General features: G+C 40.8%; 45 protein-coding genes and 2 pseudogenes (2 of these 47 cut by a window edge). 20 read left to right on the top strand and 27 right to left on the bottom strand.

Annotated features, from left to right (window positions below; all coding sequences use genetic code 11):
* Positions 1-765, bottom strand: the beginning of a protein-coding gene (locus tag HCR01_RS07105; protein WP_193195528.1) for a phosphoketolase. Its footprint begins 1,449 nt before the window's first position; the window shows 765 of its 2,214 coding nt (coding positions 1-765); it begins with the start codon at positions 763-765; its stop codon lies beyond the left edge, outside the window.
* Between the two features lie 547 nt (positions 766-1,312).
* On the opposite strand from HCR01_RS07105, the gene HCR01_RS07100 reads away from it, so the two are divergent.
* The 5 genes from HCR01_RS07100 to HCR01_RS07080 all read left to right on the top strand — a co-directional run bounded on the left by HCR01_RS07100 (position 1,313) and on the right by HCR01_RS07080 (position 7,256).
* Positions 1,313-2,668 (top strand): cytochrome P450, encoded by a 1,356-nt coding sequence (locus HCR01_RS07100; RefSeq protein WP_193195527.1) that lies wholly within the window; start codon positions 1,313-1,315, stop codon positions 2,666-2,668.
* A 118-nt stretch (positions 2,669-2,786) separates the two neighbouring features.
* Positions 2,787-3,545, top strand: coding sequence for a DUF2993 domain-containing protein (locus tag HCR01_RS07095; RefSeq protein ID WP_193195526.1), 759 nt, complete (start codon positions 2,787-2,789; stop codon positions 3,543-3,545).
* Positions 3,546-3,649: 104 nt separating this feature from the next.
* Positions 3,650-5,344 (top strand): beta-carotene ketolase CrtO, encoded by a 1,695-nt coding sequence (crtO, locus tag HCR01_RS07090; protein WP_191761130.1) that lies wholly within the window; start codon positions 3,650-3,652, stop codon positions 5,342-5,344.
* 289 nt (positions 5,345-5,633) lie between these two features.
* Positions 5,634-6,737: a saccharopine dehydrogenase family protein gene (locus tag HCR01_RS07085; RefSeq protein WP_193195525.1), complete on the top strand. Its 1,104-nt coding sequence runs from the start codon at positions 5,634-5,636 to the stop codon at positions 6,735-6,737.
* Positions 6,738-6,866: 129 nt separating this feature from the next.
* On the top strand, positions 6,867-7,256 hold the full coding sequence (locus HCR01_RS07080) for a hypothetical protein (protein WP_193195524.1): 390 nt from the start codon (positions 6,867-6,869) through the stop codon (positions 7,254-7,256).
* A gap of 344 nt (positions 7,257-7,600) precedes the next feature.
* Here the strand turns inward: HCR01_RS07080 and HCR01_RS07075 are convergent, their stop codons facing one another.
* A complete protein-coding gene (locus tag HCR01_RS07075) occupies positions 7,601-8,647 on the bottom strand; it encodes an ATP-dependent 6-phosphofructokinase (RefSeq protein ID WP_193195523.1) in 1,047 nt (348 codons plus the stop codon).
* A 774-nt stretch (positions 8,648-9,421) separates the two neighbouring features.
* Between HCR01_RS07075 and hoxE the strand changes: the two genes are divergently transcribed.
* The 11 genes and pseudogenes from hoxE (at position 9,422) to HCR01_RS07020 (ending at position 20,373) form a co-directional block, all read left to right on the top strand.
* Positions 9,422-9,949 carry a bidirectional hydrogenase complex protein HoxE gene (hoxE, locus tag HCR01_RS07070; protein WP_193195522.1) on the top strand — a complete coding sequence of 176 codons (528 nt, stop codon included), beginning with the start codon at positions 9,422-9,424 and terminating at the stop codon, positions 9,947-9,949.
* Positions 9,936-11,568: pseudogene (locus tag HCR01_RS07065) on the top strand (NADH-ubiquinone oxidoreductase-F iron-sulfur binding region domain-containing protein). Before hoxE ends, HCR01_RS07065 begins: the two are co-directional and overlap by 14 nt.
* Positions 11,569-11,873: 305 nt before the next feature.
* Positions 11,874-13,499 (top strand): phytoene desaturase family protein, encoded by a 1,626-nt coding sequence (locus tag HCR01_RS07060; RefSeq protein WP_193195521.1) that lies wholly within the window; start codon positions 11,874-11,876, stop codon positions 13,497-13,499.
* Positions 13,500-13,545: 46 nt separating this feature from the next.
* Complete coding sequence (locus tag HCR01_RS07055) at positions 13,546-14,496, top strand: M23 family metallopeptidase (protein WP_193195520.1); 951 nt, start codon at positions 13,546-13,548, stop codon at positions 14,494-14,496.
* A gap of 69 nt (positions 14,497-14,565) precedes the next feature.
* A complete protein-coding gene (locus HCR01_RS07050; protein WP_193195519.1) occupies positions 14,566-15,396 on the top strand; it encodes a DUF6920 family protein in 831 nt (276 codons plus the stop codon).
* Positions 15,397-15,500: 104 nt separating this feature from the next.
* Positions 15,501-16,217 (top strand): bidirectional hydrogenase complex protein HoxU, encoded by a 717-nt coding sequence (hoxU, locus tag HCR01_RS07045; protein ID WP_193195518.1) that lies wholly within the window; start codon positions 15,501-15,503, stop codon positions 16,215-16,217.
* A 385-nt stretch (positions 16,218-16,602) separates the two neighbouring features.
* Entirely contained in the window at positions 16,603-17,148 is a 546-nt protein-coding gene (locus HCR01_RS07040) for an oxidoreductase (protein ID WP_193195517.1), read from the top strand.
* A 71-nt stretch (positions 17,149-17,219) separates the two neighbouring features.
* Positions 17,220-17,672, top strand: a complete 453-nt coding sequence (locus HCR01_RS07035) for a hypothetical protein (protein ID WP_193195516.1) — start codon at positions 17,220-17,222, stop codon at positions 17,670-17,672.
* A gap of 143 nt (positions 17,673-17,815) precedes the next feature.
* Positions 17,816-18,436 (top strand): CBS domain-containing protein, encoded by a 621-nt coding sequence (locus HCR01_RS07030; protein ID WP_193195515.1) that lies wholly within the window; start codon positions 17,816-17,818, stop codon positions 18,434-18,436.
* A 74-nt stretch (positions 18,437-18,510) separates the two neighbouring features.
* Positions 18,511-18,879, top strand: a complete 369-nt coding sequence (locus tag HCR01_RS07025; RefSeq protein WP_193195514.1) for a hypothetical protein — start codon at positions 18,511-18,513, stop codon at positions 18,877-18,879.
* Positions 18,880-18,921: 42 nt separating this feature from the next.
* Positions 18,922-20,373, top strand: a complete 1,452-nt coding sequence (locus HCR01_RS07020; RefSeq protein ID WP_193195513.1) for a Ni/Fe hydrogenase subunit alpha — start codon at positions 18,922-18,924, stop codon at positions 20,371-20,373.
* A gap of 51 nt (positions 20,374-20,424) precedes the next feature.
* Here the strand turns inward: HCR01_RS07020 and HCR01_RS07015 are convergent, their stop codons facing one another.
* Positions 20,425-20,814 (bottom strand): pentapeptide repeat-containing protein, encoded by a 390-nt coding sequence (locus HCR01_RS07015; protein ID WP_193195512.1) that lies wholly within the window; start codon positions 20,812-20,814, stop codon positions 20,425-20,427.
* 284 nt (positions 20,815-21,098) lie between these two features.
* Here HCR01_RS07015 and HCR01_RS07010 point away from each other — a divergent pair, with 284 nt between their 5' ends.
* From HCR01_RS07010 to HCR01_RS07000, 3 genes and pseudogenes are all read left to right on the top strand, one after another.
* Positions 21,099-21,569, top strand: a complete 471-nt coding sequence (locus HCR01_RS07010; RefSeq protein WP_193195511.1) for a hydrogenase maturation protease — start codon at positions 21,099-21,101, stop codon at positions 21,567-21,569.
* 249 nt (positions 21,570-21,818) lie between these two features.
* Positions 21,819-24,187: pseudogene (locus tag HCR01_RS07005) on the top strand (4Fe-4S double cluster binding domain-containing protein).
* A gap of 17 nt (positions 24,188-24,204) precedes the next feature.
* Positions 24,205-25,236, top strand: a complete 1,032-nt coding sequence (locus HCR01_RS07000; RefSeq protein ID WP_193195510.1) for a dihydroorotate dehydrogenase-like protein — start codon at positions 24,205-24,207, stop codon at positions 25,234-25,236.
* Between the two features lie 21 nt (positions 25,237-25,257).
* Here the strand turns inward: HCR01_RS07000 and HCR01_RS06995 are convergent, their stop codons facing one another.
* The 22 genes from HCR01_RS06995 to HCR01_RS06890 form a co-directional block, all read right to left on the bottom strand.
* Positions 25,258-27,426 carry a DEAD/DEAH box helicase gene (locus tag HCR01_RS06995; protein ID WP_193195509.1) on the bottom strand — a complete coding sequence of 723 codons (2,169 nt, stop codon included), beginning with the start codon at positions 27,424-27,426 and terminating at the stop codon, positions 25,258-25,260.
* 535 nt (positions 27,427-27,961) lie between these two features.
* Positions 27,962-30,220, bottom strand: a complete 2,259-nt coding sequence (locus HCR01_RS06990; protein ID WP_193195508.1) for an SBBP repeat-containing protein — start codon at positions 30,218-30,220, stop codon at positions 27,962-27,964.
* A 95-nt stretch (positions 30,221-30,315) separates the two neighbouring features.
* Positions 30,316-31,875 carry an MFS transporter gene (locus HCR01_RS06985; protein WP_193195507.1) on the bottom strand — a complete coding sequence of 520 codons (1,560 nt, stop codon included), beginning with the start codon at positions 31,873-31,875 and terminating at the stop codon, positions 30,316-30,318.
* An 8-nt stretch (positions 31,876-31,883) separates the two neighbouring features.
* The gene (locus HCR01_RS06980) at positions 31,884-33,113 is read right to left on the bottom strand and encodes a glycosyltransferase (protein ID WP_193195506.1); all 1,230 of its coding nucleotides are present in this window, start codon (positions 33,111-33,113) and stop codon (positions 31,884-31,886) included.
* 175 nt (positions 33,114-33,288) lie between these two features.
* Positions 33,289-34,518: a glycosyltransferase gene (locus HCR01_RS06975; RefSeq protein WP_193195505.1), complete on the bottom strand. Its 1,230-nt coding sequence runs from the start codon at positions 34,516-34,518 to the stop codon at positions 33,289-33,291.
* Between the two features lie 30 nt (positions 34,519-34,548).
* Entirely contained in the window at positions 34,549-35,466 is a 918-nt protein-coding gene (locus HCR01_RS06970; RefSeq protein ID WP_226889171.1) for a class I SAM-dependent methyltransferase, read from the bottom strand.
* Between the two features lie 5 nt (positions 35,467-35,471).
* Positions 35,472-36,602 carry a UDP-galactopyranose mutase gene (gene glf, locus HCR01_RS06965; protein ID WP_193195503.1) on the bottom strand — a complete coding sequence of 377 codons (1,131 nt, stop codon included), beginning with the start codon at positions 36,600-36,602 and terminating at the stop codon, positions 35,472-35,474.
* A 155-nt stretch (positions 36,603-36,757) separates the two neighbouring features.
* Positions 36,758-38,296 carry a GMC oxidoreductase gene (locus tag HCR01_RS06960; protein ID WP_193195502.1) on the bottom strand — a complete coding sequence of 513 codons (1,539 nt, stop codon included), beginning with the start codon at positions 38,294-38,296 and terminating at the stop codon, positions 36,758-36,760.
* A 58-nt stretch (positions 38,297-38,354) separates the two neighbouring features.
* Complete coding sequence (locus HCR01_RS06955; protein ID WP_193195501.1) at positions 38,355-39,188, bottom strand: SDR family NAD(P)-dependent oxidoreductase; 834 nt, start codon at positions 39,186-39,188, stop codon at positions 38,355-38,357.
* 86 nt (positions 39,189-39,274) lie between these two features.
* On the bottom strand, positions 39,275-40,429 hold the full coding sequence (locus tag HCR01_RS06950) for an MGDG synthase family glycosyltransferase (protein WP_226889170.1): 1,155 nt from the start codon (positions 40,427-40,429) through the stop codon (positions 39,275-39,277).
* A gap of 75 nt (positions 40,430-40,504) precedes the next feature.
* Positions 40,505-41,371: an SDR family NAD(P)-dependent oxidoreductase gene (locus HCR01_RS06945; RefSeq protein WP_193195500.1), complete on the bottom strand. Its 867-nt coding sequence runs from the start codon at positions 41,369-41,371 to the stop codon at positions 40,505-40,507.
* A gap of 10 nt (positions 41,372-41,381) precedes the next feature.
* Positions 41,382-43,244, bottom strand: a complete 1,863-nt coding sequence (locus tag HCR01_RS06940) for a hypothetical protein (RefSeq protein ID WP_193195499.1) — start codon at positions 43,242-43,244, stop codon at positions 41,382-41,384.
* A 66-nt stretch (positions 43,245-43,310) separates the two neighbouring features.
* Entirely contained in the window at positions 43,311-43,622 is a 312-nt protein-coding gene (locus tag HCR01_RS06935; protein ID WP_193195498.1) for an acyl carrier protein, read from the bottom strand.
* A 14-nt stretch (positions 43,623-43,636) separates the two neighbouring features.
* Positions 43,637-46,201 (bottom strand): type I polyketide synthase, encoded by a 2,565-nt coding sequence (locus HCR01_RS06930; RefSeq protein ID WP_193195497.1) that lies wholly within the window; start codon positions 46,199-46,201, stop codon positions 43,637-43,639.
* A 161-nt stretch (positions 46,202-46,362) separates the two neighbouring features.
* Positions 46,363-47,784 carry a hypothetical protein gene (locus HCR01_RS06925; RefSeq protein ID WP_193195496.1) on the bottom strand — a complete coding sequence of 474 codons (1,422 nt, stop codon included), beginning with the start codon at positions 47,782-47,784 and terminating at the stop codon, positions 46,363-46,365.
* 77 nt (positions 47,785-47,861) lie between these two features.
* Positions 47,862-48,185 (bottom strand): acyl carrier protein, encoded by a 324-nt coding sequence (locus tag HCR01_RS06920; protein ID WP_193195495.1) that lies wholly within the window; start codon positions 48,183-48,185, stop codon positions 47,862-47,864.
* A gap of 62 nt (positions 48,186-48,247) precedes the next feature.
* Positions 48,248-48,442 (bottom strand): hypothetical protein, encoded by a 195-nt coding sequence (locus tag HCR01_RS06915; protein WP_193195494.1) that lies wholly within the window; start codon positions 48,440-48,442, stop codon positions 48,248-48,250.
* A gap of 19 nt (positions 48,443-48,461) precedes the next feature.
* Positions 48,462-50,318 (bottom strand): fatty acyl-AMP ligase, encoded by a 1,857-nt coding sequence (locus HCR01_RS06910; protein WP_193195493.1) that lies wholly within the window; start codon positions 50,316-50,318, stop codon positions 48,462-48,464.
* A 778-nt stretch (positions 50,319-51,096) separates the two neighbouring features.
* A complete protein-coding gene (locus HCR01_RS06905; protein WP_320073086.1) occupies positions 51,097-51,933 on the bottom strand; it encodes a helix-turn-helix domain-containing protein in 837 nt (278 codons plus the stop codon).
* A 1,260-nt stretch (positions 51,934-53,193) separates the two neighbouring features.
* A complete protein-coding gene (locus tag HCR01_RS40715; protein ID WP_413773926.1) occupies positions 53,194-53,346 on the bottom strand; it encodes a hypothetical protein in 153 nt (50 codons plus the stop codon).
* A 601-nt stretch (positions 53,347-53,947) separates the two neighbouring features.
* Positions 53,948-55,123: a DNA double-strand break repair nuclease NurA gene (locus HCR01_RS06895; protein ID WP_193195491.1), complete on the bottom strand. Its 1,176-nt coding sequence runs from the start codon at positions 55,121-55,123 to the stop codon at positions 53,948-53,950.
* Between the two features lie 55 nt (positions 55,124-55,178).
* Positions 55,179-55,961, bottom strand: coding sequence for an HAD family hydrolase (locus tag HCR01_RS06890; RefSeq protein WP_193195490.1), 783 nt, complete (start codon positions 55,959-55,961; stop codon positions 55,179-55,181).
* Positions 55,962-56,096: 135 nt separating this feature from the next.
* Between HCR01_RS06890 and HCR01_RS06885 the strand changes: the two genes are divergently transcribed.
* Positions 56,097-56,597, top strand: coding sequence for a hypothetical protein (locus HCR01_RS06885; protein ID WP_193195489.1), 501 nt, complete (start codon positions 56,097-56,099; stop codon positions 56,595-56,597).
* Here HCR01_RS06885 and HCR01_RS06880 read toward each other — a convergent pair.
* Together HCR01_RS06880 and HCR01_RS06875 are read right to left on the bottom strand one after the other, a co-directional pair.
* Positions 56,591-57,457 carry a metal ABC transporter permease gene (locus tag HCR01_RS06880; protein WP_193195488.1) on the bottom strand — a complete coding sequence of 289 codons (867 nt, stop codon included), beginning with the start codon at positions 57,455-57,457 and terminating at the stop codon, positions 56,591-56,593. The genes HCR01_RS06885 and HCR01_RS06880 overlap by 7 nt on opposite strands.
* Positions 57,458-57,510: 53 nt before the next feature.
* Positions 57,511-57,671, bottom strand: partial view of a metal ABC transporter ATP-binding protein gene (locus HCR01_RS06875; protein ID WP_193195487.1) — the end only. The gene runs 667 nt beyond the window's last position; the window shows 161 of its 828 coding nt (coding positions 668-828); its start codon lies off the right edge, out of view — the gene reads right to left on this strand; its stop codon occupies positions 57,511-57,513.

Below are 57,671 nucleotides of genomic sequence, written 5' to 3'. Positions count from 1 at the left end.
GTCTTTGGCATCCACTAATATGACTTCATCAAAGCCGTTACCTTGCCAGTATGCCTGCATCTGTTCGTTAGTTTTGAGAGAAACCATACTGTGGTGTTCTTGGCTATAACCATTCCACACCAGAACTGGCAAGAAGTTAGTAGCATTTGGATAAGCAGTATGGAAATGCGCGATCGCACTTACAATATAAGGCTCACCCAGCCCTCCATCACCAACTGTAAAGGGGAATAACTTATCTGGGTGTAGCAATGCAGCCGCCATTGCAAAGTGTTGTCCTTGTCCTAGGGGGCCCGCTGGTGCGAGAATACCAGGTATGAAACCGGAGAGGTGTCCTAACAAACCGTGTTTTTCCCGGAAGCGATCGCGCAATTGTTGAACCGTGAAAATCCCCATATCCTCTAAAGAGCGATCAAGAAACATCGCACTATAAAATCCGGGGGCGTGGTGTCCGACTTCGGTGATAATATTTTTGTATCCCAGCATGACAAGAGATGCATAAGCTTCTGCTTGGCTGGCAAATCCGCCCGGATGTCCAGAAGCCTTACTACCAGTGACTTGTAATGTCAGGTAGCGTAGGGCATCAGCAGCCAGTAAAGTTTGATAGACAGCTGCGGGATCTGTGGGAGCTGCGATCGCTACTTTACCCGACTCTACAGCAGGTTTCGCACCATAAGTTTCAAAAGCTGGTAGCGCTTCACTAAAATATTGGATTCCTTCACAAAAATCAGGAAGCGCTGAAGATGCCTTTGGAGAGATTGCAGTCATGCTGAGTACCTTATAAAAAGAGGGGAAAATGTAGATGCTCGTTGAATTTAACAAAAATTTTACATCTTTCAGGTTGTAACAGTTTATTGCTTTTTCACAACATCAGGATAAGTATCTTAAATCGTCGCTCAACAAGAATGGATACTTTTCAGTTAGTTGAAGAAGTCACAAAAAATTATATAGGTATAAAAAACTTCGTCCACAAGCGAAAAGTTACGTAGGTCGGAAACTCGCTGTAGAAAGCTTTTCAAAACAGCGAAAAGTTTGCGTGTCCAGGTTTTCCGGCGCAAAACTTTTCAAGACGAGGGATAGAATTTTTGGGCATGGGAGATAGGGAAGAATTACCAATGCCATACACTTCAAGTGGCTTTTAATAAAACAACCAAAAGATAGAATTTCGGTAGTGTCTGCTCAAAATATTTTTAGGAAGCTTTTTTGCAAAATCCCTCTAGAGATTCATGTAAAATTTGATAAACTTTATAAAAGTTAATACTAATTAATTACGACCTCTTATAAATACTTAAATCCTAAAAGTATTAAATTTATAATGAAAGGATCTAACGAGCTACGCACACCAGCGTTGCTACAAACGCTGCAATTAATTACTCAACCTACGCAATTTTTAGAAAATTGTGCTGCTAAATATGGCGATACTTTTACAGTGCGAGTAATGGGGTTAAAGTCACCGCCAGTAGTATTTTTTAGCCATCCCCAAGCAATTAGTGATTGTTTTGCTGTGCCTGCACAAAAGTTAGATTTTCAGAAAGCAACTCATGTATTTAAACCCTTATTTGGTGAGAATTCAATTGTCTTAAAAGAGACGCGATCACATCATCGACAGCGTCAGCTATTGCTACCAGCTTTTCATGGCGATCGCATCAAATGTTATGGGCAATCAATTTGTCAAATCACTGAAAGAGTTACCCAAGATTGGAAATTAGGTACAGCAGTTTCTATACATAACTTGATGTCCGATATCACCTTAGAAATTATCTTGGAAGTAGTATTTGGTGTTAGTCCTGGTGTGCGTTACCAACAATTAAAAACACAATTGAGTTCTTTGTTAGAAGATGTAACTAAACCTTGGTATTCTAGCTTGTTTTTCTTCTCCATACTGCAACAAGATTTCGGCGCATGGAGTCCCTGGGGAAGTTTCTTGAGAAGGCGACAGCAAATAGACAAACTTATCTACGCAGAAATTCATGAAAGACGTTGGCAAAATGATGCTGAACGTACAGATATTCTTAGTCTGTTGATGTCGGCGCGTGACGAAAACGGACAACAAATGACAGATCAAGAATTACGCGATCAATTAGTTTCATTACTGCTGCTGGGTTATGAAACAACAGCAGGTGTATTAGCCTGGGTATTTCATTTGATTCACTCCCACCCAGAAGTTAAAAATCAGGTAATGCAAGAATTAAACGCTTTGGATAATCCAACAAATCCAGAAGCAATTACACAACTACCTTACCTCACCGCCGTCTGTCAAGAAACACTGCGGATTTACCCCATTGCCTTAATTTGCACGCCAAGAATGGTAAAGGATATGGTAGAAATTATGGGTAATAAATTCACATCAGGAACAATTTTAGTTCCATGTATTTATTTAGCCCATCGTCGAGCCGAAACTTATCCAGAAGCAAACCAATTTCGACCAGAAAGATTTCTCAATCAAAAATTTTCACCACATGAATATTTACCTTTTGGGGGTGGATATCGTGGTTGCATTGGCGCAGTCTTTTCTATGTATGAAATGAAACTAGTATTAGCTACAATATTATCGCAGTTTCAACTAACCCTTGCTGATAATCTTCCAGTACATCCGGTACGTCGTGGCATTACTATTGTCCCTCGTGGTGGCGTGCAAATGATTGTTACCCAGGCAAAAATAAAAAGGTAAAAATTAATTTTTGCGTGGTTATTCTATCCTCCTATTTAGATATATCGTCCTATAGATACGCTTCTGAGATCCAGCATCTACAGTAAACAGTAATAAGATATTAGGAGATTTAGAATTCATGCCTGACGAGCAACGGTTAGAGGAGCAATTCCTATCACAAGAAGCTGAGAGGATGGTATCCCAACAGATAGATAAAGCAGAACAAATTGATATAGATGTGCAAACCGATCTGTTGAAAATAGTTCAGGGACAGGCAGATGGAGTTTCAGTTAGTGGTCAAGGATTGATCATAAAAAAAGACATCCGCGTACAGGAAATTAAACTGCAAACAGATAGTATTGCTATTAATCCATTAAGCGCTCTTTTTGGTCAAATAGAACTAAACCAACCAGTAAATACCATTGCTCGTGTTGTACTCACAGAAACAGATATTAATCGTGCTTTAAATTCAGACTTTGTTCGTAGCAATTTACAAAGTTATGATTTGAATGTAGATGGCGAAACAGTGAGTTTAAAGCCGCAAGAGATTCAGATATTTTTACCTGGTAGTGGCAAACTAGAATTCAGGGTAAAGGTGTTGTTAACAGAAATGGGCAAGACTCGCTCGTTAAGTTTTATAGGAATGATTCGCCCACGCACTCATTCGCAACCTTTGATGCTAGAAAGTTTTAACTGTACTCAAGGTGAAGGTGTTTCTATAGAGCTAGTTGTGGCAATTATGCAAAAAATCAAAGAATTAGTGAATCAATCATCTTTTAAATGGGAAGATATAGTATTTCGGATCAAAGATTTAGAAGTAGAAAAGGAGATTATGACAGTGATGATAGAAACTCAAGTGAGGCAAATACCATCATCGTCAACTGTCGTATCTCCTTAGTAGTAGAAGCAACTACAAAAAATAAATTTTGTACCTAATGAGTGATGTAAAAATGTTAAAAGTTTTCTAATATTAGAAATCTAGCGCATTCTAAAATCACAATTATGCAAGAGTACGACATTGTAATTATTGGTGCAGGACACAATGGTCTAGTTTGTGCTGCTTATTTGCTGAAAGCTGGCTATAGTGTTCTGCTGCTGGAAAAGCGTTCTGTTCCTGGTGGTGCGGCGACAACTGAAGAATGTTTACCGCAAGAAGCTCCTGGATTTAAATTTAACTTATGCGCTATTGATCATGAATTTATCCACCTAGGGCCAGTTGTCGAAGAATTAGAATTGGAAAAATATGGTTTGGAATATTTAGAGTGTGATCCAGTTGTTTTCTGTCCACATCCTGATGGCAAGTATTTTTTAGGTCACAAGTCGCTGGAAAAAACTTGTGCAGAAATCGCCCGTTATAATGAGCGCGATGCCAAAAAATATGCAGAATATACAGATTATTGGCAACGGGCGCTGGGTGCAATGATTCCAATGTTTAATGCACCGCCAAAGTCAGTTATAGATATCCTTGGTAACTATGACATCACAAAACTGAAAGATTTATTTTCAGTAATTGGTTCCCCAAACAAAACCCTTGACTTTATTCGCAATATGTTGACCAGTGCTGAAGACTTGGTTAACGAGTGGTTTGATGAGGAATTTCTCAAAGCACCTTTGGCAAGACTTGCATCAGAACTTGGTGCGCCACCATCGCAAAAAACCCTTGCTATTGGTGCAATCATGATGGCAATGCGTCATGACCCTGGTATGGCTAGACCTCGCGGCGGTACTGGCGCACTTGTACAAGCTTTGGTGAATTTAGTTAAAAGTAAAGGTGGCGTTATTCTCACAGACCAACACGTTGATAAAATCCTAATTGACGATAAAAAAGCAGTTGGTGTACGGGTAGCTGGTGGTAAAGAATATCGCGCTAAACATGGGGTAATTTCTAATATTGACGCTCAGCGGTTGTTCTTACAAATGACTGATAAGAGTGATATCGATGCAGTTGCTCCAGAGTTAAGGGAAAGACTAGAACGCCGTATCGTTAATAACAATGAAACTATCCTCAAGATAGATTTGGCTTTAGATGAACCGTTGCGCTTTCCATATCACGCGCATAAAGATGAATATCTAATTGGCTCTATCTTGATTGCAGATTCCGTGAGTCACGTGGAACAGGCTCATAGTAAATGTACCTTGGGAGAGATTCCTGATTCTGATCCCTCTATGTATGTGGTGATGCCTAGCGCTCTTGACCCCACATTAGCACCACCAGGCAAGCACACCCTGTGGATTGAGTTTTTCGCCCCCTATCAAATTGCAGGTGCAGAAGGTACTGGTTTAAAAGGTACTGGTTGGACAGATGAGTTGAAAAACAAAGTTGCAGACAGGGTAATTGATAAGTTGGCGACCTATGCACCCAATGTGAAAGATGCAACTATTGCGCGTCGTGTTGAGAGTCCAGCAGAATTGGGAGAAAGATTAGGTGCGTATAAAGGCAATTATTACCACATTGACATGACACTAGATCAAATGGTGTTTTTCCGTCCTTTGCCAGAAATAGCAAACTACAAAACCCCAATTGACAATCTATTTTTAACTGGTGCAGGGACGCATCCAGGTGGTTCTATCTCTGGAATGCCAGGACGCAATTGCGCCCGTGTGTTTTTGCAGGCTAAGCATCCAATTAGCCAGACTTTGAAGGATGCAAGAGATTCCATCAAGTCAACGGTAGAGTCAGTTTTTGGCATTAGTTGAGCAGGATGTATGCATAAATGCGTACATTAGTTGAATGTCAAAGATAATATCTCGGAGTTCTGAGTTTTGATCTCGGAGTTCCGAGTTTTGCTCTTGGAGTGTCGAGTTTTGAGAGCGATCGCTACATAGCAACACAAATTATCGTTAAAATAGTTGCTAAATACTACCGGAAGTTTACGAAGTCAATTTATAAGTCCTCCTTTGTAAGCAGGCAAGGTCATACTTATAACAGGTGACAAATAGAACTGAAAGCTGATGAAATAATAATGGTGTTTCCTATTCTGGAGTAATGACACGAGTTTTAATTTTAGGAGGACGGGGGCGAATTGGTAGCAGTGTTGCTCAGGATCTAGCTACTCATACGCAGGCACAGATTACGATCACTGGGCGTTCCCCAGAGATAGGAAAGGCTGTTAACTTGACTTCGGCAGGGCAAGTACAGTTTTTGATATTGGATTTAGCAGAAGTTGATAAGTTGAAGGAGGCGATCGCCAACTCTGACTTAGTTATCCACTGTGCTGGGCCATTTCACTACCGAGATACTAATGTTCTTGAAACCTGTATTGCCCAAGGCGTTAACTATGTAGATGTTAGCGATCATCGTTCTTATACTAGTAAGGCTCTTAATTATCAAGAACAAGCCGCTGCTGCTGGTGTTACGGCGATTATTAACACTGGCATTTTTCCAGGCATTTCTAATAGCATGGTACGTCAAGGTATCGAGCAATTTGATGAAGCGCAAAAGATTCATCTAAGTTATTTAGTTTCTGGTTCTGGCGGTGCTGGCGTTACAGTGATGCGGACAACTTTTCTGGGATTACAGCGTCCTTTTGATGCTTGGATAGATGGTAAATGGCAAGAAGTACAGCCTTATAGTGAACGCGAAGCTGTTAACTTTCTACCTCCCTATGGACGTACGGGAGTTTACTGGTTTGATATGCCGGAAACTTTCACATTACCCCACGCCTTCCCATCAGTCAAAACCGTAATTACTAAGTTTGGCTCAGTTCCCGATTTTTACAATCACATGACTTGGATCACTGCTCATGTGTTTCCTAAATGGTTAATGCAGAAACGTAGCACTATTGAATTTTTATCTCATGTTAGTCATTTGATGACTGATGTTACCAATCGCTTTACTGGTATTGGAGTAGCAGTTCGCTCCGAAGTAACAGGTCAAAAGAACGGTAAAACAGCCGTATTTTGTTCAGATTTAGTACATGAAAATACAGCAATGGCTTCTGGTTGTGGTACGGGTAGTATTGCCCAATTATTACTAGAGGGTAAACTCAAGAAACCAGGCGTTTTTGCTGTGGAAGAAGCACTACCAACAAATTTGTTTGAGTATACAATGCAAAATCGAGGAATTAAGATTCATCACAGTTGGTTATAGGTGAAAATTAATATACCCTGCGGTAGAAGGAAGAACTGTACCTAAACACTTAGGATGCCTTTGAGCCTTGTAGATTGAATCTATTTATACACGACGAAGGCTCATAATAAAAAATTAGGAAGGTTTTTCATGCAAAAAATTCTATTAACTTGCAAGCAAGTTTTACGTTCTACCTTTTTGGTTTTTGGCTTAATAATGTTCATTAGCTTGTCGAGTTCATTCATTTTTATGCAGCAAGCTAGTTATGCAACTACACTTGAAGAATTAAAGCTCGTACCTCCAGAGTATAAACCAAATTCTCAAGAAAAAATTAACCGTGCTTACGAATATGATCCAGGTGTCGGCGTTAAAGAAGAAGAACGACAAGAAGCTTACGAGCAAGCAGCAAAAGATGGAGAAAATCTTAATACTATGGAAAAGGCTTATGAAAGAAATGTGAAAGCCGAACAAGCAGGAAAGCCCCAAGAAAGTATTGTTGAGAAAGCGAAAGAAGCTATTGGAAATGTAACAGCAAAATAAAAATATTCAGATATTAAGAGGTACTTGAATTTTTAATTGAGGTGTCTCTTAAATTCTGATGTGTTTGCAACATTCTCAACTAGCTAATAACTTAAACAGCCTGGAACTTTTAGTTCCAGGCTAATTTCTCAAGTCTTCTCGTGAAGACTGATAAAAGGCTCCGTTTTGTGCTGGGTGATTTGATGAATTATACCGATTCAATTAATGATTGCAACAAATCTTTTGGTAGAGACGTTGCATTGCAACGTCTCTACACGGTTTATCTGTCACATTGTTTTTTTAAATTGGTATTACTCACGCAGAGGCGCAGAGAAGAACGCAAGAGTGGGTTTGTTTACAAAATCTCATAAGATATTGGTTATCGCTGGAGTAATGTTACCAATGTAAGTACTGAGCGATCGCGCAGTTTGCACTAAGAAATTATTAGGATCTACAAGACATGGACTGCAAGCCAAGACTGCTTCTAAAGGAACAGCTACAACTTGCCCATTTTGCCAAGCTACCATCTGTGCAGATTGTCCATCAGCTAACCGGTCTAAAGCTGAAGGAATACCACCTCGTTGAATGTGTCCTAAAACGGAAACCCGAATATCAATTTGATTGTTACTGCAATGGCGAAGCTCATCGGCGATATATTGACCCATACCACAGGATGGCTTTTCGCAGGATAGATGACTAGATGAATCAGCTGCTATTTGAACGCCTTCCGCCACAACGACAATTGCAAATCTGCGTCCCCAGCGATCGCGTAATTCTGCTAAATGTTCGCACACACCTTTAATTGTATGGGGAATTTCAGGAATCAAAATCACATCTGCACCGCCTGCAATACCGGAGTGTAGCGCTAAATGCCCAGCTTTGCGTCCCATGACTTCGACAATCATCACGCGATCGTGACTAGCAGCGGTAAATGTCAAACGATTCAGAGCATCAACAATTGTGTTGACCGCAGTATCAAACCCAACTACTCTTTCTGTCTTTGCTACATCATTATCAATTGTTTTCGGAATAGCGATGAACTGCCAGTTTCCTTTGCTTTGCAGTTGGTTGAGAATTGCTAAACTGCCATCTCCACCAACGCCAATCAAGGCATCTAGTTCTAAAGCATGGTAGCCAGCAATAATCTCGTCAATATGAGCTAGAGTATCACCTTTATTGATGCTACCTAGAATCGTGCCTCCCATATTTAGCAAGGGGTCAATACCACGTAGGTCTAGACCATTTATGCTCAGAGGAATTGCCTTTCTCTCTAAAAGCCCTCTAGTTGCATAAGGAATACCTACTACCTGCCAGTTATAGGTGAGGGTGGCGTGGTTAACAACTGCCCGAATTACAGTATTGAGTCCGGGACAGTCGCCACCACTAGTCAGAATGCCAAGTCGTTTTTGCATGATCATCACACCTTAACAAGAAAGGCAGAAGAGAGCAGGAGGCAGGGAAGCAGAGGGCAGAAAGAATATAAACCCTATTTTGGCTATATGTTGAGGTTAAGTCAAAAATCTGAGGAAGTTGTGAGGATCTAACTTTAGTAGGACTTACGCACTGAAGCCTGAAACCCTGATCCCCCCTAACCCACGCCAGTCGCTCCACTTGGGGAGACCCCATCGCATGATTGCGTCTCCCCAACTCTTGGAGACGCTACTTCGCGTTGGGAGAAGACCGCGCTGGCTCCCCTTAAAAAGGTACGGTGTACACACAAGTCTTTGAGAGTTGCCCCACAGGCTTTTGATCCCCCCAACCCCCCTTCAAAAGGGGGGCAAAAACCTCTCAAAGTCCCCCTTTTGAAGGGGGATTTAGGAGGATATACAACGATTTTGGTTTTGTACACAGATGTGTGTACACCGTAGCTTTAAAAAGGGGGGAACGTCTAAAACCCCCTTTCTAAGGGGGTTGGGGGATCTGAGTGCGTAAGTTCTGTTTAGGTATTACGCCTTGCTTCATTGCAGTGTGAACATCTCTAAAACTCTTTTCTCTGTGCCTCCGCGCACCCCAGTCGCCTCAACGGAGAGAACCCCCGCACAGCGCTGGCTCCTCTACATGACAAAATCATCACATAATCCAGCAACGCCGAACATTCTTACTGTCCTCACAAGTTTCTCAAATTGTTCTTCTATCATCCTAAGTGTGAGACTCGCAACATCCTGAAGAGACGAGAGGCTCAAACGATGAATTCGGCATCTACTGTTAAAATGAAGAACACGGCAAAAGCAACCTCAGTAACAGATAAGCGCTTTAAGATGCTGGATGCAACTATCAAACGCCACCAGTATCAACAGGATGCACTCATTGAGATATTGCATAAAGCACAGGAACTTTTTGGTTATTTAGAAAACGATGTATTAATTTACATTGCTCACAATCTCAAACTACCACCTAGTCGAGTTTATGGTGTTGCCACGTTCTACCATTTGTTTTCACTTGCACCTAGTGGTGTGCATACTTGCGTGGTGTGTACGGGTACAGCTTGTTACGTCAAAGGCGCTCAAGCTATCTTGGCAAATGTAGAAAAGTCTGCCCACATCCATGCTGGTGAAACCACGGCAGATGGTCAAATTTCACTACTAACAGCAAGATGTCTAGGTGCTTGTGGAATTGCATCTGCTGTAGTGTTTGATGGTACCGTTTTAGGTAATCAAACTGCTGAATCAGTCCTTGAACGCATCAAAGGATGGTTGCAAAATGGATCTATCTGAGTTATTTGAAATTGCCCAAAAAGAACGTGCTTCAGAGAAACCTGTGCAAATTCGCTGTTGTATTGCAGCTGGTTGTCTATCTGCCAATTCACAAGCCGTCAAACAGCGTTTGGAAGAAGCTGTTACAGCAGAGAATTTGGCAGAAACAGTGGAAGTTCATGGCGTTGGCTGTATGCGTTTGTGCTGTCAAGGGCCACTAGTACAGGTTGAGAGAAACACCGAACCAGAAAGTCTAGGTACACTCTACGAGAAAGTTACACCTGATGATGCACACTCAATTATTACTGCTCTCAATGGGGGAAAGACAACAGTCCAGCAAGGGGATTTAACGCATCCATTTTTTACATACCAGATGCCGATTGTCTTAGAAAACAGTGGCAAAGTAGATCCAGAACGCATTCAATCTTATATTGCGGCCGAAGGTTATCAAGCGCTTTATCATGCTTTGCGGGAGATGACTCCTAGCGAGGTAGTAGATGCTATTACCCGCAGTGGTTTACGGGGACGTGGTGGTGCTGGTTATCCTACAGGTTTGAAATGGGCAACAGTTGCTAAAGCAAAAAGCGATGAGCAAAGCGATCGCAAATTTGTCATCTGTAACGCCGATGAAGGCGATCCGGGGGCATTCATTTATGGATCGCAGCGTCCTAGAAAGTGACCCTCATCGCGTTTTAGAAGGAATGGCGATCGCAGCCTACGCTATAGGCGCAAATCAAGGCTATATCTACATCCGGGCAGAATATCCCGTTGCCATCAATCGTCTGCAAACTGCAATTCGCCAAGCGCAACGCCTTGGCATCTTAGGTACTCAAATTTTTGACTCTCGCTTTGATTTTAAAATTGATATTCGTATTGGTGCTGGGGCTTATATCTGCGGTGAAGAAACTGCTTTAATGGCTTCTATTGAAGGTAAACGCGGTACTCCTCATCCCCGTCCACCCTACCCCGCCGAGTCTGGTTTATGGGGGCATCCTACCTTAATTAATAACGTTGAAACTTACGCCAATGTTGCACCCATTATTCGCAGAGGTGCTGACTGGTTCGCCAGCATTGGCACTCAAAAGAGCAAAGGTACAAAGGTTTTTGCATTAGCAGGCAAAATCTGTAACACAGGTTTGATAGAAGTACCGATGGGAACTTCATTAAAGCAAATTGTGGAAGCAATGGGCGGTGGCGTACCAGATGGCGGTGTAGTCAAAGCAGTACAAACTGGTGGCCCTTCTGGGGGATGTATTCCCGCATCAGCTTTTGATAGCCCGGTGGATTATGAATCACTCACTCAACTTGGTTCGATGATGGGTTCCGGCGGCATGATTGTCATGGATGAAACTACCAACATGGTGGATGTGGCCCGCTTCTTTATGGAGTTTTGCATGGATGAATCGTGTGGGAAGTGCATTCCCTGTCGGGTGGGGACGGTGCAGTTATATAAATTGTTGACGAAAATTAGTGAAGGTAAAGCATCTTTTGCTGACTTGGAATTGCTAGAAGAACTATGCGACATAGTGAAGCATACCAGCTTGTGCGGTCTTGGTCAGTCTGCACCTAATCCGGTATTTAGTACCTTGCGTTACTTCCAAGATGAATATTTGACGTTGATTAGTGGAACAACTCAATAGAGAAGAGACATCTAGCCTCTCCTACCATTACTACACAAGGGCGTGGATAATGAATGAAAACTCTAATAATCTATTATTCCTTTTCAGGAAACAACGAGTGTCTAGCGCGGGAATTACAAAAAAGACTAGATTGTGACATTCAGAAAATAGTAGAACTGAAGAAAAGAACGGGCTTTACTATTCTCTTGGATTTAATTTTTAAGAGAAGCCCAAAAATCAGGAAATCCGATTTTGACCGCTTATCTTGGTCGTTAGATCTCAAGCCAATGTGCAGGCATTGGTGGCAAGTTTGGAGGTAATTGAAAATGTCTAACTTAAATCAATACGATGCAATTGTGATTGGTTCTGGTATGGGTGGTTTAACTACTGCTGCTATACTCTCAAAATTAAATCACAAGAAAGTTCTAATTCTAGAACAACATTTCGTTATTGGCGGATACACCCACGAATTTGAACGCAACCATAAATTCAAATGGGATGTGGGACTTCATTATGTAGGAAATATGGGCAAAGGTGAACTCGGACGGACGGTATTTGACTATATCACCGACGGCAAATTGCAATGGCGCAAAATGCCCGATCCGTTTGAGAAATTTGTCTATCCTAATTTTACTTTTGCCCAATCTTCCGACCCGAAAAAATTTCAAGCTGACTTGATCCAAATATTTGCGGACGAGCAGAAAGCAATTATCAGGTATTTTACAGATCTGAAAAAAATTGCTATGGCAGACCCGTTGTCTGGTTTATTAGGTTCCTGGGTAAAAACAATTTTACCCAGAGTCAGCAAAATTTCACGATTGACGACCAAGGAATATCTTGACCAGAATTTTCAAAGTCCCACACTCAAAGCGCTGTTGGCTTCCCAATGGGGTGATTATGGTTTACCACCTTCAGAAAGTTCCTTTGTGACTCACGCCACTTTGGTTTACCACTTTCTCACAGGTGGTTTTTATCCTGTGGGTGGTGCTGCGGAAATTGCCAAAAATATTATGCCTTTAATTGAAAAAAATGGCGGTCAAGCACTTACTCAAAGTCAAGTAACAGAAATTATTATTGAAGACAGTGTAGCTAAGGGTGTAAAAGTCCAAAAAGCACACCAATCTGATGCGCTAATTGAAGAATTTTATGCGCCGATTATTATTTCTGATGCTGGAGCATTCAATACCTACACCAAATTGATTCCCGCCACAGTCGAAAACGAATTGGTGTCTGCATACCGTAAAGAAATTCAAGAATTTCCCAAACCTCACAGTGCATTTAGCCTGTATTTAGGATTCAAAGAATCTCCCGCCAAATTGGGTTTTAAAGGTGAAAATCATTGGCTGTACTCATCTTACGACCACGATCGCGCCTTTAAAGAACAAAGCGGTGCGCCCCATCAAGGTATTAAAGCCTGTTTTATCTCCTTTGCTTCCCTCAAAGACTCCACGCAAACAGCCCACACTGGTGAAATTATTGTCTTTATTGATTACGATTTCTTCGCCAAATGGCACGACAAACCTTGGAAGCGACGAGAACAGGAATATTACAAACTAAAAGAAACAATCACGCACCATCTTCTCGATTTTGTCGAGGCTCACTATCCTGGTTTTCGAGAACTAATCGAATACTACGAACTTTCTACGCCTCTCACTTTAGAATACTTTGACCAAAGCTACAGAGGAGCTTTTTACGGTATCCCAGGCGTACCAGCAAGACTCAACAAAAAATGGATTAGTGCGAAAACTCCGATAAAAAACCTCTATCTTACCGGAGTAGATGCAGCAGTATTTGGCATCATGGGAGCTTTGATAGGTGGTGTTTCAACAGCAGCCGCGCTTAACGAACCGTTCGGCTTTCTCAAGGTAATGAGCAAGTGCTACCAACAAAGCGCTCAAGCTGAGAAATCCAAGCATGATGTGATGGATGAGGCAATGCAAGCAAATTCGTAGCAATTGGGGATTTCCATTTGCATAAAAACTTTACAGCCAAAAAATTATGATTGCTTTGCTGATTGGGTTGCAGATCGTTTTACCACTTGTCCTGATTGGGTGGCTAGCGATCGCACCGCTACACAATTTACTGGGTGCTTCGCTACAAGCTTTCGTAACGGCATTGACCTTATTTGCGATCGCCCGTATGGGAGTCTGGGTTTTTCCGCCCTGGTGGGCACCTTATGTCTATGGACTGCTATTTATCGTTACTTTGGTAGTTGGATTTCGGCAACACAAGCTCCAGCGACAGTTGCCGTCTAGCTGGCTCGGCTGGATTGCCATCATCGGTTTCGTTGCTTTTGGGGTTTTTGCAAGCAACGAGGCCGTGCAAAGTTGGGTAGGTCAGTTTCCGCCTGCTATTCCCGTTGTTGATCTCGCCTTTCCGCTGCGGGGTGGTAAATATCTGATCGTCAATGGCGGCAGCAACACGCGGATTAATGCACATGTAAAGACTTTGGACGAGTCAGTTCCGCGTTTTCGGGCTTATCGGGGCAATGGCTACGCAGTCGATATTGTCGAGATTGATTCATTGGGTTTGCGGGCAAAAGGTTTAGTTCCCAGTGATCCAGCTGCCTACCAGATTTATGGTGAGCCGGTGTTAGCTCCCTGTCCGGGCAAGATTGTTCAAGCGATCAATGGGCTGCCGGACATGATGATTCCCAAGATTGATCCGGCGAATCGCGCGGGTAATCACGTCATTCTCCGCTGTGGCGATATCTATGTCTTACTTGCCCATTTTCGTCCCCAGAGTCTCTCGGTTCAGACTGGAACGGTTGTTAAGGTTGGCGATCGCATTGCCGAGGTGGGAAACTCCGGTGTCAGCGACGAACCCCACCTGCACATTCATGCTCAACGTCCCGGATCTTCTGTGGCTCCGTTTTCCGGCGATCCGTTGCTGATGCGTTTCAATGGCCGCTTTCTCATTCGCAGCGATCGCGTAACTATGCCCAAATAGAAAAGAGGTTGACACCTTGGACAGAATTAACTACCAAATTACGATTCCTTACAAGAAGGGATGAGGAAAATGATTGCAAAAATTTTCTTGAGCATTGGTGCATTGCTAGTGATCGCATTCATAGTTCTAGTTATCATCCGGGTAAAGAATGAACAAGAAGTTAATCAGATTTGGCGATCGCTAGAATCTTCACCAGCAGAACATCGTTTCACTAAAGACATGGTTGCAGAATTACCTGCACCTGTGCAGCGCTACTTTTTGCATAGCATTGCGCCGGGAACTCCCCTTGCTTCCTCTATCAGCTTGGAAATGAGTGGCAGTTTTAGGATGGCGCAAGATAAACCGTGGATACCGATGCGAGCAAAACAGATTACCTCAGCCCTGAAAGGATTTGTTTGGAGACCAGTTATTGGTAGCGGTTTATTTAAATTTATGGGAGTAGATTACTATGCAAACAAGTCGGGTCGAATGCGCTTTTCCCTTGGGGGACTAATTCCGTTAGTAAATGCCCACAGTCCTGATATTACTCGCTCTGCCATTGGACGATTCGCAGGAGAATTTTTTTGGCTACCTTCTGCTTTGCTACCTCAACGCAATGTAATTTGGAAGGCAATTGATGAGAGGACTATCCAAGCTAGTTTGAAGGTTGATGGTGAACCGATAACGCTGACACTGGTTACAGACCTTGACGGCAAAGTGCTGAAGCTTTCTTTACCACGTTGGGGAGAACACAAGGAGGATAGTAGTTATACTTACATCCCCTTTGGCGGAGAATTTCCAGAAGAACACACATTTGGCGGATTTACAATACCCTCCCAGATCAGTGCAGGCTGGTGGTTTGGGACAGAGCGTTACTCAGAGTTCTTTCGAGCAAAGATTGAGCAGGCTGAGTTTCGTTGATAATTCGTATCTCCTCTTCACAAGTTCCTCAAACTATTAGTCTATAACTCAAGGCGCAGGGCATTTCAGAAGCGAAAGGCTAATTCTGATTGAGGCTAGAGGCAATGTCAGTAAAAACTTTAACAATCAACGACAAACTTATTAGTGCCCGTGAGGAGGAAACCATTCTTCAAGCAGCACAGGATGCAGGGATTCATATTCCGACTTTATGTCATCTAGAAGGGGTTACAGATGTTGGGGCTTGTCGGCTTTGTTTAGTAGAAATTGCTGGCAGTAATAAACTTCAGCCTGCTTGTGTGACGAAAGTTACTGAGGGTATGGAAGTGCAAACAAACAGCGATCGCCTACAAAAATATCGGCGCACAATTATCGAAATGCTATTTGCTGAAGGCAATCATATTTGCTCAGTCTGCGTGGCTAATGGGAATTGCGAATTGCAAGACCTAGCTATTGAAATGGGTATGGATCATGTGCGTTTAGATTATCATTTCCCCGATCGCAAAGTCGATATTTCTCACCATCGCTTTGGCGTTGATCACAACCGTTGTGTTCTTTGCACTCGTTGCATCCGTGTTTGTGATGAAATCGAAGGAGCGCACACTTGGGATATGGCGGGTAGAGGAACAAATTCCCATGTAATCACTGATTTGAATCAGCCTTGGGGAACCTCTGATACTTGTACTTCTTGCGGCAAATGCGTTAATGCTTGCCCTACAGGTGCGCTTTTTGACAAAGGTTCGAGCGTCGGAGAAATGAAACGCGATCGCGCCAAACTCGATTTCCTAGTTACAGCACGCGAAAAACAGCAATGGAACCTTTAGAGGATGTTTGAAAAGTCCTTGGTGATGTATCAAATACTTTTAGATCCCCCTAAATCCCCCTTCAAAAGGGGGACTTTGAGAGGTTTTTGCCCCCCTTTTGAAGGGGGGTTGGGGGGATCAAAAGCCTGTGGGGCAACTCTCAAAGACTTGTGTGTACACCGTAGCCTTTTTAAGGGGAGCCAGCGCGGTCTTCTCCCAACGCGAAGTAGCGTCTCCAAGAGTTGGGGAGACGCAATCATGCGATGGGGTCTCCCCAAGTGGAGCGACTGGCGTGGGCTAGGGGGGATCAATAAGTGCCTAATATCACAGCCGACCACTTTTCATACAACCTCTTAGATATAGAGAGTTAATTGACCCATTCCTCAATTACGAATTACGAATTATTATGTCTCGTTTAAAATTAGCGACAGTTTGGCTAGGCGGCTGTTCTGGCTGTCACATGTCTTTTCTCGATTTGGATGAGTGGCTAATTGATTTAGCTGGACAAGTGGATCTAGTTTATAGTCCCTTTGCTGACGTGAAAGAATATCCGCTAGGGGTGGATGTGGTGTTATTTGAGGGTGCAGTAGCTAATGAAGATCATTTGGAAATGATTCGGAAGGTGAGAGAGCGATCGCAAATTCTTGTCTCTTTTGGCGATTGTGCTGTTACTGGTAATGTTACTGCTTTACGCAATCCTTTAGGTAGTGCTGAACCTGTTCTTCAGCGTTGTTACATCGAAGCTGTCGATATTCACGGCACAATTCCCCATGAGCCTGGTATTGTACCAACCTTACTAGATCGGGTGATACCAGTGCATACAGTAGTACCAGTTGATGTGTACTTACCAGGGTGTCCACCTGATGCAACTCGGATTAAAGCAGTGTTAGAGCCAGTGTTAAGGGGAGAAAAACCACAGCTAGAAGGACGTGAATTTATCAAGTTTGGTTAACTTCACAAGTTACTCAAATTCTTTATCTAAATTGAAGGTGAGGTAATTACAAAAAGAATGTAGGAGCAATTATGGCAGTTAATTATCGGGAAAGAATCATTGCTCTTTGGACAGTATTTCTACTAGGAACACTGTTTCATACACAACTAAATTTAATACCGCTTTTTCACGGTTTACCTGTTGTCGAATCTCAACCAGCCAGAAACATCAATGATATTTCTGGAATTATGTGGTTGATGTTGGGCTTTTTTGTGCTACCAATGCTGGCAATTATTATCAGTGCTTTTAATGATTCAAAGCGTTATCGAATCATTCATTTTGGCTTAACTGTCTTTTACAGCATCATGAACTTACTACATGTGGTTTTAGATTTATTTGTCCAGCCACTTCTCTGGTATCAGATAGCCTTGATGGTCTTTTTATTCTTTGTGGGTTTATTATTAAACATTACTGCTTTTAAATGGATGCGGCTGCACAATAGGGCTAATAAATCACAACACAATCTAGAAAGCTTACATTCTTAGCTTGAGATTGAATATCTCAAGTATTTTCCAATTATTGATATACAGGATAAATATTTTTTGAAAAAATTTATTTTCAATATTTCAGATTATCAAATTTATTAAACCTTTATTGCATCAGCTTCATGAGAAATTTGGAGAATATTATGTTGAAAGCATCTGACATTATGACTAAAGATGTTGCTACAATTCGCAGTTCCGCAACGGTGGCTGAAGCAGTCAAACTCTTAAGGGCAAGGGACTGGAAAGCGCTGGTTGTAGATCGTCGCCACGAACAGGATGCCTACGGCATGATTACCGAAAAGGATATTGTGTATAAAGTGATTGCTTATGATAAAGATCCCTGTAAGGTGCGTGTTTATGAAGTGATGACCAAGCCTTGTATCGTCGTCAATCCTGACCTGGGCTTAGAATACGTGGCACGATTATTTGCCGACCATAATTTGCAGAGAGCGCCTGTTATTCAGGGCGAACTATTAGGTATCATCTCCCTGGCTGACATTCTAGCTAATAGTAACTTTCTTGAGCAACCCCACACTATCTTACTAGAACAACAACTTCAGGATGAAATTCAAAAAGCTCGTGCCGTTTGCGCTCAAAAAGGCATCCGTTCAGAAGAATGTGCTGCTGCTTGGAATGTAATCGAGGAATTACAAGCCGAGATAGCACATCAACGAGCAGAGAAAGTTGTGAAAACAGCCTTGGAAGAATACTGCGAGGAGTATCCAGAAGCAAAGGAAATTTATGACACTTGGTGTAGTGGGTAGAGACGTTGCAATGCAACATCTCTACGTGCTGTATTGCGCTTAAATAGGGAGCAATTGCGGAGAAAGATACAAATATGACGCAAGATTTAAAAGATTCAAAAGAGCCAAGAATTTTATCTGAAAAATTGGCAAATTTACAATTAGTAGATGGGCAAATTGGCGAAATATCTTTAGTTAATGGAACGCTATCTGTTCATTTTCAGACTGATGATGCAAAAGATTTGATGCTTGTATTTACAAACGTAGCTGGAGTTGAGATGTTCAATATCCAGAATGCTGAACTGAGTAAATGGACAATTAGCTTAAACGATCCTTTTATCGAACGAGCTAGGAAACTTTCAGAAAAACATACTGAAGGGCTTGTGTGCTATGCCTTTTGGTCGCCTTGGCTAGAAGAACCACTGATGCGTGTTTTAGCTAGCGATTTTGAGATCAAAACCTAATATTACTTTGATTTAAACCTATCTCAGCTAGGCAGAAAAATCATGATCAAAAAAGTAATTATCGACCCAGTTACAAGGATAGAAGGACACGCCAAAATTAGTATTTATCTGGATGATGCAGGACAAGTGAGCGATGCTCGTTTTCATGTCACAGAATTTCGTGGTTTTGAGAAGTTTTGTGAGGGTCGCCCTCTTTGGGAAATGCCAGGAATTACGGCGCGAATTTGTGGGATTTGTCCGGTAAGCCATTTATTAGCTTCTGCCAAAGCAGGCGATCGCATCCTTGCGGTTACAATTCCTAAAGCTGCTGAAAAACTGCGTCGTTTGATGAATTTAGGACAAATTATTCAATCCCATGCTCTGAGTTTCTTCCACCTCAGCGCCCCAGATTTATTATTAGGAATGGATAGCGACCCCCAAAAACGTAATATATTTGGCTTAATCGCAGCTGAGCCTGAACTGGCGCGTAGCGGAATCCGCTTGCGTCAATTTGGACAAGAGATTATTGAACAATTGGGAGGGCGTAAAATACACCCATCATGGGCGGTTCCTGGTGGTGTCCGCGAACCTTTATCCGAGGAAGGACGCACCCACATTCAGAACCGCATCCTGGAAGTACGCACCACAATATTAGATGCACTGGGTAGATTTAAACGCTTACTCAATGATTATCAAAAAGAAGCGCAAACCTTCGGGAATTTTACTAGCTTATTTATGGGGTTAGTCACTCCTGACGGTTTGTGGGAAAACTACGACGGACATATTCGTTTTGTAGATAGCGCCGGGAATATCATTGCTGATAAACTCGATCCAACTCATTATCAAGAATTTATTGGTGAAGCAGTTCAACCGGATTCTTATTTAAAGTCTCCCTACTATCGTCCTTTGGGTTATCCTGACCAGAGCGACCATTGCCGTTTAGATAGTGGTATTTATCGGGTAGGGCCGCTAGCACGTTTGAATATTTGTAGTCACATTGGTACGCCTTTAGCTGATGTGGAATTGCGAGAATTTACAGACAGAGGTAAAGGCACTGTTACCTCATCATTTTTCTATCATTACGCTCGGTTAATTGAAATTCTGGCTTGCATTGAACGCATAGAAATTATGATAGATGATCCAGATTTAATGTCTACAAAATTGCGTGCTGATGCTGGTATTAATCAATTAGAAGGAGTGGGTGTAAGTGAAGCACCACGCGGTACATTATTTCACCATTATCAAGTTGATGAAAATGGATTGCTTCAGAAAGTAAATTTAGTAATTGCTACAGGACAGAATAATTTGGCAATGAATCGCACAGTAGCTCAAATTGCCCGACATTTTATTCATGGTTCAGAAATTCCTGAAGGAATGTTAAACCGTGTTGAGGCGGGAATCCGAGCTTTTGACCCTTGTTTAAGTTGTTCAACTCATGCGGCAGGACAAATGCCTTTGCATATTCAATTAGTTGGGACTGATGGAAATGTTGTAAATGAAATTTGGCGAGATTAGGAAACATCAGCAAGATTATCTGCTCAATCGAGGATTGTGTAGGTCGTGCTTTTACCCCTCTTTAATCTGCAATCCCACTTGCACCGGATCAAAATTCTGGGGAAAATGAGTGCTGTGATCGCAATCTGCTTTTTCTAGTTTCGCTCCCTTGAGATCAGCTTGACGAAGATCGGCCGAAAACAACAAGGCTCCTCGAAGATCAGCATCTTGCAAATTAGCTTGACTGAGATTTGCAAAGCTGAGGTCACAGCCTCTAAGATTAGCACCATTTAGATTAGCTTCACTTAAGTCAGCGTAGCTGAAGTCAGATCCTTTGAGATCAACACCTTGCAAATCGGCATTACCCAAGTTCGCGCCACTAAAATTGCGTTTTCCCTCTGCATACCTCTCTACGAGAGCCAGGGCAGTATTAATGATCTGTTGAGAATTTGTTTCAGACATAGAACCGCCTTACAGCTTGTCTTTTAATAATAATCTCCAATACACCCATTAATCATAAGACTGCTGATGCAAAAATCGGCAGACATTGATAATTTTGAGAAACTTTTTACTTCCTCACTAGTTCCTCAAATTTTTATTTTAGCTTCAAACATAAAGCTGTAAGAAGTGATTCGGCAAAATTAATTATACGTATTCAAAGAGAAGTCAGGAGCGGAAGGTTATAAAAGCTCAAAATTGCAAAAAATAATTACTTTTCTTCCCAAAATGGTATCAACACTCAAATTATGAATAAGACATTGATAGCAATTGGTTATGGTAATGAGTTGCGTGGTGATGATGGCATTGGTCAACGAGTAGCTAAAGCGTTACATCTATCAAACGTGAAATCTATTGCTGTCCACCAACTCACCCCCGAACTTGCTGAAGCTTTAGCTAATAGTGATTTGGCAATCTTTATTGATGCTTGTTTAATCTCTGAAAGTTCTCAGGTGCAAGTACAATGCCTTTCACCTGAATCTTCCAACGTCATCGCCGGACATACAGCCGATCTGCGATCGCTTTTAGCTCTGACTCAAGCTATATATGGTTATTGTCCACAAGCTTGGTGGATTAAAGTACCAGGAGTGAACTTTGAATTAGGCTACAGCTTATCACCAATTGCCGAAACTGGAGTGGCGATCGCTTTACAAAAAATTGCCCAAATTACAACACATTACCAAGATAGCGACAGGAAATCTCCATCCAATCGCTTGTAACCGTATTTAATGACAATGAATGTTATTGAAGTTTCAAGACAAACCTTTCAAGTCTTCACAAGTTTCTCAACTTCTTATCCTAATCTCAAAAGTAGATCCAGCTGAGTCATTAATAGCCCTTGGAAATACAGGTGCAAGAAGATGAACAAGAGAAGTTTTGCAACCATAGACGGCAATGAGGCTGTTGCCCAAGTTGTCTATCGACTCAATGAAGTCATTGCTATTTATCCAATTACTCCTTCTTCACCAATGGCTGAGTGGGCAGATGCTTGGGCTAGTGAAGTCAAAGCCAATATTTGGGACACTGTTCCCTCAGTGGTACAGATGCAGAGTGAAGGAGGTGTTGCGGGTGCTGTACATGGGGCTTTGCAAACTGGTTCACTGACAACTACATTTACAGCATCACAGGGATTATTGTTGATGATCCCTAATATGTACAAAATTGCCGGAGAACTCACACCTACAGTTTTTCATATTGCCGCGCGATCGCTAGCCGCACAAGCTCTCTCCATTTTCGGCGACCACAGCGATGTCATGGCAGCGCGTGGTACTGGTTTTGCCATGCTATGTGCTGCCATCAGTGCAAGAAGCACAAGACTTTGCTTTAATCGCAACACGAGCAACCCTAGAATCACGAATACCGTTCCTACACTTTTTTGATGGCTTTCGTACCTCCCACGAAATTAACAAAGTAGAAACTTTAACAGAAGATAACTTGCGAGCATTCATTCCCGATGAATTAGTATTCGCCCATCGTTCACGAATGCAGGTTTGTTTCTTCGCCTTATCGAATGTACTGCCACGAGAAGAAGCGATCGCGGAAATTAAAAAATCCATTCGCAAGACTTACGGCAAGAAAGGTGATGAAATTGTGCAGATGAATATCAACGAAGTAGATACCACTTTGAAAAATTTGTTTGAAGTAATTAGTAGTCAATTAAACCTCAATCCAAAATCTAAAATCCAAAATCCAAAATCAATTGACGCTGCACCAGCTTTCGTCCGCGATGTTTTAGGTAAAATGATTGCCCGTGAAGGGGATGAACTGCCAGTTAGTGCTTTACCAGTAGATGGTACTTATCCCACTGGGACAGCAAAATGGGAAAAGCGTAATATTGCCCAAGAAATACCCGTTTGGGATACAGATGTCTGCATTCAGTGTGGCAAGTGCGTCATGGTGTGTCCTCATAACGTCATCCGCAGTAAGGTTTACGAACCGCAGCAGTTAGAAAACGCACCATCAACGTTTAAGAGTGCCAATGCCAAAGACCACGATTGGCAAGGTCTGAAATACACTATCCAAGTGGCAGCAGAAGATTGTACTGGCTGCGGTATTTGCGTAGATATTTGTCCGGCGAAGAATAAATCAGAACTACGCCGCAAAGCTATTAATATGGAACCGCAAAGACAATTATGCGAACAAGAACGCGAAAATTGGGATTTCTTCTTGAATATTCTCAATCCAGATAGAAGTCATTTGAAACTGACTCATATTAATCAACAGCAGATGCAGGAGCCATTGTTTGAGTTTTCTGGAGCTTGTGCGGGTTGTGGTGAGACACCCTATATTAAGTTAGCAACGCAGTTGTTTGGCGATCGCATGATTGTCGCCAACGCCACTGGTTGTTCGTCTATCTATGGCGGTAATTTACCCACCACACCTTGGACACATAATACCGAAGGACGTGGGCCAGCTTGGTCAAACTCGTTATTTGAAGATAACGCCGAATTTGGACTTGGTTTTCGCATTTCCATTGATAAACAAGCAGAATTTGCCGCTGAATTACTCAAACAACTAATAATAGATGTGGGTGAAGAACTGGTAAATAGTATCCTCAATGCTGAACAAAAAGATGAAGCTGATATTTGGGAACAACGAGAACGAATTGCTATCCTGAAGCAACAGTTAGACAAAATCCTGATATCTAATACAAATTTAAAATCCAAAATCCAAAATCTAAAATCGCTAGCTGATTACTTAGTGAAAAAGAGTGTCTGGATTATCGGTGGTGATGGCTGGGGTTACGATATCGGCTTTGGAGGGCTGGATCACGTCTTAGCCAGTGGACGCAACGTTAATATTCTCATTCTCGATACTGAAGTTTATTCCAATACAGGTGGACAAATGTCTAAAGCTACTCCCAAAGCAGCTGTAGCCAAATTTGCATCTGGGGGTAAAGTTGCACCTAAAAAAGACTTGGGTTTAATAGCTATGACTTACGGCAATATCTATATTGGCACGGGATGAACATACCCTCAAGGCTTTCCTAGAAGCTGAAGCTTATCAAGGCCCGTCGCTAATTATTGCTTACAGTCATTGCATTGCCCACGGGATCAACATGAGTACAGCAATGCAGAATCAAAAAGCTGCTGTAGATTCAGGTCAATGGTTACTTTATCGGTTTAATCCAGACCGCATCAAGCAAGGAGAAAACCCACTACAACTTGATTCACGCACACCAAAGTTACCACTAGAGCAATATATGTATCTAGAAAACCGCTTCAAAATGTTAACCAAAAGTAATCAAGAAACAGCACAGCAGTTACTTAAAGAAGCTCAAGCTGATGTAAAAACTCGTTGTCAAATGTATCAGTATTTGGCTGCCAGAAATTATTGAAAATAGGAGTAATCATCATGGACTTGACTACAACTTATATGGGAATGAAATTGCGATCGCCTCTTGTTCCTTCTGCATCACCTCTGTCTGAAGACATTGACAACATTCGGCAGATGGAAGATGCTGGTGCAGCAGCAGTGGTGATGCATTCATTATTTGAGGAACAGTTGCGTCTAGAACGCTATGAACTCCATCATCACCTCACTCAAGGTACTGAAAGTTTTTCTGAAGCCTTAACTTACTTCCCTGATTCAATCAATTTCCGGGTAGGGCCAGAAACTTATTTAGAGCATATTTATAAAGCCAAGCAGAAGGTAAACATTCCAATTATTGCCAGTCTCAATGGCTCATCCGTTGGTGGATGGACAAACTATGCCAAACAAATTCAGCAAGCAGGAGCAGACGCACTAGAATTAAATATTTACTACGTTCCTACCGATATAGAACTAACGAGTAATGAAATTGAGCAGACTTATATTGAGATTCTTAGTGCAGTCAAAGCAGCAGTAACTATCCCCATAGCAGTCAAACTCAGCCCCTATTTTACCAATATGGCAAATATGGCAAAACGTTTGGATGAGGCGGGTGCTGGTGCTTTGGTACTGTTTAACCGCTTTTACCAGCCGGATATTAATCTTAATCTCCTTGATGTTGAACCCAATGTGCTGTTAAGTACACCGCAATCAATGCGATTATCGTTGCGCTGGATTGCAATTCTCTATGGTCGCATTCACGCCTATTTGGCTGCAACTAGCGGTATTCATCGGGGAGATGATGCACTAAAAATGCTGATGGCTGGTGCTAAGATTACGATGCTTTGCTCGGTACTGCTACGACATGGGATCAACCACATTCGATTCATTGAGCAGGAAATGTGCGAATGGATGCAAAAACACGAATACGAATCAATACAACAAATGCAGGGGAGTATGAGTCAAAAGCATTGCTCAAATCCCAGTGCTTTTGAACTTGCCCAGTATATGCGCTCTCTTGCAACCTATAAACCTGAATGGACAGCCACTCACGATACATCGTATTACTTCAGTTAAAAGTTTTAATTTACCCGAAGTTTATTCTTTCCACAATGCCACTTGCTGTTTGAGTTCTGTCACATCTAAATAATCGCTTGCAAAAGCTTTCCTTAAGAGTGGGTGAGGAATAAATTCATCATACTTTTGTATTTCTGGTGCTTCAGATGAACTGACTAAATATTCTGGCGTAATTCTTTGCTCGCACAAGGAAACAATTTCATGATAAAGATGTTTAAATTTATCCTTGCCTAATTTGATGGTTAAATAATAAGGATTAACTCCAGCAATACTTGTAATTTCCAAAGATTCCCGACAATCAGAATTGATCAATCTTTCTAAAGTACGATAAGCAACTGTACCCAGCCAAGGAAAAATGTAGCATTTACCTTTTTCTAACTGCACAATATTCTTCTTATCTAATCCAGTCTTTTGTACTAGTTGGCGAACTGTGTGTAAACGTTGCAGAGCATTGTTTTGCAAGTAGCTATACTCTGCATCCTCAAGCAAGACTTGCCGCATTCTTTGCAACACTTTTGTATGAATAGTGCCACCACCGCCACGCCAATAAATATTAGCTTTACCCTCAGCTTGCTTAACGGAAACGGTCTTCTTTTTAAAGTCAACTTCTACAACTTCCCAAGTTCTCCCTGCTAAGGCAAATTGATTGCCAACAGGAACAGGCGTGGCTATACTACCAATTTCTGTTGCGCCTTGTTTAACAATATATTCTTGCTGCTCAGCAAAGACAGCATAAAAATGAAATTTTCTGACCAACTTTTCCCCTACCAAACCCAGGATTAATTTACCTTGTTCAGTTCGCTGGATATGGTCAATATCAATTAAATAGCGTAGCAATAGTAGGAAATCTTCTTGAGAAAAAGCAATAAATGGTGGCAGATTTAAAACTTGTTTAGCCAAGGTAGCGGGTGAAAGTTCACCTGTTGCAGCTAAAATACTCATTGTTTGGTGATAAAGCAAACTCAAAGGATATTTAATCGGCTTTATCGGTTCAATCCAACGTTCCTCTAAATAAAGTTGAATAATCGCAATACACTGCAAAAGTTGCCAGGGAATTTGTTCTGGTAAAGATGCTTCTGGTAAAGGTTTATCTTCAGCACAAACAAACCGCATATCAGCCGCTTCACCTCTTCTACCGCTGCGTCCTAACCGTTGTAAAAAACTTGCTACAGATAGGGGTGATTCTAATTGAATAACTCGCTCTAAGTAACCGATATCTATACCTAATTCTAGAGTTAAGGTTGCAGCAGTAACAGCTGGATTATTAGGTTCACGCATAGCATTTTCAGCTGCTTGTCGCAAGCTAGCAGATATACTGCCATGATGCACATGATAGATATCTGGTAGTGTTTCTTCTACCGCTATTTTTCGTAAAGATGCAATTATAGATTCGGTTTGAGTTCGATTATTAGCAAATATAAGACATTTCCGAAATTTACTGAGATTAAAAACATATTGTTCGTAAGCTGTCGTTTCTAATTCATTAATTTCATTTGTAATATAAAAGTGTTCTACAGCCAGTTTTATTTGGCGTTTTACTCCGTCAATTTTCGGAGTAATTACTGATTTTTCGGTTCCAGAACATAACCACTCTTCTGCCATTGAGTAATCACCGAGAGTAGCTGATAAACCAATGCGGCGCGGTTGTGTTTGGGTCAATTTTGCTAAGCGTTGCAATTGGCAAATAATTTGACAACCACGTTCTGAACCCATAAAGGCATGAATTTCATCAATGATCACAAATCGTAAATTGCCAAATAAGCGAATTAGCTCATGATTTTTGTTAATTAACAAGCTTTCTAGAGATTCTGGGGTAATTTGCAGAATGCCTTGAGGGTTTTTTAAAAGCTTGTTTTTTCGACTTTGAGAAACATCACCATGCCAATGCCAAACTGGGATATCGGCTTCTTTAAGCAAGTCGTTAAGACGTTCAAATTGATCATTAATTAAAGCTTTGATTGGACTAATATATAATGCACCTATGGTGGTAACGGGGTTCTCGTGTAATAAAGTCAAAACTGGCAGAAATGCCGCTTCTGTTTTACCCGCAGCAGTTGCAGCAGCAATTAGCAAATGATCATCAGTTTCAAATATAACTTGACAAGCTGCTATTTGAACTGGTCGTAGTTCAGTCCAATTGTGATTATAAATATATTCTTGAATAAAGGGAGCAAGTCTAGAAAAAGTCATACCTAATTTAAAATTTTATAATTGGAGTATTGATTTGCTTAAACTACTTACTTTTTAAATGATATCAAGTTATGATTGCTGGTCATTCTGAGCAAAGAAAAAAATCTCAGAGATACTTTACAACGGAATCAAGGCGAACAGTAAGTAGGTAGGCATAATTAGACATAAAATAAAATTCTAGTTCGTAGTGAGCGATTTATCGCTCAAAACAAGGATTATCAGGATTAAAGTCCCAACTATAAGCTTTAATTTATTTACGCCTAGCTACTTATGACAAAATACTATCTTTTAGTGACTTGCAATTAAACAAATATCCAACACAAGAATACAAAACAAAATCCCCTCTTGAGATCGGCTCTGAGGGGAAAATGATTACTATCTACTCTATCGCTGACGACATCCTCAGAACTATTGAACATTAGGAAAATAACCGTGTGTCATTTACCATATATAAAGTTCTGGGTTATTTTCTAAGCCTTAGACTTGGCATGATATAACTGTTTATCTCACACCTCTCTAACGCGCCACCCAAAATTTACGATTGCAAAAAGTTCAAATCATTACTATTGAGGAAGGGGGCGTTACCACTAGCAACTCCTTCAGACAAAGCTGTAGTGAAAGAGTTTTTAGCATTAGAGTCAAATATGTCCGCAAGGCCAGAAACGATTTGTCCATAGTTGAGTGTAGTGTTAGTGCTAGCGCTAGCACTTCTCGCCGAAGTAGAGTTAGTGCTATTAATGCTAATCCCCGCAGCAGGGTTAATGCGATTATCTCCAGCGGGGAGTTTCTCGTCAGTTACAAGCTCAGTACTTATATCAGTAACAGGGGTTCCAGTAGGATCTTGAACGCTAATGATATCCTTAGCATTACCAGTAAATTTTTTCAAGTTTCCTTTGTTCGCATCCAATTCAGCTAACCAACCATCCACACCTGCGCCGTTAGCTCCCGCACTACTGCTTCCTAGAAAGCCTTCAGTAAATCCAGTTACATAAAGCTTATCAGAGCTATCAACACTAAGACCTGTAGGGTAATCGAGATTGTTTTTGCTACCAAACTGTTGAATCCACTTATTGCTACCTTCGGTGTCAAACTTTGCTACCCAGGCGTTATAAGATGAGTCTTTAGTGCCTTTTCCTAATTTATTGTTGGTATATCCTGTTAAGAAGATATTGTCTTGTGAATCGATTTCCATGTCGGATAAAAAGGTGCCATCGTCACCTTTTGAGCCAAACTGTTTAGCCCACTGCTGAGTCCCATCTGGGCTAAATTTGGTCAGCCAAATATCGTAAGACTCGGATTTACTACTTTTTTTGTCCTTTGTTCCTAACTCGCCTGTTGTCCATCCTGTAGTGTAGATATTGCCCTTACTATCAGTGTCAACAGCCCATGAAAAATCAAGACCTTCATTTTTACTTCCAAACTGTTGAATCCACTGCACTTCACCAGTAGGGTTCACCTTCGTTAACCAGGCATCGTATTTTGAAAGTTGCCGTGATGGGTCTGACTCTTTTACTAAGCCCTGAGTCCATCCTGTAAGGTAAGAGTTACCTTCATTATCGACGGCTACGTCATAACATTCATCGAAGAAGAAACTTCCAACTTCTGTAAACCACTGCTTGTTGCCACTGCTGTCGAACTTCGTCACCCAAGAATCATCTTGAACATTAAAATTGAAGATGTCTTTTCTGGTATTTTCCTTAATTGCTAATCCCGATACGTAAACATTGCCTGCATTATCTACATCGAGTCCAAAAGCACTATTAGAATAACCTCCAGTCGATTTAACTCCAATCTGCTGACTCCACAAAACATTGCCATTGCTGTCATATTTAGCTACCCAAGCATCCTGAGTTTCTGACTCTTTAGTGGAAAACAAATTGCCTCCCGTGAGTCCTGCGAGGTAGAAGTTACCCTGACTATCTGTAACGACGGCATAGGCTGACTCAGCACCAGCAGAGCCAATTTGCTTAAGCCATGACTGCTTGCCTTTATTGTCATATTTAGCTACCCAGACATCTGTAGAACCTTTATTAGTTCCTTGCAAAGATCCACTAGTAGATCCTGTTATGAAAACATTGCCTGAACTATCTGTAGCAGCAGCAAGGCTGAAATCTATACCAGTAGTCCCTAATTGACCAACCTTCTTGATACTTGGTTTTGTTTGTGGTTTTTCACCTACAAATCTGAAATATTTGTCATTTATATTTAAATCAACTTCTGGCTTCGAGATTACATAAGCAACCAAATCAGGTTTTCCCTGTTGTAGCGAAAAGATCGCCTCTCCGAAAAAAGGTTGTGCGATTCCTTCAACCTTTAATCCATTAATTTCTACTATTCGATAATCTTCCGGTTTCCCATTGAGTTGTAAGGTATCTTGAGCAGGGCTGAAATCATAAATTACGGCGAACTCGTTTAAACCAAGAAAGTTCTTTTTTATTAAAGAATCTGAGATACCGCTATTATCTGTATAGTAGGGTCGATTCTCATCGCCAAGAACAAATCTATCTGCCCCTATTGATGGTATATCCCTATCTAGGATAAGTAATGGATTACCACCTTGTTGGTTATTCTGAATATTTACAATGATTTCATACTCTGCTTGTGAGTTATCAAATATGTCACCAAAGAGAAAATCAATATTTCGTTTTTGATTATTGTTTGCTCCAGGATCGTAAGCGTAAATAACATCGTTGCCAGCACGTGCAAAAACGGCTTCAAACTCTGAATTAGGGTCTCCTGTAGCTAGATCACTGCCAGGGGTAAATAGTGAGACAATAAATTTGAAATCTTCCATTTTGTTTTACCTCTAAGTTTCAATGATTTGAATTTTTTGGAAATACAATTTGCTAATGGAGCGTAATTTACGTTGAGTGGAAAATCTTTATACATCTAACCTCTCTGTCGTTCTCGTTTTTTAGAAATAGAAGAGTGATTAACAGATTGATTAAAAGTCGATGGAACAAAGACCATAATTAATATTGCTCCAACGAAAAGAGCAATACTTGCTACTAATACCGCAGCGTGAAGCCCTGAAACAAAGGCATTGCCAAATGCTTGATTCCAAGTAAGCAAAGAAATATTAGTTGGGAGGTCACTAGGAACTTTAGCCCCACCGTGCAAAGCATCAGCGATTAGTCGCTCTTGAAGGTTAGAAGGTAAGTTCCAAGACATTAGCGATCGCTTCAAGTCTGAAGTCAGCCATTGTGTAAGAATCGTTCCTTGTATAGCAATTCCTAAAACACCACCTAGTCGAGTACTCATGTTGAGTACTGCTGAGGCAATTCCTGCTTTGCTAGAGGGTGCTGAATTCAAAGCTACTGTTACTAAAGGTGCGAGTGTCAAGCCACTGCCGAAGCCTGAGAGCACAAGGCTCAATAATATTGCTCCATACTCGGTATCGACATTGATTTGGATAAATAAAAATGTCGCTATACTTGCCAATATCAGTCCCGTCGTAATGGCAAAGCGCCACCCAAGGCGAGCCGCAAACCATCCCGAAAAGAGCGATGCAATCACAAAAGCTGCATTCATTGGCAAGAAGCGTATACCTGCTGCCCCTGCCGAGTACCCCTGCACTTGCTGCAAGAATAAGCTGAAAATGAATAGCAAACTGATGATGGTGAAAAAGACCAAAATCGAGACGAAATTGACTACAGCAAAGGTTGGATTGCGAAATAAAGTTAGTGGCAGCATCGGATGGCTGCTGCGAGACTCAACAAACAAAAATGCGAGAAAACTAAGTCCAGCAATTGTCAGCAGCAACACAATGAGTGGCGATCGCCATATTCCGTTATTGCCCTCGGTCAGTGCATAGATGAGCGAGCTTAAAAAGATGATACTGAGTACCAAACCTGGCAAATCAAGACTTTGTTTTTTCGGATTGATCACTTCTTGAACAACACGGGAAGATATGCCAAAGGCGATCGCACCGAGTGGCACATTCAGAAAGAAAATACTCTGCCAACCGAAACTATCCACTAGCAGTCCGCCCACCAAAGGGCCCGCAACTAGGGCAAGTCCTGACACCGCAGACCAGATACCGATGGCTTTAGCTTGTTCCTTTGGCTTAGGAAATGTATGAGTGAGGATAGACAGAGAAGTTGGAATTAAGGCAGCAGCACCAATTCCCTGAAGAATTCGCCCAGCAATCAAAATATTTAGATTGGGAGCAAGACCACAAACTATAGAAGCGATCGTGAAAATGACTAATCCTGCAAGAAAAACTCGCTTGCGCCCGTAAATATCGCCTAATGTCCCACTCGTCAAGACTAGACTAGCGGCAGGCAAGGTGTAGGCGTTGAGAATCCACTGCAATCCCGACACACCAGAACCCAAACTTATCTGAATTTTGGGAAGTGCCACATTCATAACCGTGTCGTCGAGATTGGTCATAAACAGTGCAAAACACATTGCCCCCAGCGTGATTACTTTCACACGACCTTGATTCATCGCTGTTACTACCTCTGCTGGAGTAATTCTGTGGCTGTTGTTTGAGCGTTAGTAGTGAGAATATTCTGCACAATCTCAGGAATTTCAAACACGGCTTGATTGTTCACAGCGGCGACATTTGCACGATACTGAGCAAAGTTTTCCGGCTGAAGAAACTTTTCAACAGCCTGATCAACATTCCGAAAACTATTAATTACTAGACCGACCTTTTTCTGTTGAATCCATTCGATGTTGTATCGTTCATTAATTAATGTAGCTGCATTACGTTGCACAATCATTGGTAATTTCATTGCCAACGCTTCGCTAATACTAATACCACCTGGTTTACCAATAAAAAAATCGGCAAGGTGCATATAGTAAGGAATGTCTTGAGTAAAGCTGGTGACAAACCTCTTTTGCAGACCCTGACTTTCGCGTAGAGTTACAGCTAATTGTTCATTGCGTCCGCAAATAAATATTAGTTGTAGTTTTTGTTGAAAGCACTCTAGACGTTTGGCAATTTCTAGCATTGCTTTCGAGCCAAAACCCCCGAATAATACAATCCCTGTCAGACAGTCTGGATCTAAACCTAAACGTTCTCTTTCAGTGCGGCGTTCGCCTGAAATCGGTTCATAAAAACGCGGGTTAATAATCAGTCCAGAAGTTTTGATAATTCGCTCTGGTTGCACTCCCAAGGAAGTAGCTTGCTCGACTGCTTTTTCAGTTGCACAAACAATATAATTTCCGGTTTCTGGTTCTATATAAAAACCAGGCGGCGAATCGGCAAGATCCACACAAACGGTTACTAGAGGGGTGTCTGGTTTACCCTTCTGCAAACTGTCCCATAGCCCTTTGTTATACAAAGGTAATAAAGATATAACCAAATCTGGCTGTTGCTGACGCCAATATTCTGCAAAGAACTCGACACCAGCATCGTAATTCAGCTTAAAAAGTAGTTTATCCAGCCATAAGATTAGCGGGTGAAGCCATGTCCAACCGCTTTTGAGCATCCTGTTATACAACTCGCCGCCTGTAACTCCTGATAGGAGCTTATAGATATCCACTATCTTTTGTTGTTTTGTGAGGCTTTCTACTAATTCGTCTACATCAGTAACTCTAAGTTCCCAAGGTAGTTTTTGCTGCTCAACTATTGCACGTATTGCATGATAGGTGGCGTAATGCGCTCCACCATACCATGCGGTTACAACATTAATCTGAATCTTTTTGTTAGGATGCGATCGCGATGAGAATGTTTTCATTAGTCTTCTTTATGGGGTGTTGTTTAGCAAATGTGATTTTTTTGAATTTATATTCGCTATTTCTTTCTCAAATAATCCCAGCGCCTAAACCACAGTGATCTTTTCTTTATAAAGAAAAGTCCCTTACTCTAAAACTAAAATTTTATTATTGGCTCGACTGAATTCATCGCTGTCACTACCTCTGCTGGAGTAATTCTGTGGATGTTGTTTGAGCGTTAGTAGTGAGAATATCCTGCAAAATACCAGGAATTTCAAACACAGCTTGATTGTTCACAGCGGCAACATTTGCACGATACTGAGCAAAATTTTCCGGCTGAAGAAACTTTTCAACAGCCTGATCAACATTCCGAAAACTGTTAATTACTAGACCGACATTTTGCTGTTGAATCCATTCGGTGTTGTATCGTTCTTGTGGTAGTGTAGCAGCATTACGTTCCACTATTACTGGTAATTTCATCGCTAGTGCCTCGCTGATAGAACCTGGGCCTGGTTTACCAATAAAAAAATCGGCAAGGTGCATATAGTAAGGAATGTCTTGAGTAAAGCTGGTGACAAACCTCTTTTGCAGACCCTGACTTTCGCGTAGAGTTACAGCTAATTGTTCATTGCGTCCGCAAATAAATATTAGTTGTAGTTTTTGTTGAAAGCACTCTAGACGTTTGGCAATTTCTAGCATTGCTTTCGAGCCAAAACCCCCGAATAATACAATCCCTGTCAGACAGTCTGGATCTAAACCTAAACGTTCTCTTTCAGTGCGGCGTTCGCCTGAAATCGGTTCATAAAAACGCGGGTTAATAATCAGTCCAGAAGTTTTGATAATTCGCTCTGGTTGCACTCCCAAGGAAGTAGCTTGCTCGACTGCTTTTTCAGTTGCACAAACAATATAATTTCCGGTTTCTGGTTCTATATAAAAACCAGGCGGCGAATCGGCAAAATCCACACAAACAGTTACTAAAGGGGTATCTGGTTTACCCTTCTGTAAACTGTCCCATAGTCCTTTGTTATACAAAGGTAATAAAGATATAACCAAATCTGGCTGTTGCTGACGCCAATATTCTGCAAAGAACTCGACACCAGCATCGTAATTCAGCTTAAAAAGTAGTTTATCTAGCCCTAAGATTAGCGGATAAAGCCATGTCCAACCGCTTTTGAGCATCCGGTTATACAACTCGCCGCCTGTAAATCCCGTTAGCAGCTTATAGATATCCACTATCTTTTGTTGTTGAGCAAGGCTTGCTACTAGTTCATCTACATCAGTAATCCTGATTTCCCAGGGTAATTGTTGTTGTTCAACTATTGAACGGATTGCATAGTAAATAGCATAATGTGCTCCACCATACCATGCGGTTACAACATTAATCAAAAACTTTTTTTCTGAAGATGAGGGTGATTGCGTTGTTTCCATAAATACAAATAATTTCCGATAAAAATTGGATTAAATACTTTTGCGGAACATGATTGCCATCCCCGAATGAAAACTGAGCCAATAGCCAAAAATAGCGTAAAAGAGGAATTTAAAAGAGGTCAACGCTTTTCCTAGTTTGAATGGCTCAAAAACAGTGTCTACTGAGCCGTCAAAAAGGCTGACATACGTGCTCATAGCTCGACCATTGAAGCCAAATAAGGGTGTATCGTCAAATCTCCGATCAAAGAAATCTATAGGCTCCCATCCTTGACAACGCCCTAAATATTCGAGGGATTCACGTGTGTATATATGAAGGTGGTAGGGGACATGGACAAAGTTATAATCATCAGGTAAGTCTGGTCGGTTGAGGTTGAGATTAGCGGCGTCGGGTGTACCGATTAAAATATAACCACCAGGTGACAACAGACTGTTTAACTTGCTTAATAAAACATGAGGATCTTCAACATGTTCGATGACATCTTGACTCAAGATGTAATCAAATGACCCGCTCTGTAAGGTTGTCGGATCACCAAAACCATCCTCTGGTGCGTAAGGATCATAACCGTGACAATTGGCAAAGCCGCGTTGTCGTAGATATTCTACAAACAGACCGTTAGCACCACACCCATAATCAAGCAATGAGTGAGTTTTAGAAAACCCATGCTTTGTCAACTGACGGCATAAGTTGCCATAGATAACTTGATATATCCATGTCAATTTAGCTTCAAAAAGAGGGAATTTTGCGTAGTAATGGTCTAGATCGACGACATCTAGACAATGAATTGTCTGGCAATCAGGACATCGCCAAACTTTGAACTTTTCATCTATAAAGGCTCTGACATTACAAGGGAATGTAGAAAATGCAGATTCATCATTTGGATCGACGCGATAATGACAAATCGAACACTCAAGGCGTTGCGTTATTGTACTGCTGTATTTGTCCTTCATTACCTTCATGAGATTGAATTAGCTATCTCTTTTTCAAATAAACCCAGCGCTCTAGCCACTGCGTGATCCATGTCGTAGTATTTATAATCTCCAAGTCGCCCTGCAAACAGTACAGTTCCGTTGAGTTTTTCTACTTCTTTGAGGTATAAGCTCAGGCGATCACGGTTATCTTCATTGAGAATAGGATAGTATGGATCGTTTTTTCCTGGTACATAAGCTTGAGGATATTCCATCACCAAAGTAGTTTTAGATGAAGTTTGCCCTGATAAATACTTTTGCTCAGTGATCCGGGTAATATCGTAATCGTTGGGGTAATTAACTGTACCAACCTCTTGATACGATTCCTGATCTAAAGTTTCAAACTGGAAGCGCAAGCTACGATACGGCAATTCTCCATACATATAATCAAAGAAAGTATCAATTGACCCAGTACAAAGTATCCGATTAAACTTAACGTCATTGATAATCTCGCGGTAGTCTGTGTTTAACAATACTTTAATATTGGGATGAGCCAACATCCGACGGAACATTTCGGTATAACCAAGCTTGGGCATAGCCTGGTAGGGGTCTTGAAAGTAACGATTATCCCGACTGATGTAAACTGGAACACGTCCTGTGACTCCGCGATCAAGTTCTTCTGGTTTCACCCCCCATTGCTTCATGGTGTAGCGGAGAAAGACATTTTCATAAATGTATTCAGCTAGAAAAGTTAATTCCCCGCTAGTACTCTCACGCAGTTTCAAAATGGGTACTTTAACACCAAAACCAAAGTTTTCTAAAAGTAAATTTTCCAGCTTCTCTGCATATTTCGGCGGGAAAAGAGCATAGAGGGAATTTAAATTAAAAGGAATAGGAACTTTCTTGCCTTCTACTACTCCAAGCACATGATGATAGTAGTGTCTCCATTCCGTAAATTGGGAGAGATAATCCCAGACTTTTTTTGACTTAGTATGAAAGATGTGCGGCCCGTATTTATGAACTAGGATGCCATGCTCATTGTAGTAATCGTAAGCATTGCCGCCAATGTGATCTCGTTGTTCTACAATTAGGACTCTTTGCCCAAGCTGAGTTGCTATGCGTTCAGCCATTACACACGCTGAGTATCCCGCCCCTATGATTAGCCAATCAAATATCATTGATTTCACTCCGATTATTGTTTGGACATCAAGATTTTTTAGTTTGAAATTCGGCAATATTACTGTTTAAAGTTTTGGATTTTAACGATTTTAAAAAGGTAGTTACCCTATTAGATGCCCATAAATAGCCTATTCCAATTGGCTCTATGAATTAATTATCTGAGTCTTTCAAGTAGATGCTCTCCGATCCGCAAAGCGTTCGCCATAATTGTTAGCGTTGGGTTCAAAGCAGCACTAGACGGGAAAAAGCTACCATCAACAACATAAAGATTATCAATATCATGGGTGCGGCAATTTATATCAAGTACAGAAGTTTTGGGGTCTTCACCAAAAAGACAAGTACCACACTGATGCCCAACATCTTTCAAGGACATCCTTGTAGCAACATAATGTGAAAATGAGCCAATTTTGTTGTGTGACTCAATAGACTTTAAAACTTGCTTCCAGCGTTTGATTAAACGATTAAATGCTTCTTCATTGTTATTTGTATAGTCGAGAAAAATTTTCTGATCTTTGACACGTACGCGATTGTTTGAATCTGGCAAATCTTCAGTCATGAGGAACCAACCGACTGCACGATTCGCTACTGCCTCATATATTGCGCTGGGTAGAGGTGGGCCATTAATGGCAGCTCTCTCTTTAGAGATATTGCCAAGTGATTGCACGTGTCCCATTGGGTAAGCAAAATCTTTTTCTCCCCAATAAAAATCATTAATGGCAAGCGTTTTAGGATAAACTATGGGATTAGGTTTAATAGTCAAAGCCACGATCGCGCCGATTTTATGGGCCATGTAATTGCATCCCACCAGATTAGAACTATTTGCTAATCCATTCGGATGTTGATCATTGGCAGATTTGAGCAACAATACTGCTGAGTTGATTGCACCACAAGCGACAACAACTATACTCCCCGAAAACGTCTGGCAGTTGCCTGCAATTTCTGCTTCTACTTTAGTAACCTCCCGACCCGATGCACTCGTATGTAAGCGCAATACTTTGGCTTCGGTCATCAAAGTCAGATTGGGATAAACCATTGCTGGACGTACACCGTTAACGTCAGCATCAGCTTTGGCATTGATTAAACATGGGAAACCATCGCAAGTATCACAACGAACACAAGCACTTAAAAACCGATTGACTTCATTGAGCTTGATGCCAAGAGGTTGGTAAGAAGGATGAAAGCCTTTATCTTTAAGAGCGTAGTTAATTTGTTGAATATATGGTTCGTGGCTGATTGGTGGAAAAGGATAGTCTTCATTGCTTGGGGGTTCAGTCGGGTCTAAACCGCGCTGACCATGTACTTCGTAAAGTCTTTCAGCTTGAGTGTAGTAAGGGGCAAAGTCCTGGTACTTCAATGGCCATTCTGGTGAAATACCATCTTTATGAATGACTTTTTCAAAGTCCCGTTCACGGAATCTATATAGGGCGCTACCGTAAAATTTGGTGTTACCACCAACAAAATAATGTGTAAGTGGATGTATTGCTTCGCCTTTTTTGTCGTACCACACTTCAGAAGTTCGATAGCGGTCTTTTTGAATAACTTCTTGAGAATCCCAATTGGCTTTTTCTTTAGGAAGAAAAGTTCCTCGCTCTAAAACTAAAATTTTCTTTCCACTTGGTGCCAGGACATTTGCTAAAGTTCCACCACCTGCACCCGTACCAATAATGATGACATCGTAATGCTCTTTAACCATTTTTGCTGCATTTTCAAAGAAGTTGCGTATTAGCTAAAGTAAAAAGCTTAGGCGCAATTTAGTTGTATACAAGATTCTCCGTTTGCATTTGTTTTTCTGCACAGCTTTGATTCAACTCCACTACGCCAAGCCGCTGAAAAACCATATCGCCAAATTGCGGCGAAAGTTGGGAAATTGCAAATAAGATTTTGGAAGCAGTTCCATCTAGTACTACTTCCTTTTGGTTTTGCTTAATAGATTGAAGTACTGCGTCTGCAACTTCTGTTGGTTCAGCGATATTGGCTACACTGGGCGCTGTTATATCAAGAGCAAGATACATTCCGGCATTGGTACATCCAGGACAAACCACTGAAACCCCGACATTACTATTAGCTAATTCTTGCTGTATTGCATCCGACCACATGATCAAACCAGCTTTACTAGCTGAATAGATGCTGTTATAAGGCGCTCCTTTTTTGCCAGCCGAAGAGGCAATATTGACAATATGACCACTATTGCGCTCTAGCATGGTCGGCAGTAGCAAACGAGTTAACTCCATCGGTGCTAAAAGATTGGTTGTCAATATAGATTGAACATCCTCTAAGGTGTAGTTCTGAAAAGGTCGATATTTTTCTATTGCAGCATTATTAATCAAAATATCGATTGGGCCTGCAAGTTGATGAATCTCCTGAGTTAAGGCGGAGAATTCTTCCACTTTGCTGAGATCAAATGGAATACTTATACCTTTACCACCCGCAGCATTGACTTCAGCACATATTTGATCTAGACCTTTTTGAGAACGAGAAACGCTAACGACGGTAGCCTGTTCTTTTGCCAAAACACGAGCAATAAATGCTCCAATACCACCTGATGCACCAGTCAAAACAACTGTTTTACCTACTATATTTTTCATCTTCCTCCTTTATTTAATATGAAAATGAGAACGCGATCGCCTCTGACAATTTGTCCGATAAAATTTGAGATACACTCGAATTATCTTCAAACTTGTAGAGGTTTTTGAGCAGATTTTAAGTAGGAATTTTCGAGGATTCTTTCCAAATTATCGACTACTTCAAATACAGCTTGATTGTTGTAATCTCTAACATTTGCCTGATAGCGAGCAAAGTTGTCTGGCTGGATGAGTTCTGTGACAGATTTGTTAATATCACGAAAGTTATTAACTACAATACCGAACCCGTTATCTGCAAGCCAATCAGCGCTAGCCCGTTCTTGAAACAGTGTCATAGTATTATTGCATTCTGTAATTACTGGCAGTTTCATTGCTATAGCTTCGCTGACTCCGACACTACCTGGTTTGCCAATGAAAAAATCAGACAAATGCATATAGTAAGGAATTTGACTTGTAAAACCTTCAACAAATCTTGGCAAACGACTTTGGGTATTTCGCAAATCTCTGGCTAGTTCTTCATTGCGTCCGCAGATAAATATGAGTTGGAGATTCAATGATGACTGCTCCAAACGTTGAGCAATTTCGAGCATTTCCTTTGAGCCATGACTGCCAAATATAACTAAGCCAGTGGGTAAATCTGGCTTTAGTCCTAAACGTTGTCTTTCAATTTGGCGGCCGCTACTCACAGGCTCATAAAATCGAGGATGAATTACTATGCCTGAAGTCCGATAAATTCTTTCATTTGGATAATCGCAAGATTGCGCCTGCTTAACTGTCTTCTCAGAAGGACAAATCAGAAATTGCTCTTGAGCTTCTATCCAAAAGTTAGGAGGACAATCAGCAAAATCCGTGATTGAAGTAACAAAGGGAATACCTGGTAGTTCCGCCTGTAAGCTTTCGTAAAGCACTTGGTTTACCAGTGGGAGCAATGAAACTACTAAATCAGGCTGTTGCTCACGCCAATATTTTCTCAAAAGGTTTCGCCAAGCAGAATGACGCAAGCGAATTTGCAGCTTGAACAAAGGAACTGAGAAGGGATCGTTGATAATTTTTGCCCACTTTTTTTTCAGTACAAAATTGTTATATATGTACTGGGGCTGAGTTGTTCCAAAGATTTCTTTGAAAACCTCGACTACTTGAACATCCCAAGGCAATTTTCGTTTTTTAATAACTTCTAGTAAAGCATTGGCAGTGCTGCGATGTCCTGCGCCCATATCGTAAATCATAAAATATACTTTTTTCATTTAATTCAATCTCCTCCATATAGTGTTTTTATTGTTTATTTTTATCTAGTGATTCTTTTTGATTTTTCTAAATACTTATTTAACTAAACTCGATTTCTTTCGAGATTTTTCGGCGCGGATCTGATTTTCTATCCGCATTTGATTTAGCTTCGGTACGCCAATCCACTGATTAACTACATCTCCAAATCGGGGAAAAAATTGTTCAACTGCAAATAACAGCTTTGTCAGATTTTCTGTGATGGGATTGCCATTAACAATTACTTCTGCTTGATTTTGCTCTATTGCTCTGACTACTGCTCTGGCTACATCTGCTGGTGTAGACACACCTCCAACATTTGGTACAGGTACGCCAGTATCAGCGAGCATTCCCTGTTGAGAAACATATCCTGAACAAATTGAAGAAATTCCTACGCCAGTACCAGCCAACTCTTGTCTAATCGCATCAGACCACATTAACAAACCAGCTTTACTTGCAGAATAAACACTGTCGTAAGGATGTCCCTTTTTGCTAGCTAGAGAGGCCATATTAACAATGTGACCGCTACTTTGATGTAACATTTTCGGTAATACCAAGCGAGTTAACTCCATAGCAGCAAGTAAATTGACTGACAAAACTGACTGAAGATCTGCAAGGGAGTAATCAGGGAAGGCTCGATATATTTCTATGCCAGCATTGTTAACTAAAATGTCAACTGAACCTGCAAGCTGCTCAATTTTTTTTAGCAACATTGGGAGTTCTTCCACGTTGCTAATATCAAAGCGAATACCTATCCCTTTCCCGCCCAAAGCATTAACTTCTGCACATACTTTATCTAGCCCTTCCTGCGAACGAGAAACACCAACTATAGTTGCTTGTTTTTCTGCCAACACGCGAGCAATAAATACACCAATACCTCGTGAGGCTCCTGTTAAAACTACTGTTTTACCTGCTATAGTTGTCATATTTCAGTTATCAGTTATTAACTAGTTCGGTAAAAGAAGCAAAATGCTTGCCGCCTAATTCGATTTGTCCCTGTTTAATTCCGGTTTCTAATCTGGCTAATAGATACTCCAAATCACTAGTGATAATGTTTGTTCCGTGATCTGGTTCGATCAAACTAGCTAAAGTAATGTTGTCATTTTTGCTTGCTAAGGTATGAATGCCAAGAAAGTTGAAAACTCCTGATTCGTAAGTTCCACAAGGTACAGAAGGATTATCGACTCCAGTGCAATACTCGTTTTGCTGTAACCAATCCCTTGAAGGATATCCATGAAAATGAATCATTGGTGAGCCGTCTTTAATTAGTTCGGGTGTGTATAAGGCTGCTGCAAGAGCAATCCCAACCAAAACATAGAGATCGTAAGAAGGTTTAATATCTACTACTGTTGGATCGATTCCTTCCGGTATTTGCAGACATAATTTGTTTTTTAAACCAATTCTGAGAATATCGCGCTCAAGGCTTAAATCTGTTTTATTTGAGCCGGAACGAGAACTTACTAGCCAGATATCAGGAATTTGCTTATAAAAGTATTGATTTCCTACTTTTGTTTTCACATATCGCCTACCTATATTATTTTGACGAACTTCATTATTACTGAATCCTTCTACAGCTAATAAATGTTCCCACTCGTTCTCGGATATTTCGCGATCGCCTATATATTGTGGTGCTTCTGCATAAGCAACAAAACCGTAAGAAACACCTGTTCTGCCGTTAACAATCGAGTCTACAATATCTTGATGAGATTTCCTTTTAATAATTTCACCTAGCTTAAAGCCAGAAGGAAATAAACCTGTTGCTGCTAATTTTTCACTCAATTTTACCAACTTAGCAGCATAAATAGATTCTTTAGGATCATATTTACCTACCTCAAATCGGCTCATTGGTAAAGGCGCGATCGGTACATAAATTTTGGGAATTAATGATTTAAAAACAAAATTATCAAATTTTTCTCTAGAAAAGAGCGAATCAGAAAGATTCATATTTAATATGGAAATATTGCTATCAGATACGCCAATAACAATCTCCGAAAACGTCTTCACCAGAGTATTTACACCAATGGCTATTTTTTGTTGATATGGAACTTGTGAGTCAACAAAATTCTGATCTAGTTCCGCGATTAAAATTACCAAAGTAGATGTAGGGTCTTCAAGACGTTGCATTGCATGGTCTTCAGCCCACCCGATTAACTTAGCAATTGTTGAAACCGACATTTTGCGGTTTTTTAAGATAAAACGACAATAAAATTGATAAAATCTCTCTGCTACAAGGCTTTTAATTTTGTCTTTTAAATAAACAGGTCTTTCAACGTCAATTACTCCATTAATATCCGCTTTAACAAACCTCATTTTAATAGTTTTCTTCCACTTAGTCAGAGGAATATCGATTTCATAATTAAACTCTCTTGTTGCGTCTTCCCAAGAGACAATTTGCGCCCCATAGTTTTGCAGTTTCAGTTCTAATTCTTCTCTAAACTTGGAAATAATTTCATTTTTAAAGCCTTTTGGCAATGGTCTAAAAGTGACTTTAATCTGTTTCGCCATCACGTTGGGGTCGATAATCGGCGACTTGAATTGTATAGGCGATGTCTGGCAAAACCCACCAAGTAAACGGCCAATTGTCTGGAGGCTGAGTCCCGGCCCATCGGGGATAAAAGTGTCGCACTCATCGTTATTTTCACGCAAAAAAGAGAGGATTTCTGTTTTGCGTGCGGTTATATCTGCCTGAAGTTGTGGTGTCAAAATTCCCTTGGGAGAATTAACCCTGAGCTTGTCATTATCAGCCCACAACTGAACGCCCTGTTGAGTAAGATTTGTCAAAAGTTCTGATACGTTCATAATCAACTCAAAATTAAAAAGTAGTTTTTACGGCGTGGGAAATTTATTTTAAAATTGCTGAGTTTTTCAAATTTCAAACATTTCTAATTCCGAAGCTTTTAATTCTTCAGCTAAGTATTGAGATAGGGATTCAACATTAGGATAATTCCAAATTATCAGCGGAGATAGCTGTAATCCAAAATATTGTTTTCCTAGATTTGCAATGTTCATTGTTTGTACAGAATCTAAACCGTAGCTATCGAAAGGTGCTCGGATATCGATTTCATCAGGATCAGTTCCTACCTGTTCGGCAATTTGACAAGTCAGCCAATCTTGCATATCTTCTGCTGACATCGATTTAGTACTGATTTGTTGATTTTCCAAAGTTTGTTCTCCCATTAATATTTACTCCCTTACTTCAACAAATGTTGAGCTAACACTTCTAATAGTTCTGGCATTAATTTCATTTGGGCTTCTGAAAAATTACCTGTCTCCCTTAAAAGCTGAGCTATCTGTTGGGTTTCTCCTAAGTGGAAAAAGTTAGCAAATTTAGCTTGACTATTGTGTTCTAATGTGGTTATTTCTTTGTGTCCATTTTCAGTCGTTTTAAACCAGTAACGCTGTCTCTGAAAAGGATAAGTTGGCAGTTGGAGGCGAGAATGAGGATAATCTCTGTGAAAGCTAGACCAGTCTATTACTGCTCCACGAATAAATAATTCTCCTAAACTATGGAGTATTTCCAGCCAATCCTCTTGTCCTTGATGCAAGCTAGATAAGCAAACTCCCGCTTCCTTTGGTATGGAAGTTAATTTTGAAGCGATCGCTAAAAATACATGATCACCTGCTAAAGTCTCTATACCAGCAGTCAATTTCCCCGGCTGCTGCAAATAACAACACCAATATTCAGCAGTAGCTATTTCCTTTGTCGTCAGTTCCCCAGGAAGACTGGAAATTAGGGGAATTTCTGGTTGAAAGTAGTTAACTTCTTTGGCGATTTCTGCAAAAGCCTCTACCATCTTTTCCGGCTGGAGAGAAGATTGCATTAAACGACTTCGTTGTGTAACTAGCTTTAGAGCATCTTCGAGGTTAAACACGCCAGCTATGCAAGCAGCAACATATTCTCCCACGCCATAACCCGTAACTACTTTGGGTTTGATGCCCCAAGATTGCCATAATTCGGCTAAGGCATACTCTATAGCAAAGAGGGCAACTTGATCTAATAGAGAACTCTCTTTAGTGGCTGGATACAGAATCTCAAGCAGAGGCTTTTCTAAGTAAGGCTGGAGAATTTGAGCGCAGTGATCAATAGTTCTACGAAAGGTAGGCTGAGTATTATAAAGCAGCCATCCTGTGGAGCGAGATTCTGTTCCCTCGCCAGGGAAGAAGAAGGCAATTTTTGGCCGCTTTCTGCCCTTTACCTTGCCCTGCAACAGTCCAGTAGTCTCCTTTTGAGCGATACAAGCGCTTAACTGCTGGCGTAATTGCCCAACTGATTCAGTCACGATACAAAGACGATGGTCAAAATGTGTCCGTCCTGTATTGGCACTAAAACAGACATCTGCTAGCGATACATCAGGATTAGATTCTAAAAAGTCTTGATAACTTTGTGCCAGTTCTGCCAGAGCCAAATCACTTTTTGCTGAGAGTGTGATTAAATGGCCGCGATGTTGAACATCTATGGGCACTGGCGCTGATACTGGTGCTTCTTCTAAGATGACGTGAGCATTGGTGCCTCCAAAACCAAATGCACTTACACCAGCCAAACGGCTCTGTTTCCCACGATACCATTTCTGAAGCTCCGTTGGAATTGAAAATGTAGTATTTTCCAGAGAAATATAGGGATTAAGCTGCGTCAAATGCAGGTGAGGAGGGATTTCCTCATGTTGCAACGACAGAACTACTTTGATCAAAGCAGAAATCCCAGCAGCAGCTTCCAAATGACCAATATTTGTCTTGACTGAGCCAATCCAACAGGGTCTATCTGGCTCACGACCCTCCATGAGTGCAGCTTTTAAGGCTTTAAACTCGATCGCGTCTCCGATGGATGTGCCAACTGCGTGAGCATCAATGTAGCTAATCTCTGCCGGTCGCACTTTCCCATTCTCTAAGGCTTGGCGAATTACTGCCTGTTGAGCGAGTCCATTAGGTGCAGTAAGACTATTGCTCAACCCATCTTGGTTAACTGCTGAACCTCTGATGAGTGCGAGAATGTTGTCTTTGTCTCTTACAGCATCACTGAGGCGCTTGAGCACGACTACGCCGCAGCCTTCTCCCCTGACATAACCATCAGCGTTAGCATCAAAAGACTTACACTGACCAGCAGATGACAGCAGGCGCGTCTGAGACGAAGAGATAGTCGAATCCGGCGATAAAATTAAGTTTACTCCTCCAGCTAGGCATAAGTTCGATTCTCTGTTTCGCAAACTCTGGCAGGCTAAGTGGACTGTCACCAGAGACGAGGAACAAGCAGTATCTATTGCCATACTGGGGCCACGCAAATCTAGCAAATAGGATAAGCGATTAGCTGTAATGCAGGGAGTTGTTCCCGTGCCACTATGTAATCCGATGCAAGAGAAATTTTTATAAAGAAGCCTATGATAATCGATGGTACATAGACCGATAAATACTCCTGTCTGGCTGCTAGCTAGACTAGTTGGTACTATTCCAGCATTTTCTAAAGCTTCCCAAGCTACCTCTAAAAATAGTCTTTGTTGAGGATCTGTATGCTCGACTTCATCAGGAGAAATTCCAAAAAAGTCAGCATCAAACAAATCCACCTGCTCTAGAAAACCACCCCAACGGGTACTCATTTTTCCTGGAGTGTTGGGATTAGGATCGTAGAAGGCATCAATATCCCAGCGTTCTTTTGGTACTTGCGCGATCGCATCCTTACCATTACACAATAGCTTCCAGAAGGATTCGGGATTTTTCGCTTTGGGAAAACGGCAACCAATGCCAATTATCGCTATGGGTTCCATCTAAATTGTTTGCCCAATAGTATTGAAATTGCATAAATCCTCATGGGGCCAATACCTTTCGGTTAAGGGGGAAAGGGAAAAGGCGAAAGGCTGAATACTCCTTACCCTTTAACCTTTTCCCAAGATCAGAAGTGCTTATAAGGAAAAGTATTGGTCGGACTCTAGCTCTCCTGCTCTATGACCGATTGAGAGAACTCTTTAAAAGTCTTAGTATTCTTTTGAAGTGCTTTGCTGATTGAGCCTCCAGCAGCCATAATGCCCATTTCGCGGTTAATTTTCCATTGATAGTCTAGGCGGCTAAATAGTCTTTGCATCAATTCCAGGAGACTTTGATGATACTTGAGTCCTACATGATAGCCTTCGTGTTCTTGACAGAAGCACTTTTCCATCCAATCGAGGGCTTCTTTGGTTTCCATGCCAAATAGAGGAGATTTTAAAAGTTTGTAGTAAAAGACCATTAGCATGGGGTCATCGTAGACGCAGCGACCAGGTAACACTCCAGAAAGACCGCTCAAAAGGTTGCGTTGCGCCATATAAATCGCCAAACCAGATACAAATTTCTCGTAAGCAGTTGGCTTCGGGAAATCCTTATACATATCTTTGGCAATGGTCTGGGAAATTGTGGTGTGGAAAGCCTCGTCTAATAAGTGGTAGTAAGAGACAGCTGTTGGGGTGGGGATATACTCGCCTTTTTGCTCTAACTCTCGGAAATATCTGACATAAGGATATTCTTGGTTCTTGAGAATCGCATTAGCCGTATAGCGCAAGGAATAATACTGACACGCCATAAACGGCGACATTCCCCAGTGAATGGTGAAAAACCGTAACCAATTACGTGGTGCGATTCGTCCTCCTAGACCATCAGCTGGTGCAGGAATAGGCTCGCCTCTTTGCTCTAGCTCTTGCAAATACCGAGAGTAATACTGTTTTTTATCACTAAGCATCGTCTTAGCGATCGCATTTAAGGCATTATCTCGGTATTCTGAAAATGTTGAATCCCCATTACCTGATGAAGTGAAGAAATCCTGCACAGGTTGAGGAATTAAGGATTTAAGCCAGTTATTATTCTCTTTATCTGATTTGCCATAAAGAGAATTTCCCAATATGGTTTTACCAACTATGGCCATTTTCGTTTTGTAGCCGATCTTTTGAAAGGTACGAATGTGGTAACTTTCTTGATCAGTTTCAAAATCGAGTTCGTTACACAGGGTTTCGTAACCACCAAAGGCGCGAAAAACGCCAGATGTTACCATGTTGTAAATACTCGTAGTGGCTTCGCTAACCGCAGTATGGTTATAGTTACCGACCCAATAAAGATGATTAAGCGCTAGTTTCTGTGAGGGAGTAATGGCATCGTAGAGAGGCGTGCCATAAAGAAGTGAGAGTTCGGGAGGACTCCAGTAATAATTACTGTTATTGGCGTAGTTAAACTCATTACCCAAGTCTCTGAGTTTCTCGGTGTAGTCTGAGTTAGTGTTGTTCTGAAAAGTTTTTTCGATGATTATAGAATGCTTTGTTCCCTGTGCTTCTGACAGCGTTGAAGCTGAAATTTGGGGATCTAGAGTTTTGTTTCCAAGGATCATGATTTTATCCTGAAAGAGTCAGTGAAAATACTGTAATTTTTGACTTTTATTGGTGCTAAAGTTCAAAAAAATTGAGATTAATTAATTCTTAATTGCGAGCTTAAATGCTGAACCAAAGCCTGAACAGTTGGGTAATCATACATAAGAGTTGGATCAATTTCTTGTCCTAGCCAGTCCTCTAGGTCGCCGGTTAAACCAACTGCTGCTGAGGAATCCAAACCATAACGATCAAAAGGGATCGTAACGTCGATTTCGTCTGAATCTACTTCTAATAAATTAGCTACATAAGAAACTATCCAAGCCTGAATTTCTGAAGGTATTGGCATTTGTTTGGATGTATTTACTTTACTACTTTCTAAAACCGTAGATATAGTATTCTCTTGTAGATTTTGTGTTTCCATCGTTTAGTCCTTCGCAAGTATTAATGAGTCTGTATGCTTTCTGGAATAGAATTGCCGCAGGTTCAGCTACGTAATTTGGTCTGAATCATCTCTGCTGTTGGAATATGGACATTCCAAACTAGTCCAAAAAACTCTAGAAAGCCGATAAACCAAGTACCTGGGTCAATTTGCCACCACTCGAATCCAGCAATGGCTGAGTGAAGAAAAGCATGATGGTTGTTGTGCCACGATTGTCCCCAACTGAAGATAGCCAGCAATATGTTGTTTGTACTGCGGTCATAGCTGTTTACCAGCTGTGAGTTGTTCTAAAATAGAATCGACTTCAGCTTGCAGATTCATGAACTTAGATTTATTTTGAGGATTCTCGCTCCAATCCTCTACAACATCTAAACTTCCAGAGAGAAACACAGTTCGACAAGCTAGACGGCGAATTTTGCCACTAGAAGTTTTGGGAATACTTCCACTCTTGACGAGTGCTGTAGCACAAACCTCCAACCCGTGATGTGCTACTACTGCTTCTCTAATACTTGTGATCACTTCTGGGACGTTTAACTTCCGCAAGTAACTACGTTCTACTTCCTGAACAACAACTAGTCGCTCTGAACCCTTGGAATCGATAGAAAATGCAGCTCCACAACCGCGTCTGAGGGCTGGATGGCTATTCTCAACAGTCAGTTCAATATCTTGAGGATAATGATTTTGCCCACGAATTATAATTACATCTTTGATGCGTCCTGTAATAAACAACTCGCCATCTTGTAAAAATCCCAGATCGCCAGTGCGAAGAAATGGCCCTGATGCTGCGCGATCGCTAACATCTGTATCTGCTAGATATGCACAGAAAGCTGTCTGTGTCTCCTCATCTCGATTCCAGTAACCTTGAGCAATACTTGGCCCAGCTACCCAGATTTCCCCGACTTGCTCAGGAGTACAGAGGGTTAAAGATTCAGGGTTGACAATAATTACCTTTTGCTCTGGATAACTTTGTCCACAACCAATAATTGTCTGGGTATCTGTTTTAGCATCGTTAAACTTGACAATTCGGTTTTGCTCTAGTGCTGCTTTTTCGATATTGCAAGCGATTGGTAAAGCTGTTTTCTCACCCCCAGTTACCAGAAGAGTTGTTTCTGCCATCCCATAGCAGGGGTAGAATGCTTCTTTACGAAAGCCACAAGGCGCAAAAGTAGAGGCAAACTGTTCCAATGTCTCGGCCCGGACAGTTTCAGCCCCAGTAAAAGCAACTTCCCAACTGCTGAGGTCTAGATTTGCCAGTTGTTCGGGTGTAACTTTGCGTATACATAAGTCGTAAGCAAAATTTGGCCCGCCGCTAGTAGTACCTCGATGGCGCGTTATGGCTTCCAACCAGCGGATAGGCTTTTGTAAAAAGTCCGCAGGCGATATCAGTACTACAGGAAAACCACCATAGAGAGGTTGTAGTATGCCGCCAATCAATCCCATGTCGTGGTATGGCGGCAACCAAATCACGCCTTGGCTATCGGGTGTATGCCCGAAACATCTGTGGATCACATCTGAGTTGTGCATCAGGTTGCCATGACTCACCATGACCCCTTTGGGATTACCCGTAGAACCAGAGGTGTACTGGAGGAAGGCTAAGCGATCGCTAGTTAATTCTGGTTGTTGCCATGCGTTACTTAAGTCAGTGTTCAACTCATCTGTTGCCAACCAATGCAATCCAGCAAGTTCTAGACTTCCTTGATTGGAGGCAGATTGGAGGTTATTTAACAATGTTGTAGAAGTCAGTAGTACCTTTGCTTGGGCATCTGCGGCTATAGTCTGCAATCTAGACAGTTTTTGATTTCGTCTGGGTGGATAAGCAGGAACAGCAACAACACCGGCATATAAGCATCCAAAGAAGGCAGCAATGTAATCTAGACCAGGTTGATAAAGCAGTAAGGCCCGTTCACCAGAGACATCTAGAGACTGGAGGGTGGCTGCGATCACCTGCGCCTTGATATGTAGCTCTTGATAAGTCAGTGATTCTGCTTCTGTATCTCTATAGTGCAAAAAAGTATAAGCTTTCTGTTCCGGCTGATTTTGCGCCCTGTAACTCAGTAATTCAACTAATGTTGAGAAATGGTACTCGTTGATCAAACAGTTGGAATAAGTACTCATCTAATGCACCTCTATGGCATTACATTTATCCCTACAAGACGGAGTTGCCTACTTAGTCTTATGACAAAGCATCACAACTATCTCGAAACTAGATACCGATCTCGATCTGTTGTTTGAATTTGATATACTACTTACAAATTTTGACTTAGTAGGCTGTACTTGGTCAGATACTATACCAAGCAAACCGCTAAATTACATATCTATAGCCGGAATAATCATAATTTGCAGCCTTGAAATATAGATTGATATTCCTACAAGGTTTTAACTACATCAATTCTGCAAGTTGTAAAGTAAAAATATTGGGTGTTACTGAGTTACAGTCAAAATCCAGATATAGAGACACGATATATTGCTTTTCTACAAAGGTTTTTTCATACTCTAAATCAGTAACACCAAATAAATATTGAACCTCAAATTATGATTGCTAGATCAGACTAAATTAGTTTGATTATCAGTGCTGTGTTGGATCAGATTTCATCTTTTAAGGATGATCAACAGCTACTACAAACTTGAGCAAATCTGCTCCATGGGTTTAGGAGTAGTAGAATTTGCTCTCAAACTTTTTGGTACTATAGATTAAAATTTTTGGTACACCGTAGAAAGCCGAACCTGTTAATCAGGTACTTTCTATGGGTTGTGCTTACCTCAATGGATCACTCATTATTTGATATTTTTGCCAAAGTAGAATGATTCCTAACTTTCATAAGAACCGTAAGAAAATTCAGAAGTATTTAACACTACTTGATTTATACAGTATTTGAAAGTTATTTTCCATCACTTATCCTTTGCTAAAAGTAGCAATTCCTTCTTTTTGTCTCTGATCAGGCTGATTGCGATGCTTTCTTCTCCAAGCGTGGGGAGTTGTTTTGTGATGTTGGCGAAACTGGCGGAAGAAATGAGCCACATTTTGATAGCCAATCTTCAAAGAGATTGTTTCTACTGTTTCGTCGGTTGTCAGTAGCAAAGTACGAGCCACTGTCATCCGGTACTCAATAATCCAGTTTTGGACAGTTTGTCCTGTTTGACGTCGCACTAGATTGGTGAGGTAAGTTGAAGAGTAACCAACTTTAAGAGCTACGTCGCTGAGGGTAATTTGGTGGTGATAATTTTCCTCAATAAAGCTAAAGACTTCATCCAACAATGAGTTTGACGGAAATGTAGACTTAAGATTTGTTGGTTCTAGAATGTCAACTAGCAATGGTTTTGTAAATGGTTGAAACTGAGGAATCTCACAGGCGGCGTAATACTGTTTGAGAATGGTTCTTTTTTCCAAACAGGCTGCGATCGCATTCAACAATTCCTCTACAGTACAGGGTTTAGTAAGATAGTCATCCGCTCCCAATTCCATACCTTTACGAATCTCATATCGAGCTTCTTTAGTAGTTACAAAAATCAAGGGGATCATTGCCGTGGAATGGTTTTGGCGCAGCATGGTTAAGACACTGTAACCATCAAGTTTGGGAAGTGAAATTTCACTTATGATTAAATCAGGTAGCTCTCGCTGTGCCTGTTGAAAACCAACAAGACCGTTTTCAGCATCTATCGTACATAAACCTTGTGCTTTCAAACATTTTAGGAAAAAATTTTTGGTTTCTACTTCAGATTCGATTACCAAAATTTTTTTCCCATTCAAAAATCGTCTATTTATCATGGTAAGTAAGAGTTGTGTGGACTCGTCAATGGCCTTACTTTTTACCAAACTTCGTCAATGGTATTAATTGCACTTAAAACCATTTTTGTAAAGCTCTATTGACTCGTTCCTAATTCTCATTATTTGGTATTAGAGGCTACCAAAAATAAATCATCCAATCTTAATTTGTAGTGGCGTGGCAAAGCTAAAATGTTGCAATAAATTTTCTTGTAGTGTGGGCTTCTAGCCCGCACCGAACGGGCGAGACGCCCATCCCACAAGAGGAAAGCTAATGCACTATTTTAGCTGTGCCACGCCACTAGATGGAAAATCTCATTTGAAAGTAGATCTCAAGACTTTTGGTAAAAAGTCAGCAGCAAAATAAACTGCGAGAAGCCTTCCATAGTTAATATTTATCCCTCCTTAGCTTCTATAACAATCAGAATCTCCTTAGAAGCATAGGTTAGGATTTTGATCAAGGAAAATTGCACATTATGTGTTATTAGCTTGAGTAATTCCATTCCTCATGTAACCTGCACCCCTGTCATTGGTGTTGATGATATTGAACGTCACCATAGAAATACTTTCCTTGTTGAATTAAAGGTTTGTACCACAAGGGCAAACTTATTTATCTAACCAAGTCACCAGAGAACACTAGGGAGTATCAAGAGTTACCAAATATCAGTAATTGAATATTGCTTAGGCGTAGGCTACTGATTGTATCTATGCCCAAAATTCATGCTGATATAAGCAATAACTGAAAATACACAAAAGCTTGGTATTCGTTAATTTAGCAAGAACAAACTTTTTCCATTGTGCTGGAATTATATTTTGTTAGCGCTTTTCAGAAAAGCCACTTTTAACAATACAGTTATTTGGATAATAATGCAACACCCTTCCCGTAATCTTACGGGTTATTGAAAAAATTCGGGTTTTTACTCCATATAAAAAGCATCATTTATTCCTCATGATTTTTAAAATATATTTTGAAAATATTAATTTCAGTATATTGACTACGCTGACAAGCCGATATCTGTCTAGCTTTCAGCTTTCTTGATATTATAAAGTCTCGTTATTATTGTCGAACTTTGGAGATATTTTTTTGTTTTTTCATAAGAAAAAATAATATTATTCTTTTGTTCATCTATCCAAAGATACATAAATTATTAATTTTGTAAGCAATTAAGAATACAAAGATACGCAACTAAATAAAGATTTTGTAAAGCAGACACAGTATGATGAAGTTCATCTCAACATATCATCAAAATAAAGGTACTTTGAAAGAATCAAATAGTAGCGGCATTCTTCCAGAAAACCTTGTGCAGTGCATAAAAAGCATACTTCATATACTGCTACTTTTTTCTTGAACTCCTGAGTTATATTTGCCGGAATGGAAATTATTGATCGTTTAAATTAACAGGCAAGTACACATATTACTATTTGAGAAAATTCACCAGTAAACTGATATATTGATATGCCAATAAGACAAATGAATGCTGGAATAGAAATTATTGGTCGTTTAAATTAACAGGCAAGTACACATATAAATTAGCAGGCAAGTACACATAATTACTATTTGAGAAAATTCACCAATAAACCGATATATTGATATACCGATAAGACAAATGAATACTCTTTTCAAAAAATATTAAATCTTGAAATATATTGGCTAGCTGTTTTAGAGAATGTTTGTAAAGTCTCAATTCATCTAGCCCTGGCGACTATAAGTCGCGCCCCAGTTGCTCTACTTGGGGAAACCCTTGGCGCTAGCCTCTCCCGTTGGGAGAAGACCGCACTGGCTTGGCTACACAAACAAAACCCACCTAAGTGGGTTAAATTAAGAGTCTGCTAGGCGGACGTGGTTTGTGTAACCTAATACCTTTAAAATATTCTTTAATTCTGCTGAATTCTTACAAAGGCTCTTACCTTATAAAGGAGAACCATTATCGTCACAGTATGTATTAATTTGGTAAACTTCTGAGTAATGAATTAGCCTAATTTAAGCAATACTCCCCCGCTTTCTGGCTTCTTTGTAGGAAGTTCCGACATTTTTCAAACCAGCTTTAATCATTTGTTGTTCGAGGAGAGCAAAGAAACGCGCTTTATCTCCACCTTTGACTACGGCTTGATTATGCGCTTCAGCGATCGCTACAGGGTAGCCATATCCTTTTTGCACTTGTGCCAGCATCAGTCCCAGTGCTTGGTCAAGCATGGTTGTATTTTCCGCTACCCATGCAGGAACTTCTATCCGGGCAATTTCTGCGCCAACGTGGACATAGCAAAAATAGATCGTTTGATCACCGTAAAGTTCGAGAATGGGAGTGTTACTACGCCACAGAGTACCGCGTTGTCCTGGTTTGAGCCGAGTTGCCCAAAGGGATGTATCTCGCAACTGTTCAAAAACTTTACAGGGTACTTTTTCTAACTGATTTGGGCAATAACTTTTACAGTCTGGGACTGAATGGATACAAGCCGACAAACGCAAAAAATTCATACCTTCGATGTTGCGAGAGGCGCTAAGATAACCCATCAGAGGAATTTGAGCATCACGCATCTGCTGCCAGGCTTCGAGGATTGGGGGTAAGATGCGATCGCGTGCATCAGGGGGTAACTGTTCCAAAAACCAGTAAATTAAAGAACCGTCTACCATCGCCAGCGCTGGCGCTTCTCCCTTGGCCTCACACGCAAGTTCTGCCAACACCGTTATTTCCGAGGCGGTGCGGCGAAAACTCATCCATTCCTCGGTTCTAATACCCCATTGCCGAGACATATATAAATCTTCCGAGCGGTAAAATACCTCTGGTAAACTATCGAGTAACGGATGGCGGTTTTGTCCGTAATGCAACACTATTCTGCCGATATTTAGGAGATAGCAGTAAGCAATTTCGTGGTGATTGGGGGAAATTTGCGAACCATCGGTAGCGATGACAGTATGTACCTTGGGAGGAACTGGGATATCAATGCAAGTTTCTAGCGGTTCAATGGGTGTAGCATTAGCAAAGAGAATGCGATCGCGCCATTTCTCCTGGCGATCAATTAAATCTTCTTGACATTCGTAAGCATTTTTTAGATGTTGTTGCGCCAATTCTAAACGCTGGCGACTGGCAGCAGCTTCTAAAGTAAGATGCTGACTTAAACCCTGCATTTGCCGCGCTAGTTTCGTAAGATCAAGCATAGGTTTTCAGATTTTATTTGCTCTGCTAAAGCTGTTGATAATTTAACGCTCTTTTTCAACACCAAGCAGAAAAATCTTTAGCGAACTGAGACAGCGATAATAGCTGAATTCGCGGCTCATTTTGGGCTGCTTCCCTTTCTGCTTGGGTATTATAGCCCCAATCTGCAAGGAAGAGTTTCACATTCTCCAGGTCTGTTTGTTGTTGAACTAACTGCAATGTCTTAAGTCTGTCTTCTACAAACCATACATTAACAGCCTTTTCGTCTGCTGCTTGGATTAATTCTTGTAAAATTTCGTATTTAGGACGCTTGACTTCTTTACCAAAGATTGCAGTAGGTGGTAAGTTTACCCCTTCTTGTTGCAACAACTGCTGTACAAAACGCCCTTCTTTGGTAGTAACTATGTATAGCTTTGTACTGGCAATAGTCAACTTAAGTTTTTCTATCACACCCGGATAAAATCTATGCAGACTCAGCCAACCGTCTAAATCTGTGATAATCCATTCATCCCGTAGATTATCTAGTTTTGCACCAATGTCTTTTGCTTGTAGCTTGTCATCTAACAAAATCTGTGGGGTGATAGTTACCCATTCCTGAAGGATTTTTTCATCAGGAATACCATCCACTAACGCTTTAATTAAAACAGGCATTTCCCAACCAGTTTCAATCACAGGTCGTAGACGATAGAATCTCAAAGCTAAATCATCTGGTGGTGTATCATTAGCAGGCAACCAAATTTGACAGTAGGTACGCCACGCCACTTCAAAATATTCAATTAGTCCGTCGCAAATTACTCCATCAAAGTCTAGGGCTAAAATTTTAGGGCTACTTGCTATCATTGTTTTGAGGATTAAACTGCTCTTGTCAGCTTACCCGATCCTAGAATTATTTTTCTGTATAAAAATATCTTAATATATCAATTTTAGTAATTAGGTATTATTAGCTATTATTTGAAAATTATCATTTAGGATAATATGCGATCGCAATATGAACCACAGATTTTTTCTGCTGTAATTAAATATTTCGATATGGAAGGAGAGTTTCTATATGAAATATCTAATAACGTTATAACTGAAACTTCTCTAAATCAGATTTCTTGGGAAAATCTTCAGATTCCAGAAATCATAGTCTCTGGAATGAGAATTAATGGTTTCCCTAATCTCAAAAAAGAGACTTACGAGAATTGGATCTTGAGCAACAATCAACCTTACTTATTAACTCCCTATATAAAAAATCAGCAAGTTACTCTGATTTCTCAAGAAGAGTTTGTCAAAGTTTTAAATGATCCTGATTATCGGTGGTCTATTATTTATGGATTGACTCGACCAGGCTTTTCTGAGGATTTTTCACAGGCATTAATTCAGATAACTGCCCATTGTCCAGCAGGTTCACCCCAGTATGGGAGTTTACTTTATTTGGAAAGGACTGGTGAAAAATGGGAAATCAAGTCATCTTATGGTCTGTACAATCAATAGATATTTGAGCTATCTATTCGCCCTTTTAAACTTGGGATCAAAATACCGTGTCTAGGACTAAATAATAATGCCAATAAAAATAGTCCTGATACTACTAAAACGATCGCAGGGCCAGAGGGCAAATTATAGAAGTAGCTGAGATACATACCGCTGATACTAGAAAACACGCCAATTCCCGCACCTAAAATCATTACTTGGTGGAGACGTTTAACTAATAAATAAGCGGTTGCGCCTGGTGTAATCAAAAGTGATAGCACTAGGATGACACCGACGGCTTTCATACTGGCGACAATTGTTAAAGCAATCAGCACCATCAAGCCAAAGTTTAGCCGATTGACTGGCAAACCTGCGGCTTGAGCGCCTAAAGGATCAAAGGTGTAAAATAAAAGTTCTTTATATAATAAAATAACGACTATTAAAACGATCGCAGCGATGATTGCAGTGTCCCGCACTTCGTCAACGGTAACGCCGAGAATGTTACCGAAAAGGAAGTGATTGAGGTCAATTTTATTATCTTTTTGAACTACAGTAATTAAGGTGATGCCTAGGGCAAAAAATGCTGAAAAAACTATGCCCATTGCTGCATCTTCTTTAATAGGCGATCGCGTCCTAATCCAAGCGATCGCCATTGTACTCAAAACCCCGGCAATAAATGCTCCAATAAATATATTCGCTCCCACCATAAAGGCGATCGCTAATCCTGGCAAAACTGAGTGACTGATAGCATCACCAAGTAAAGCTAGCCGCTGCACCATTAAGTAACTGCCCACAACAGCACACAGTAAGCCAACTAAAATAGCAATCACTAGCGATCGCTGCATAAAGCCATACTGCAACGGCTCAATTAATGCTTGGAACATAATTTGTCATTTATCATTTGTCATTTGTGAATAGCTAATGACGAATTTACAGTTTACGCAGCATCAGAAAAGTACATTACTTTACCACCATAAGCTTGATACAGATTTGATTCTGTAAGTACTTGTTGGCGTGAACCTGTGGCGATTAGTTCACGATTTAGTAATATTAAATCATCAAAGTGGGTAATTGATTCGCCTAAATCATGATTGACTA

This window comes from Nostoc sp. MG11, from assembly GCF_014904695.1.
Lineage (GTDB): Bacteria > Cyanobacteriota > Cyanobacteriia > Cyanobacteriales > Nostocaceae > Komarekiella.
This window is presented reverse-complemented; position numbering and strand designations above follow the sequence as displayed.

Coding starts and splice junctions, on each gene's coding strand:
- HCR01_RS07075 (WP_193195523.1), bottom strand. CDS start 8,647: ATGCAAAAACGACTTGGCATTCTGACTAGTGGTGGCGACTGTCCCGGA.
- HCR01_RS07040 (WP_193195517.1), top strand. CDS start 16,603: ATGTCTCGTTTAAAATTAGCGACAGTTTGGCTAGGCGGCTGTTCTGGC.
- HCR01_RS07015 (WP_193195512.1), bottom strand. CDS start 20,814: ATGTCTGAAACAAATTCTCAACAGATCATTAATACTGCCCTGGCTCTC.
- HCR01_RS06955 (WP_193195501.1), bottom strand. CDS start 39,188: ATGAAAAATATAGTAGGTAAAACAGTTGTTTTGACTGGTGCATCAGGT.
- HCR01_RS07080 (WP_193195524.1), top strand. CDS start 6,867: ATGCAAAAAATTCTATTAACTTGCAAGCAAGTTTTACGTTCTACCTTT.
- HCR01_RS07055 (WP_193195520.1), top strand. CDS start 13,546: ATGATTGCTTTGCTGATTGGGTTGCAGATCGTTTTACCACTTGTCCTG.
- HCR01_RS06895 (WP_193195491.1), bottom strand. CDS start 55,123: ATGCTTGATCTTACGAAACTAGCGCGGCAAATGCAGGGTTTAAGTCAG.
- HCR01_RS07085 (WP_193195525.1), top strand. CDS start 5,634: ATGACACGAGTTTTAATTTTAGGAGGACGGGGGCGAATTGGTAGCAGT.
- HCR01_RS07050 (WP_193195519.1), top strand. CDS start 14,566: ATGATTGCAAAAATTTTCTTGAGCATTGGTGCATTGCTAGTGATCGCA.
- HCR01_RS06975 (WP_193195505.1), bottom strand. CDS start 34,518: ATGGAAACAACGCAATCACCCTCATCTTCAGAAAAAAAGTTTTTGATT.
- HCR01_RS06930 (WP_193195497.1), bottom strand. CDS start 46,201: ATGGAACCCATAGCGATAATTGGCATTGGTTGCCGTTTTCCCAAAGCG.
- HCR01_RS06990 (WP_193195508.1), bottom strand. CDS start 30,220: ATGGAAGATTTCAAATTTATTGTCTCACTATTTACCCCTGGCAGTGAT.
- HCR01_RS07010 (WP_193195511.1), top strand. CDS start 21,099: ATGAATAAGACATTGATAGCAATTGGTTATGGTAATGAGTTGCGTGGT.
- crtO (WP_191761130.1), top strand. CDS start 3,650: ATGCAAGAGTACGACATTGTAATTATTGGTGCAGGACACAATGGTCTA.
- HCR01_RS06885 (WP_193195489.1), top strand. CDS start 56,097: ATGCGATCGCAATATGAACCACAGATTTTTTCTGCTGTAATTAAATAT.
- HCR01_RS06880 (WP_193195488.1), bottom strand. CDS start 57,457: ATGTTCCAAGCATTAATTGAGCCGTTGCAGTATGGCTTTATGCAGCGA.
- HCR01_RS07060 (WP_193195521.1), top strand. CDS start 11,874: ATGTCTAACTTAAATCAATACGATGCAATTGTGATTGGTTCTGGTATG.
- HCR01_RS07000 (WP_193195510.1), top strand. CDS start 24,205: ATGGACTTGACTACAACTTATATGGGAATGAAATTGCGATCGCCTCTT.
- HCR01_RS06910 (WP_193195493.1), bottom strand. CDS start 50,318: ATGAGTACTTATTCCAACTGTTTGATCAACGAGTACCATTTCTCAACA.
- HCR01_RS06980 (WP_193195506.1), bottom strand. CDS start 33,113: ATGAAAACATTCTCATCGCGATCGCATCCTAACAAAAAGATTCAGATT.
- HCR01_RS07030 (WP_193195515.1), top strand. CDS start 17,816: ATGTTGAAAGCATCTGACATTATGACTAAAGATGTTGCTACAATTCGC.
- HCR01_RS06960 (WP_193195502.1), bottom strand. CDS start 38,296: ATGGTTAAAGAGCATTACGATGTCATCATTATTGGTACGGGTGCAGGT.
- HCR01_RS06995 (WP_193195509.1), bottom strand. CDS start 27,426: ATGACTTTTTCTAGACTTGCTCCCTTTATTCAAGAATATATTTATAAT.
- HCR01_RS06940 (WP_193195499.1), bottom strand. CDS start 43,244: ATGAACGTATCAGAACTTTTGACAAATCTTACTCAACAGGGCGTTCAG.
- HCR01_RS06970 (WP_226889171.1), bottom strand. CDS start 35,466: ATGAAGGACAAATACAGCAGTACAATAACGCAACGCCTTGAGTGTTCG.
- HCR01_RS06925 (WP_193195496.1), bottom strand. CDS start 47,784: ATGATCCTTGGAAACAAAACTCTAGATCCCCAAATTTCAGCTTCAACG.
- HCR01_RS07020 (WP_193195513.1), top strand. CDS start 18,922: ATGATCAAAAAAGTAATTATCGACCCAGTTACAAGGATAGAAGGACAC.
- HCR01_RS07100 (WP_193195527.1), top strand. CDS start 1,313: ATGAAAGGATCTAACGAGCTACGCACACCAGCGTTGCTACAAACGCTG.
- HCR01_RS07095 (WP_193195526.1), top strand. CDS start 2,787: ATGCCTGACGAGCAACGGTTAGAGGAGCAATTCCTATCACAAGAAGCT.
- HCR01_RS06985 (WP_193195507.1), bottom strand. CDS start 31,875: ATGAATCAAGGTCGTGTGAAAGTAATCACGCTGGGGGCAATGTGTTTT.
- HCR01_RS06945 (WP_193195500.1), bottom strand. CDS start 41,371: ATGACAACTATAGCAGGTAAAACAGTAGTTTTAACAGGAGCCTCACGA.
- glf (WP_193195503.1), bottom strand. CDS start 36,602: ATGATATTTGATTGGCTAATCATAGGGGCGGGATACTCAGCGTGTGTA.
- HCR01_RS06950 (WP_226889170.1), bottom strand. CDS start 40,429: ATGAAAAAAGTATATTTTATGATTTACGATATGGGCGCAGGACATCGC.
- HCR01_RS06935 (WP_193195498.1), bottom strand. CDS start 43,622: ATGGGAGAACAAACTTTGGAAAATCAACAAATCAGTACTAAATCGATG.
- hoxU (WP_193195518.1), top strand. CDS start 15,501: ATGTCAGTAAAAACTTTAACAATCAACGACAAACTTATTAGTGCCCGT.
- HCR01_RS07025 (WP_193195514.1), top strand. CDS start 18,511: ATGACGCAAGATTTAAAAGATTCAAAAGAGCCAAGAATTTTATCTGAA.
- hoxE (WP_193195522.1), top strand. CDS start 9,422: ATGAATTCGGCATCTACTGTTAAAATGAAGAACACGGCAAAAGCAACC.
- HCR01_RS06920 (WP_193195495.1), bottom strand. CDS start 48,185: ATGGAAACACAAAATCTACAAGAGAATACTATATCTACGGTTTTAGAA.
- HCR01_RS06890 (WP_193195490.1), bottom strand. CDS start 55,961: ATGATAGCAAGTAGCCCTAAAATTTTAGCCCTAGACTTTGATGGAGTA.
- HCR01_RS07035 (WP_193195516.1), top strand. CDS start 17,220: ATGGCAGTTAATTATCGGGAAAGAATCATTGCTCTTTGGACAGTATTT.